Annotated in this window: 48 protein-coding genes (1 of these 48 cut by a window edge); 13 read left to right on the top strand and 35 right to left on the bottom strand. The window is 36.6% G+C overall.

Going from position 1 to position 57,671, the window contains the following annotated elements:
• Positions 1-195: 195 nt before the first annotated feature.
• The 10 genes from FORMB_RS01080 to FORMB_RS01035 form a co-directional block, all read right to left on the bottom strand.
• Positions 196-783: a hypothetical protein gene (locus tag FORMB_RS01080; RefSeq protein ID WP_069675698.1), complete on the bottom strand. Its 588-nt coding sequence runs from the start codon at positions 781-783 to the stop codon at positions 196-198.
• A gap of 3 nt (positions 784-786) precedes the next feature.
• A complete protein-coding gene (locus tag FORMB_RS01075; RefSeq protein WP_069675697.1) occupies positions 787-1,089 on the bottom strand; it encodes a hypothetical protein in 303 nt (100 codons plus the stop codon).
• 33 nt (positions 1,090-1,122) lie between these two features.
• The gene (locus tag FORMB_RS01070) at positions 1,123-1,575 is read right to left on the bottom strand and encodes a hypothetical protein (protein WP_069675696.1); all 453 of its coding nucleotides are present in this window, start codon (positions 1,573-1,575) and stop codon (positions 1,123-1,125) included.
• A 389-nt stretch (positions 1,576-1,964) separates the two neighbouring features.
• Positions 1,965-5,318 carry a preprotein translocase subunit SecA gene (secA, locus tag FORMB_RS01065; protein ID WP_069675695.1) on the bottom strand — a complete coding sequence of 1,118 codons (3,354 nt, stop codon included), beginning with the start codon at positions 5,316-5,318 and terminating at the stop codon, positions 1,965-1,967.
• Between the two features lie 129 nt (positions 5,319-5,447).
• Complete coding sequence (locus FORMB_RS01060) at positions 5,448-5,669, bottom strand: DUF2795 domain-containing protein (RefSeq protein ID WP_069675694.1); 222 nt, start codon at positions 5,667-5,669, stop codon at positions 5,448-5,450.
• A gap of 155 nt (positions 5,670-5,824) precedes the next feature.
• Positions 5,825-6,400, bottom strand: a complete 576-nt coding sequence (locus FORMB_RS01055) for a cob(I)yrinic acid a,c-diamide adenosyltransferase (RefSeq protein WP_069675693.1) — start codon at positions 6,398-6,400, stop codon at positions 5,825-5,827.
• Between the two features lie 50 nt (positions 6,401-6,450).
• Complete coding sequence (locus FORMB_RS13210; RefSeq protein ID WP_069675692.1) at positions 6,451-6,981, bottom strand: hypothetical protein; 531 nt, start codon at positions 6,979-6,981, stop codon at positions 6,451-6,453.
• A gap of 26 nt (positions 6,982-7,007) precedes the next feature.
• Positions 7,008-8,867 (bottom strand): ABC-F family ATP-binding cassette domain-containing protein, encoded by a 1,860-nt coding sequence (locus FORMB_RS01045; protein WP_069675691.1) that lies wholly within the window; start codon positions 8,865-8,867, stop codon positions 7,008-7,010.
• Between the two features lie 27 nt (positions 8,868-8,894).
• Positions 8,895-10,073 (bottom strand): lipoprotein N-acyltransferase Lnb domain-containing protein, encoded by a 1,179-nt coding sequence (locus FORMB_RS01040; RefSeq protein WP_069675690.1) that lies wholly within the window; start codon positions 10,071-10,073, stop codon positions 8,895-8,897.
• Positions 10,073-11,095, bottom strand: a complete 1,023-nt coding sequence (locus FORMB_RS01035) for a PorV/PorQ family protein (RefSeq protein WP_069675689.1) — start codon at positions 11,093-11,095, stop codon at positions 10,073-10,075. Before FORMB_RS01035 ends, FORMB_RS01040 begins: the two co-directional genes overlap by 1 nt.
• A gap of 165 nt (positions 11,096-11,260) precedes the next feature.
• Between FORMB_RS01035 and pssA the strand changes: the two genes are divergently transcribed.
• Both pssA and FORMB_RS01025 read left to right on the top strand, forming a co-directional pair.
• Positions 11,261-11,953 carry a CDP-diacylglycerol--serine O-phosphatidyltransferase gene (gene pssA / locus FORMB_RS01030; RefSeq protein WP_069675688.1) on the top strand — a complete coding sequence of 231 codons (693 nt, stop codon included), beginning with the start codon at positions 11,261-11,263 and terminating at the stop codon, positions 11,951-11,953.
• 22 nt (positions 11,954-11,975) lie between these two features.
• The gene (locus FORMB_RS01025) at positions 11,976-12,857 is read left to right on the top strand and encodes a DUF808 domain-containing protein (RefSeq protein ID WP_069675687.1); all 882 of its coding nucleotides are present in this window, start codon (positions 11,976-11,978) and stop codon (positions 12,855-12,857) included.
• Between the two features lie 6 nt (positions 12,858-12,863).
• Here the strand turns inward: FORMB_RS01025 and lptB are convergent, their stop codons facing one another.
• From lptB to FORMB_RS01005, 5 genes are all read right to left on the bottom strand, one after another.
• Positions 12,864-13,604 carry an LPS export ABC transporter ATP-binding protein gene (lptB, locus tag FORMB_RS01020; protein ID WP_069675686.1) on the bottom strand — a complete coding sequence of 247 codons (741 nt, stop codon included), beginning with the start codon at positions 13,602-13,604 and terminating at the stop codon, positions 12,864-12,866.
• A 179-nt stretch (positions 13,605-13,783) separates the two neighbouring features.
• Entirely contained in the window at positions 13,784-13,960 is a 177-nt protein-coding gene (locus tag FORMB_RS12910) for a GldL-related protein (protein ID WP_157498050.1), read from the bottom strand.
• Between the two features lie 8 nt (positions 13,961-13,968).
• Complete coding sequence (locus tag FORMB_RS01015) at positions 13,969-14,310, bottom strand: carboxymuconolactone decarboxylase family protein (protein WP_069675685.1); 342 nt, start codon at positions 14,308-14,310, stop codon at positions 13,969-13,971.
• Positions 14,300-15,115, bottom strand: coding sequence for a twin-arginine translocase subunit TatC (tatC, locus tag FORMB_RS01010; RefSeq protein ID WP_231925557.1), 816 nt, complete (start codon positions 15,113-15,115; stop codon positions 14,300-14,302). The genes FORMB_RS01015 and tatC overlap by 11 nt, the downstream gene beginning before the upstream one ends.
• A gap of 2 nt (positions 15,116-15,117) precedes the next feature.
• The gene (locus FORMB_RS01005; RefSeq protein ID WP_069675684.1) at positions 15,118-16,083 is read right to left on the bottom strand and encodes a KpsF/GutQ family sugar-phosphate isomerase; all 966 of its coding nucleotides are present in this window, start codon (positions 16,081-16,083) and stop codon (positions 15,118-15,120) included.
• Between the two features lie 153 nt (positions 16,084-16,236).
• Here FORMB_RS01005 and FORMB_RS01000 point away from each other — a divergent pair, with 153 nt between their 5' ends.
• From FORMB_RS01000 to mazG, 8 genes are all read left to right on the top strand, one after another.
• Positions 16,237-18,426, top strand: coding sequence for a RecQ family ATP-dependent DNA helicase (locus FORMB_RS01000; RefSeq protein ID WP_197493481.1), 2,190 nt, complete (start codon positions 16,237-16,239; stop codon positions 18,424-18,426).
• An 88-nt stretch (positions 18,427-18,514) separates the two neighbouring features.
• Positions 18,515-19,447 (top strand): peptidylprolyl isomerase, encoded by a 933-nt coding sequence (locus tag FORMB_RS00995; protein ID WP_069675683.1) that lies wholly within the window; start codon positions 18,515-18,517, stop codon positions 19,445-19,447.
• Positions 19,448-19,594: 147 nt separating this feature from the next.
• Entirely contained in the window at positions 19,595-21,214 is a 1,620-nt protein-coding gene (locus FORMB_RS00990) for a CTP synthase (RefSeq protein ID WP_069675682.1), read from the top strand.
• Between the two features lie 54 nt (positions 21,215-21,268).
• Positions 21,269-23,170, top strand: a complete 1,902-nt coding sequence (yidC, locus tag FORMB_RS00985; RefSeq protein WP_069675681.1) for a membrane protein insertase YidC — start codon at positions 21,269-21,271, stop codon at positions 23,168-23,170.
• 829 nt (positions 23,171-23,999) lie between these two features.
• Complete coding sequence (mnmA, locus tag FORMB_RS00980; protein WP_069675680.1) at positions 24,000-25,190, top strand: tRNA 2-thiouridine(34) synthase MnmA; 1,191 nt, start codon at positions 24,000-24,002, stop codon at positions 25,188-25,190.
• Between the two features lie 20 nt (positions 25,191-25,210).
• Positions 25,211-26,818, top strand: coding sequence for a S8 family peptidase (locus FORMB_RS00975; protein ID WP_069675679.1), 1,608 nt, complete (start codon positions 25,211-25,213; stop codon positions 26,816-26,818).
• On the top strand, positions 26,819-27,784 hold the full coding sequence (locus FORMB_RS00970) for an NAD(P)H-dependent flavin oxidoreductase (protein ID WP_069675678.1): 966 nt from the start codon (positions 26,819-26,821) through the stop codon (positions 27,782-27,784). It begins immediately after the preceding gene.
• A complete protein-coding gene (gene mazG, locus FORMB_RS00965; RefSeq protein ID WP_069675677.1) occupies positions 27,774-28,547 on the top strand; it encodes a nucleoside triphosphate pyrophosphohydrolase in 774 nt (257 codons plus the stop codon). Before FORMB_RS00970 ends, mazG begins: the two co-directional genes overlap by 11 nt.
• 4 nt (positions 28,548-28,551) lie before the next feature.
• Here the strand turns inward: mazG and FORMB_RS00960 are convergent, their stop codons facing one another.
• The 19 genes from FORMB_RS00960 to FORMB_RS00870 all read right to left on the bottom strand — a co-directional run bounded on the left by FORMB_RS00960 (position 28,552) and on the right by FORMB_RS00870 (position 53,664).
• The gene (locus FORMB_RS00960; RefSeq protein WP_069677848.1) at positions 28,552-30,684 is read right to left on the bottom strand and encodes a DUF349 domain-containing protein; all 2,133 of its coding nucleotides are present in this window, start codon (positions 30,682-30,684) and stop codon (positions 28,552-28,554) included.
• Between the two features lie 99 nt (positions 30,685-30,783).
• Positions 30,784-31,515, bottom strand: coding sequence for a shikimate dehydrogenase family protein (locus tag FORMB_RS00955; protein ID WP_069675676.1), 732 nt, complete (start codon positions 31,513-31,515; stop codon positions 30,784-30,786).
• Positions 31,516-31,615: 100 nt separating this feature from the next.
• Positions 31,616-32,632, bottom strand: coding sequence for a DUF368 domain-containing protein (locus FORMB_RS00950; RefSeq protein ID WP_442856523.1), 1,017 nt, complete (start codon positions 32,630-32,632; stop codon positions 31,616-31,618).
• Positions 32,619-33,560: a DUF368 domain-containing protein gene (locus tag FORMB_RS00945; RefSeq protein ID WP_069675674.1), complete on the bottom strand. Its 942-nt coding sequence runs from the start codon at positions 33,558-33,560 to the stop codon at positions 32,619-32,621. Before FORMB_RS00945 ends, FORMB_RS00950 begins: the two co-directional genes overlap by 14 nt.
• A gap of 79 nt (positions 33,561-33,639) precedes the next feature.
• On the bottom strand, positions 33,640-35,043 hold the full coding sequence (locus tag FORMB_RS00940; protein ID WP_069675673.1) for a tetratricopeptide repeat protein: 1,404 nt from the start codon (positions 35,041-35,043) through the stop codon (positions 33,640-33,642).
• A gap of 95 nt (positions 35,044-35,138) precedes the next feature.
• Positions 35,139-36,314, bottom strand: coding sequence for an aspartate aminotransferase family protein (locus tag FORMB_RS00935; RefSeq protein WP_157498208.1), 1,176 nt, complete (start codon positions 36,312-36,314; stop codon positions 35,139-35,141).
• The gene (locus FORMB_RS00930) at positions 36,314-38,098 is read right to left on the bottom strand and encodes an OstA-like protein (protein WP_069675672.1); all 1,785 of its coding nucleotides are present in this window, start codon (positions 38,096-38,098) and stop codon (positions 36,314-36,316) included. Before FORMB_RS00930 ends, FORMB_RS00935 begins: the two co-directional genes overlap by 1 nt.
• Before the next feature lie 70 nt (positions 38,099-38,168).
• Complete coding sequence (locus FORMB_RS00925) at positions 38,169-39,440, bottom strand: adenylosuccinate synthase (protein ID WP_069675671.1); 1,272 nt, start codon at positions 39,438-39,440, stop codon at positions 38,169-38,171.
• A 5-nt stretch (positions 39,441-39,445) separates the two neighbouring features.
• Positions 39,446-39,907, bottom strand: coding sequence for a Fur family transcriptional regulator (locus tag FORMB_RS00920; RefSeq protein WP_069675670.1), 462 nt, complete (start codon positions 39,905-39,907; stop codon positions 39,446-39,448).
• A 25-nt stretch (positions 39,908-39,932) separates the two neighbouring features.
• Positions 39,933-42,149, bottom strand: a complete 2,217-nt coding sequence (locus FORMB_RS00915; RefSeq protein ID WP_069675669.1) for a RelA/SpoT family protein — start codon at positions 42,147-42,149, stop codon at positions 39,933-39,935.
• Positions 42,150-42,239: 90 nt separating this feature from the next.
• Positions 42,240-43,037, bottom strand: a complete 798-nt coding sequence (locus tag FORMB_RS00910; RefSeq protein WP_069675668.1) for a TrmH family RNA methyltransferase — start codon at positions 43,035-43,037, stop codon at positions 42,240-42,242.
• An 88-nt stretch (positions 43,038-43,125) separates the two neighbouring features.
• A complete protein-coding gene (locus FORMB_RS00905; protein WP_069675667.1) occupies positions 43,126-44,424 on the bottom strand; it encodes an amidohydrolase family protein in 1,299 nt (432 codons plus the stop codon).
• A gap of 11 nt (positions 44,425-44,435) precedes the next feature.
• Positions 44,436-47,411 (bottom strand): amidohydrolase family protein, encoded by a 2,976-nt coding sequence (locus FORMB_RS00900; protein ID WP_069675666.1) that lies wholly within the window; start codon positions 47,409-47,411, stop codon positions 44,436-44,438.
• Between the two features lie 89 nt (positions 47,412-47,500).
• The gene (locus FORMB_RS00895) at positions 47,501-48,064 is read right to left on the bottom strand and encodes a hypothetical protein (protein ID WP_069675665.1); all 564 of its coding nucleotides are present in this window, start codon (positions 48,062-48,064) and stop codon (positions 47,501-47,503) included.
• A gap of 116 nt (positions 48,065-48,180) precedes the next feature.
• The gene (locus tag FORMB_RS00890; RefSeq protein WP_069675664.1) at positions 48,181-48,810 is read right to left on the bottom strand and encodes a hypothetical protein; all 630 of its coding nucleotides are present in this window, start codon (positions 48,808-48,810) and stop codon (positions 48,181-48,183) included.
• Positions 48,811-48,870: 60 nt separating this feature from the next.
• The gene (locus FORMB_RS00885; RefSeq protein ID WP_069675663.1) at positions 48,871-49,380 is read right to left on the bottom strand and encodes a DUF3575 domain-containing protein; all 510 of its coding nucleotides are present in this window, start codon (positions 49,378-49,380) and stop codon (positions 48,871-48,873) included.
• A 238-nt stretch (positions 49,381-49,618) separates the two neighbouring features.
• On the bottom strand, positions 49,619-52,195 hold the full coding sequence (locus FORMB_RS00880; protein ID WP_069675662.1) for a TonB-dependent receptor: 2,577 nt from the start codon (positions 52,193-52,195) through the stop codon (positions 49,619-49,621).
• Entirely contained in the window at positions 52,196-53,101 is a 906-nt protein-coding gene (locus FORMB_RS00875) for a FecR family protein (protein ID WP_069675661.1), read from the bottom strand.
• A 50-nt stretch (positions 53,102-53,151) separates the two neighbouring features.
• Entirely contained in the window at positions 53,152-53,664 is a 513-nt protein-coding gene (locus tag FORMB_RS00870) for an RNA polymerase sigma factor (protein WP_069675660.1), read from the bottom strand.
• Positions 53,665-53,850: 186 nt separating this feature from the next.
• Here FORMB_RS00870 and FORMB_RS00865 point away from each other — a divergent pair, with 186 nt between their 5' ends.
• Both FORMB_RS00865 and FORMB_RS00860 read left to right on the top strand, forming a co-directional pair.
• Positions 53,851-54,717, top strand: coding sequence for a hypothetical protein (locus FORMB_RS00865; RefSeq protein WP_069675659.1), 867 nt, complete (start codon positions 53,851-53,853; stop codon positions 54,715-54,717).
• A 168-nt stretch (positions 54,718-54,885) separates the two neighbouring features.
• The gene (locus FORMB_RS00860; protein ID WP_069675658.1) at positions 54,886-55,767 is read left to right on the top strand and encodes a hypothetical protein; all 882 of its coding nucleotides are present in this window, start codon (positions 54,886-54,888) and stop codon (positions 55,765-55,767) included.
• Positions 55,768-55,869: 102 nt separating this feature from the next.
• Here FORMB_RS00860 and FORMB_RS00855 read toward each other — a convergent pair whose 3' ends face one another.
• Positions 55,870-56,928 (bottom strand): DUF3810 domain-containing protein, encoded by a 1,059-nt coding sequence (locus tag FORMB_RS00855; RefSeq protein ID WP_069675657.1) that lies wholly within the window; start codon positions 56,926-56,928, stop codon positions 55,870-55,872.
• A 75-nt stretch (positions 56,929-57,003) separates the two neighbouring features.
• Between FORMB_RS00855 and FORMB_RS00850 the strand changes: the two genes are divergently transcribed.
• A protein-coding gene (locus FORMB_RS00850; RefSeq protein ID WP_069675656.1) for an aminoacyl-histidine dipeptidase crosses the window boundary here: on the top strand, positions 57,004-57,671 show its 5' end (the start). 793 nt of this gene lie beyond the right edge of the window; 668 of the gene's 1,461 nt are visible here — the first part of the coding sequence; the start codon lies at positions 57,004-57,006; its stop codon lies off the right edge, out of view.

Raw genomic sequence — 57,671 nt, 5'->3', positions numbered from 1 at the left:
TATATGATTTGGCGTGTTTGGTAGATTGGCTTGCGAGTGATTTGGCAGCAGCTGTGCTGCGTGAGAATCAGATAGGCAAGCGAAGCTACGTTTACGTTTTATTCATATAATTTACTTTGTCTAAGTTAAGCAAAATTGTTGATGCTTTTAGTTCAGCCACGCTGAATTATATACGTTGTTATGTGCTGGCTTTTATTAATTTCCAGTAAATCTCTTCAATCGAAATCCTCTTTTTGCAGATTGACTCGCTTGAAAGTAATTTATTGGTATAGAATATAATTTTGAAATTGATTCCAATATTGGGCTTATTTTATCATATCTCATCTTGTCATTTTTTAGAATCAAATGATAAAAAGACGCCCAAGTTATTGCAGCATCATTAAAAGAAACATCGTTTTCAAATCCAATTAATGAATAACATTTACAAAATGGAAATAATTCCTTTGCTAAATTTTTGTTTACAGAAGAGCAAGCAGATATGAATAATCGTTTATAGTCTAAAACTGGTGTTACAAATTCAGAAAATAAATCAAAATCGATAGAATTTAAGGTTGTCTCAATAGATTCTTCACTCCCATGACATGAGAAATGAAGATACCTATATTCTGTTTCTTTAAAAATTTTCAGGACTTCTTCCAATTCCTGTGAAGTCCGAATATAATAATATTGCGTTTTCACACCTCCTAACTTTAAAATTCTTGAAAGAAATTTACCTTCATAACGGTCAAGTTTTTCATCCCTAAATTCTAGGCTCTCAATTATAAAAACTCCTTTTTTAGGCATTATTTAATCTTTTAGAAAAGGTGAATCCTTTGTGATAGTAAAGCTTTGATTTCTATAATTTAGATTTACTGTGTCTGCAAATTCAAGTCCAGCTTTCAATGTGCCACGTAAAGTTTCTATACAAGTAAAAAATGCTATTTGCACCGCATATTTTAATGTGTCTTGTGACTCAACTTTTTGAGGATTATTCAAAGCGTTTTCACAACATTCTTCAAGCATAGCTTTATGAAGTGGATGAATATTTTCAAGAGGTATTTTATCGTCAAAATCTTTAGTTACTAAATCGTATAATTCTTTTACTTCCATAGTCTTTTACGCTCGTTATAAATTATTGGTTAATTAATAGCCACCTTTTAAAGAAAAGCTTATATCATTTATTTTAACTGTTCTGTTTCCAGAACTAACTTTTCCTGACAAATTATAACCGATTATATTATTTCCAATTGAACTAACCTTTCCTGATAAATTATATCCAATAGTTACATTGCCAATCGAACTAACTTTTCCTGATAAGTTGTAATTAACCGGAATATTTCCAATAGAACTTATTTTTCCTGACAAATTATAATTAATTACAAGGTTTCCGATAGAGCTAACTTTTCCTGATAAATTATAATTAATCACGATATTTCCAACAGAACTAACTTTTCCAGAAATATTATATGATGTGTTGCCATCAAGTTCTATACTTGAGATTTCTCCAACTGAATTAAGAGTTATTTCTCCATTTTCATTACTTAAGGTCACATTAAAAGTGCCCGTTACGTTTACATTTACTTTTTTTAATTTCATATTTAGATTCTAATTTTATCAAGAAAATATCGAATTATTATACTTTCAAATTTGCCCAATTTAAATATATGCATAAAATTTAATGTTAAGCACGTATTTTTTTCAGCTTGCACATAACTCGTTATATGTCAACAAAAGGGTGTATTAACGGATATATATCCCGGGATAACACAATGTTTTAGTTGTTATTATACGTAACTGATTTTAGCGCAAACATCTTGCTTGCCCCCGCATCTAAAATTCAAATAAAAAAATCGCTTACATTCGGTTAAGCTGCTTATGAAGATTCAGATCTGGGGATTAAAATCTGTTGTAATGTTATAAAAAAAATCACGTACATCCAAAGATACACGTGATTTTAACAATTCAGTTCTGTAAGTTAAGGCTGCTTACTCATCGATCAGCACCCATTCTCCTTTGGCAATCAGTGGTTCTGCTTGCTTGTATTTCGTAGTTTTTTTCTCGCCACTCATCACGTGCTTAATGGTCACACGATCGTTACGTCCAATTTTGGGTTGGTCCCTCGTAATCGTTTCCACCACTTGTGGTTGACGTTGCGTATTCCCAGCCGCTCTTGATTCCGCAGAACGCTCGTCTAAGTTTTGGATGTTCTCTTTAGAGGTTTGTGTTTTCTCACGTCGGCGTGTTTTTGCTTCTTGAATCACATTAGCCGTTTCTTGTGGAATTTCTCCTTTAAATAAGAAGGAAATCACCTCTTTATTCACTTGGTCAATCATGGACTTAAACAGTTCAAACGACTCAAATTTATAAATCAATAAAGGATCTTTTTGTTCGTGTACCGCCAATTGTACCGATTGTTTCAACTCGTCCATTTTTCGTAAATGAGTTTTCCAAGCATCGTCAATAATCGCTAACGAAATGTTTTTCTCAAAATCCGTTACCAACTGTTTTCCGTTGGTTTGATAGGCTTTTTCAAGATCGGTGATCACCTGTAAGGATTTTACACCATCGGTAAAAGGCACCACAATACGCTTGAATTTATCGCGCTGTGTCTCATATACATTTTGAATCACTGGGAATGCCAACTCTGCATTGCGCTCCATTTTGGAAATGTAATGTTGAAAGGCATTTTTATATACCGTTCCTGCAATGTCTAGAGCTGTCATGCTTGAGAACTCATCCGCCGTCACAGGCGAACTCATTGAGAAATAACGAATCAGTTCAAACTCAAAGTTTTTATAATCGTTGTTGGCTTTATTCTCCTCTGTAATAATTTCAGACGTGTCATAAATCATATTCGCCAAATCGACCCGAAGACGTTCTCCAAACAAGGCGTTGTAGCGACGTTTGTACACCACTTCACGCTGAGAGTTCATCACATCATCATATTCCAATAGACGCTTACGCACTCCAAATTGATTTTCCTCTACTTTTTTCTGAGCACGCTCAATAGACTTAGAAATCATGGAATGCTGAATCACTTCGCCTTCTTCAAGACCCATACGGTCCATCATTTTGGCAATGCGTTCGCTTCCAAAAAGACGCATTAGATTGTCTTCTAAAGACACATAAAATTGTGAGCTTCCAGGATCTCCTTGACGTCCTGCACGTCCACGTAACTGTCTGTCCACACGTCGCGAATCGTGACGCTCCGTACCTACAATCGCCAATCCGCCTGCGGCCTTCACTTCTTCAGACAATTTGATATCCGTTCCACGACCTGCCATGTTGGTGGCAATGGTCACTTGTCCGGGCTGTCCCGCTTCTGCCACAATATCCGCTTCTTTTTTATGCAATTTTGCATTTAAGACGTTGTGAGGAATTTTGCGTATGCTCAACATTTTTCCTAACAACTCACTAATTTCTACATTCGTTGTTCCAATCAATACCGGACGTCCTGCTTTTGATAAGGTCGTCACTTCATCAATAACGGCATTGTATTTTTCACGTTTGGTTTTATACACTAAATCTTCGCGATCGTCTCTTGCAATCGGACGGTTGGTCGGAATTTCGATCACATCCAATTTATAAATCTCCCAAAATTCACCTGCTTCTGTCACCGCTGTACCTGTCATTCCAGACAGCTTGCGGTACATTCTAAAGTAATTCTGTAAGGTTACTGTCGCAAAGGTTTGTGTTGCCGCTTCAATTTTTACATTTTCCTTAGCTTCAATCGCTTGGTGCAATCCATCACTGTAACGACGCCCGTCCATAATACGACCGGTTTGCTCATCCACAATCATGACTTTATTTTCCATCACCACATATTGAATGTCTTTTTCAAAGAGGGCATAGGCTTTTAAAAGTTGATTGAGCGTATGAATGCGTTCCGATTTGATTCCAAACTCTCTAAACAATTCTTCTTTGAGTTCGGCTTCTTTTTCAGTCGGAAGATTTTGAGTTTCAATTTTTGAAATTTCCATGCCAATTTCAGGCATCACAAAAAAGTCAGGGTTGTCTTTTCCAGAAAGGTATTCGACGCCTTTATCAGACAATTCAATCTGATTGTTTTTCTCATCAATCACATAATAGAGTTCTTCATCCACTTTGGGCATTTCTCTATTGTTGTCTTGCATATAGAAATTCTCCGTTTTTTGAAGGAGTTGTCTGATTCCTTCTTCACTTAAAAATTTAATTAATGCTTTGTTTTTTGGAATTCCTCTAAAAACACGTAACAACTGGAATCCACCTTCTTTGGTCTCTCCAGCAGCAATCATTTTTTTAGCATCCACTAACACCCCTGTAAGGTATTTTCGTTGAACGCTAACAATGTCTTCTACTTTTGGTTTTAACTCTACAAATTCATGACGATCGCCTTGAGGAATGGGCCCTGAAATAATCAAGGGTGTTCGGGCATCATCAATTAAAACAGAATCAATTTCATCGACAATCGCATAATGGGGTGGACGTTGCACAAGATCATCGGGCGTATGCGCCATATTATCTCTTAGGTAATCAAATCCAAATTCGTTATTCGTACCGTAAGTAATATCGGCATTGTAAGCGTTTTTACGTTCTTGAGAATTCGGTTGGTGGTAATCGATACAATCAATACTCAACCCATGGAATTGAAAAATGGGTGCCATCCACGCACTGTCTCTTTTTGCTAAGTAATCATTCACCGTTACCAAGTGAACTCCTTTGCCTGTGATCGCGTTTAAATATACTGGCAGCGTTGCTACGAGTGTTTTACCTTCTCCTGTGTGCATCTCAGCAATTTTCCCTTGATGCATCGCGACACCGCCTATAAGCTGCACGTCGTAGTGCACCATATCCCAAGTGATCGGTTTTCCAGCGGCATCCCAAGAATTGGCCCAAAAGGCTTTTTCGCCATTTAAAGTGACATAGTCTTTAGTCCCTGAAAGTTCTCGGTCAAAAGGACTGGCAGTCACCTCAATTTGTGGATTGTTCACAAAACGTTTGGCAGTTTCTTTGATGACAGAATAGGCTTCAGGAAGAATGGCATCTAAAACTTCTTGCGTTTGTGCATATACTTCATCTTTCAGACCATCAATTTCCAGATAGATTTCTTCTTTTCGGTCGATATCCTCCGTGGTGTCTGCTTCAACGTACAATGTAGCGATGCTATCTTCAAGTGCTTTGCAAGCCTCGGAGATCGTCGATTTGAATTCTTGAGTCTTCGCTCTTAGAGCATCGTTACTCAAGGCAGCAGTGGCTGCTTCAAATGTTTTTATTTTGTGGACGATTGGCATGATTGCCTTCACGTCTTGTTTGGATTTATCTCCAACGAATACTTTTAGTACCGAATTCAGTAAACTCATTTTTGGGTTTTATTTTAATAATCTTTAATTGTAAAGACAGTCAAAGATACAGTTTGTTGTTATTTTCTTTGTGAAATAAAGCAAAAAAAAAGCCTCATTTGAGACTTTTTTAAATAATTTTTGAGTTTTTTAATATTCATCTTCATTCCAAAGATAATCTTCATCTGATGGATAATCAGGCCAGATTTCTTGAATGGAGTCGTATGAATCCCCTTCATCTTCAATAGATTGTAGGTTTTCCACAACTTCTAGTGGAGCTCCTGTTCTTATAGAATAATCTATCAATTCATCTTTAGTGGCGGGCCAAGGCGCGTCACTTAGGTAAGAGGCAAGTTCAAGTGTCCAATACATGTGTTGAAATATTTAATTTTTGCAAAAATAATTTTTTACATGAAAAAATCAAGTAAAAAAGCATTTATTTCTTCAATAAAGTTATGAACGTTTAATTACCATCTGATAAACTAAAAAATTGTTAGACAGTGATTTGTAATAATTGGCTTCCTAATTTAGGAGGGTTTATTAGGAATCCACTTGATTTCCTCCGCTTCTAACTCTTTAGACAATTTTCGTGCCAACACAAAAATGAAGTCCGACAAGCGATTCAAATAAATAAGTACTTCGGGTTGGGTGGGCTGATCTGCGTTGAGTTTAGAGACATTTCTCTCGGCACGGCGACAAATACAGCGTGCAATATGACAGAATGACACGGTTTGATGACCTCCGGGCAAAATAAAATGGGTCATTGGAGGCAATGCCAAATTCATCGCATCAATTTCGGTTTCTAAAAATGCAATGGCATCCGCTTCTAGAAAAGTGATTCCGAGACGTTTTCTTTTAGATTCATCCTTCAGTTTCTCTGGATCGGTTGCCAAAAGAGAACCAATGATAAACAATTGGTTTTGTATTTTAATGAGTGTTGTTTTGCTGTCCTTTGAAATCGCCTGATCGCGGATCAAACCAAGGTAGGAGTTCAACTCATCGACGGTGCCGTAGCAATCTATTCTCAAATCATGCTTTGGTATTCGGGTGCCTCCAACAAGTCCCGTGGTTCCTTTATCTCCTGTTTTTGTGTAGATTTTCATACGTTATTTTGAGCTATAAAGTTAAAAGTAATATTTCAATCACCAAGTAATTAGAGCCTTATTGTGAAATGTTCTTTGGGTTGTTCGGTTCTAAAAAACAACAGTCCCCAATAAAAGGCGTCAATAGACACAGACACTTCCGACTGAGATTTTAACTGATTCCAGTGTTCAAATCTGGTTTTAGTTCCCCGTATGGAAGGGATAAGGATCAAGGAATCTCTGTCGTAAATTTGAAACAAGACAGATATCGAGTGCAATTCAATGGTTTTTAAATCGAGATAAATCAAACAAGGAGTTTTTAAAACTTCTTGCTTTTTATTGATTAAATCGTCAATCGTTTTGAATGTAGATATGTTTTGTACCAGATTTAAGGCATGTTTAAATTTTGGATCAATGGTGTCAGGGACAAAACAGTTCTCAAACTTAAAATAAGCGCCTAAGCGTATTAAGAACTTTGACTTTGAATCCTTTGAAGAAAGCTGTTGATAAATATTGTAGTTTGTGTGGTCATAAAAACAGTTGGTAAGCAAACCAAACACAAAAGGGGAGTGGACGCCATGTTGATTTTTGGAGTACCACAAAAATTTAATATATGATAACAGTCGGTTCAATTTAGTTTTTCATTTAACTCTAACCACCTTAGTTCTTTTTCTTCTATTACATCATTTAAGATTTTCAATTCGTCAGAAAGCGCTCCGATAGTGTCCATATCAATCTCTGGAACGAGGAATTTAGCTTCCAATTCTTTTTTGTCAAACTCAAGTGATTTCAATTTGCTCTCTAGATTTTTGAGTTCTTTTTGTTCGTTAAAACTTAATTTAGCTTCGGATTGACCCTCTGTAGAAACCTTTGAAGCTGTTATTTTTTTGGGCTCTGCCGCCACAGGCGTACTGTCTTCATAAGTTCTGAAATCGGAATAATTTCCAGGGAAATCTTCCACCATACCTTCGCCACGAAACACAAATAAATGATCGACAATTTTATCCATAAAATAACGGTCATGCGAAACCACTAACAGACAGCCCGGAAAATCGAGTAAGAAGTTTTCCAAAACATTCAGCGTAACAATGTCTAAATCATTGGTCGGCTCATCGAGAATTAGAAAGTTAGGATTTTGAATCAATACCGTACATAAATACAGACGTTTTCGTTCGCCGCCACTCAGTTTTTCTACAAAATCATATTGTTTTTTTCGACTGAATAAAAAGCGTTCAAGCAATTGTTGGGCACTAATTTGCTTGCCTTTCATCAGAGGGATGTATTCCCCAAATTCACGAACCACATCAATGACCTTTTGCATTGGTTTCGCTTTGATTCCATCTTGTGTATAATAGCCAAACTTGATGGTTTCTCCTTGAATGATTTTACCACTATCGGGCTTTAACCCCCCAGTAATCATGTTCAAAAACGTCGATTTTCCTGTCCCATTTTTACCAATAATTCCAATCCGTTCTCCACGTTGAAATACGTATTCAAATTTGTCTAAAATGACTTTTTCCTCAAACGCTTTAGAGACTTTGTAAATCTCTAAAATCTTACTTCCCAAGCGTTCCATGTTGATTTCCAACTGAACTTCATGATCGTTTCGACGTTTGTTGGCACGTTCTTTTATTTCATAAAAATCATCGATTCTGGATTTAGATTTGGTCGTACGTGCTTTTGGCTGACGACGCATCCACCCGAGTTCTTTTTTAAAGAGTTGTTTGGATTTATTAGTTTCAATCGCTTCACGCTCAATACGCTCTTCTTTTTTCTCGAGGTAGTAAGAGTAATTTCCTTTATAATTGTAAATACAGCCTTCGTCTAATTCGATAATTTCGGAACAAACGCGCTCTAAAAAGTACCGGTCATGCGTAACCATAAATAGGGTGATGTTTTCCTTCGCAAAAAACGATTCCAACCACTCAATCATTTCTAAATCCAAATGGTTTGTCGGCTCATCTAAAATAAGTAAATCGGGTTTGCTTAAAAGGGTATTGGCCAATGCCAAACGTTTTTGCTGTCCTCCAGAAAGTTCACTCACTTTTTGGTTTAAATTTTCAAGTTTTAACTTGAAAAGGATTTGTGTGTATTGGGTTTCAAAATCCCAAGCTTGGTAGCGCTCCATATCATCAAAAGCTGTTTGATAGAGATTGCTGTCCTCTGGATTTTCAAGTGCTGCATGGTAGGTGTTGATGACTTTTAAAATCGGATTGTCCGAATTAAAAATTGTTTCCTCAATCGTCAGGGTTTGATCTAAAACAGGTTCTTGCGATAAAAAGGTGGTTCGCAGTCCTTTTCGATAAATGATTTGCCCCGTATCGGGGGAATCTTTTCCTGAAAGAATATTTAAAATAGACGTTTTTCCGGTACCATTTTTGGCAACAAATGCTATTTTTTGATCTTTATGAATACTAAAAGAAAGGTCTTCGAACAGATTAAGTTCGCCGTACGATTTCGATATATTTTCTACGTTGAGATAATTCAAAATTTTGTTTTTGCAAAGAAAGGATAATTATATACGAATTGCAGCCTTGAAATGATGAATTAAAAATAAATATCGCACAGAAATAGCAATCAGAAGTGGAATCAATCCAATCGCAAAGGATTGTACGCCTGTGATCCAATGCAGCCCCATCAGAGATAGAAGTACTACAAGGAATTTCAGATAGCTCAGCCCACGATTGTTTAACCTCGATTTACGGATGGACGGAAGGAATAAAAGATTCAGAGCGCAGGCCCATAAAAGGTTGTAGTTATAAGCGGTTGTTTGATGGTCGGTTGCAAACCAAAGCAGCAATAAAAACACACCAATGCAGCCCGTAATGGCAAATAAACTCACGTCAAGCCATTTGCTGCGCGTGTTGTTTTTGTAATCGTTATAAGTGATGAAGAGCATGATAAGGGCTAGAATTCCCAAGATGAAAAGCGGACTGCTAAAAAAGTCACTTTTTGTAATAGCATCAGAAGGGCTCAGTGTTTTTGAGGCAGTCACTAGTTTTGAATCGTCTGTTTTTAAACGTGAATTTTCAAGCAGTTGGTGTAAATATTTAGGCAAAAACATGTGTTCTTCAACGCTGGCAATCTGGTCTATTTTTGAACCCAAGGCAATATCAATTCCAAGGCTTCCCCATGAATTTTGATTCAAATCGGAACGAATTAAATTTCTAAATGAAAACTGTTTAAAGGAAGGAGCAGGGTTATACACGACTTGGTAGTCGAGTGTAGTTTCAATGCCATCTTTTATTTTTGTAGCACAATTGTTATAGAAAAAATCATAGGGGTAAGTTTTATTTTCTGGTTTGATATTTTCTTTTAACAACTTATAAAACGCAGTTTTTTGGTCTGAACTTAGGTTTAAAACTTGCTCTTTAACACTTCGGTTTTGATATTGATAGTACCCAAAAAAGGTTTCAAATTTGTATTGACTCATTTGATAGTCAAGTTTTCCTTGCGCAAATTTCAGATAAAAATTTTCTGTTTCAAAGTCATACCGACCGTAGTCAAACACAATGTCAAATTTGTAAACAGGATCTTTGATCCGAATCGCATTGTGTCCAAAAGCATCGTTTAAAGAAGTGCCTGGTCCAATGGTCAGAATACTGATTTTGGACTCTGTCGTCAACTCAAGCTGTGCATTTACAGAGAAGCTTATAAATATAAGTAAAAGCGTAATTAATTTTTTAAAGTTCATTATCTAAAGATGCTTAAATCGATTTTGAGAGAAAATACATTGGAGTATAAGGCGGCACTTTGATCGCCAATATCCGTAAAGGCGTAGTCTAAGTATATGCCATTATATTTAAATCCGACGCCAAAATTAGGTTGAAAGGTTAAAGGCGTAGAGTTGTCAAGTTGTAATTCATTTTGAAAATTTCCGACACCAGCTCTAAAAAACACCAGATCCGTATATCCAAATTCAAGACCTAGAGCGGGATTGATACTGACAAAAGAGGAGGAGATCACATCGTTGTTTTCTTCAAACCGACAGATTAGATCCACTTCAGTTCTCAGTGTGTAATCGTAATTAAAGGTAAAGAGTTTCGACATTCCAAGTTGCAATTTAGGAAGTGTGAGCTCCGTGGCTTCAGGTTCTTCTTGGTTTTGTCCTGGGATGGCATCTTTAATATCTTGTAACCGTTCCTCGTTAATAGCCCATGCATTAAAGGTGGTCGTGACGTCTCTTGCCATCAAACCAAATTTCCAATCATTGGATTCAAACTGAATTCCTAAATCCAAACCAAATCCCCATGAGCTTGCAAAATCCCCTATAATACGTCGAATCACTTTCGCATTGACACCATAATTCCATCCGGGAACAGGGAGTTTTCTCGCAAAAGAAAATGTGAGTGCATAATCTGCTGCCGAAAATAAATTAATCCGATCGTAATTGATCACGCCTTGTTGGTCTATAAGTTTTGTAGTATCTAAAATATCATCGACTCCAAACCGAATTAACGAAAGCCCGACTGCTGTGCGGTCGTCTAAAGGCATGGCAAAAGCAATGTAATTATAGTTGGCAATATTGGCAAAATAACTGGAGTGCATGATGGCAGCCTCACTGTCTTCTAAATGCACCAAGCCCGCAGGATTCCAGTAGCCAGAGTTCACATCATCTGAAGATGCGACCACGGCATTGCTCATTCCCAAAGCAGACGCATCGACCCCAATATTCAAAAATTCATTTGAATATTTTCGAGCGCTTTGAGACACCATTAGGAGGGGTGTCAAAATTATTAAGACAAATTTTAATATTTGCAAGGGCTTTTTTTAAATGAACTGATAAACACTAATGTAAACTCTATTTTTTTTTAGATATTGTTGTTTATTTACTGAAAACAAAAATAGTTTATTATTTTTACTAATTAAATACAATTTATCGTGAAATCATATATCCCTCATTTTATTACATTATTAAATCTATTCTCTGGTTGTGTGGCCGTAATTTTTGCTTTGGAAGGCAATATGAAACTCACCGCCTTGTTTGTCTGTCTGGGTATTTTCTTTGATTTTTTTGACGGACTTCTGGCTCGTAAATTAAATGTGGCAAGTGAACTTGGAGTTCAGTTGGATTCTCTGGCTGACATGGTTACCAGTGGTTTGGTACCCGGTTTGGTACTCTTTCATTTATTAGGTTTAGCGCCACAGCTCTCTTGGGAAACCTACAATTTACTCCCTTATTTTGGGTTGTTAGTGACCTTGGCATCGGCATTCCGTTTGGCAAAATTTAATATCTCTACCAATCAATCAGATGCGTTTATTGGATTGCCAACTCCCGCAAATGCGCTCTTGATTATTTCTTTGCCCTTAATTTTAGAGTATCAACACAGCGATGCAATCAATGTCATTATTTTAAATCCTTGGTTTCTTATCGCGCTGACCTTGGTGAGTTGTTATTTGTTAAATGCACCGATTAAGCTGATTGCCTTAAAATTTAAAACATGGAATTTTAAAGACAATGCCTCACGTTATATATTGATTATTTTATCCTTAGTGCTTCTTGCTATTTTTCAATTTGCAGGGATTCCGCTTGTAATTATTGCATACATCCTTTTGTCAATCGCCTCGAAGTAATTATTAAATAAACACCTCTTTTATGGCTTCAGGCTTTTTTGCATTATTGGATGATATTTCGGTTCTTATGGACGATGTACTCGTGATGAGTAAGGTATCGGCTAAAAAAACAGCCGGCATCCTTGGCGATGATTTAGCCGTCAATGCAGAAAAAGCATCTGGCTTTGTGTCTTCTAGAGAATTGCCTGTGTTGTGGGCCATTACAAAAGGCTCTTTTTTCAATAAACTGATTATTTTGCCTTTTGCATTTTTACTCAGTGCATTTTTACCTTCGGTAATTACATTTATATTGATTTTAGGAGGGCTTTATTTAGCCTATGAAGGCGTTGAAAAGATTCTTGAATACACCGTTCCACACAAACATACGGTTGTTAAGGGAGCTTCTGAAGCAATGTCTGAAATAGAAATTTTAGCCTTAGAAAAAAAGAAAGTAAAATCAGCGATTCTGACGGATTTTATCTTATCCATTGAGATCATTATCATTGTTTTAGGAACTGTACTGGATCAGTCGATAACGATTCAAATTACTGTGGTGAGTATGATTTCCATGATAGCAACGGTTGGGGTGTATGGGATTGTGGCACTCATTGTGCGTATGGACGATTTTGGATTGAAGTTAATACAAATGAGTAAGGGCAAAAAAAACAGCGTTCATTTTATAGGAGTGACCTTAGTGAATGCGTTGCCAGTAGTTATTAAATCGTTATCGGTCGTTGGTACGGTTGCGCTTTTGCTCGTATCGGGGGGGATATTCATTCACAACATCGAAATTTTTCATCACCTTTTAGAAAGTTTCCCAGGGGTTTTAAGGGATTTGATCTTTGGACTCAGCGCAGGAATCATCACCCTTTTAGTGGTGAAACTATCGAAGCGGGTTGTAAAACCGTTTTTGAAAAAAGCTTAAGGGGTTTTAAAACTCTAATTTCTTCTTACGTAACTCAAAATTTTGACCGAGATAGACTTTCCGAACCATTTCATCATTGGCAAGTACTTCGGGTTTTCCAGCTTTAAGAATACTTCCTTCAAACATTAAATAGGTACGGTCGGTAATGGCCAAGGTTTCTTGCACATTGTGATCCGTAATTAAGATGCCAATATTTTTCTTGGTCAATCTGGCAATAATCCGTTGAATGTCTTCCACCGCCACGGGATCCACACCTGCAAAGGGTTCATCGAGTAATATAAAACTAGGATCGGTTGCCAAAGCACGCGCGATTTCGGTACGTCTTCGTTCTCCTCCAGACAACAAATCGCCTCTGTTGGTTCTGATGTGTCCCAGACTGAACTCGTCGATCAACGATTCCATTTTATCAACTTGTTCTTTTTTAGAAAGCTTTGTCATTTGAAGTACACTCAAAATATTGTCTTCAATGCTTAATTTCCGAAAGACGGAAGCCTCTTGGGCAAGGTATCCAATACCACTTTGGGCTCTTTTGTACATTGGGTAGTTCGTGATGTCCTTGTCATCTAAATAGATGGCGCCACCGTTGGGTTTAATCAAACCAACAGCCATGTAAAAAGAAGTTGTTTTCCCAGCACCATTAGGCCCTAGCAATCCAACAATCTCCCCTTGATTTACTTCAAGTGAAACATCCTTCACTACCTTTCGTCCGTTATAGGACTTCATCAAATTTTCGACTCTTAATTTCATGTGTCTTTATCTATTGTTTTTTGAAGGACATCCCGATAACTATCGGGACTGTTCGCTATTAGTAATTCCCTTGAGTGATAATAATTTTAGCATGCTCGTTTCATTCGTTTGCTTAAAGAATTTTAAAAATAGTAAAATGAAACAGACTATCCATCAACTCTGGGTACTTTATATTAAATTTAACTTGACTTATTTTTGTAATTCATTTCATAAAAAACAGTGCAAACCGCAAAAACTTCAATAATTAAACCTACAGAAAGCACAATACTTGAATATTCAAACTTCAGAACTTTTAGTAAAGCCCCTGTAAATACAAAAACGATTCCTGTTACTAATAACATTATTGATTTCTTCATAATATAAATTAGGCTTCTAAAAGATCTAAGTATTCATAAGCCTTTCTTAAATGCGGTATGACAATGGTACCTCCTACAAGGGTGGCGATGCTCAATGCTTCTGAAATTTGCGCTCTGCTCAAGCCTTCTTCGTGGCATTTTTCTAGATGGTAGCGTACACAATCATCACAACGTAAAACAGCAGAAGCAACAAGTCCTAGCAATTCTTTGGTTTCAGTGTTTAAAGCCCCTTCCTGAAAAGCGTTGGTATCTAAATTAAAAATGCGTTTGATCACGGTATTGTTTTCTGCAAGAATTTTGGTATTCATTTTCTTGCGATACGCATTAAATTCCTCTACTTCATTCGCCATTTTTTTCTTTTCTTTTTTGGTTTCTTAACACTAGTTTTGAGATTAGTATGCTCACTTGATACAAGATCAATACGGGAATTGCAACAATGACTTGACTGGCAATATCGGGTGGGGTAATGACAGCGGCAAAAATAAGCACAATAACCAAGGCATACTTTCTATTTTTTCGAAGGAATTCAGGAGTAACCAATCCTATTTTAGTAAGGAAATAAATAATAATAGGGAGTTCAAAAATAAAACCAGATGCGAGTGTGGACGCACGTATGAGTCCTATATAAGAGTTTAAATCAAAATCGTTGTGCACTTGCTCAGCCACAGAATAGGTTCCTAAAAAGTTAATAGAAAGCGGGCAAACAATATAATAACCAAATAAGACGCCGATAAAAAATAATACAGAGGAAATGAAAATAAAACCTCTTGAGCTGTTTTTTTCTTTGTTGTAAAGCCCAGGGCTGATGAACTTCCAGAATTCATAAAGTACGTAGGGGAATGCAACGATCAATCCAAACGTAATGGAAGTCCAAATGTGTGCGGAAAACTGACCGGCCATGGTTCGACTTTGAACTTCAAAATCAAAATTAGTGTCACAAAAACTTTCAAATCCTAATAATTTTGAGGTATTGCAAAGAAATTCATAGGTAAAAAAATCAGCTTTTGTAGGGCCAAAAATAAGGATGTCAAATATAAAGCCTTTCGCTAAAAAAGCCGCAGTGGCCGCAACCATGATAGCACCCAAAGCTCTGATGATATGCCATCTTAATTCTTCAAGATGGTCTAAAAACGACATTTCTTTTTGTATTCCCATATCTAAATAATTCCTTCTTTTATAAGGTCATGAATATGAATGACCCCTGCATAGTTTCCTTGGTCTTCAACTAGGAGCTGCGAGATTTTGTGGGTGTCCATTAACTCCATAGCGTCAATTGCCATGGCATCGATGGTAATGAATCGTGGGTTTTTACTCATAATATCTTCCGCCTTTAGTTTTGATAAGTCTTCTGTTACTGACAGCATACGTCTTAAATCCCCATCAGTAATAATTCCAACAATTTTATCGGCGAGGGTCACGGCAGTCACCCCTTTGCGTTTTTCTGAAATTTCTACAATAACGTTCTTAATGCTCGCATCGGGACGCACTGCGGGTACTTCGTTCAACGCTAAGATATCTCGTACTTTTAAAAATAATTTTTTTCCTAAGGCACCTCCGGGATGGTATTTTGCAAAATCATCTTTTGTAAACCCGCGAAGTTCTAATAAACAAACCGCTAAGGCATCTCCAATCACCAACTGCGCTGTTGTGCTCGTCGTTGGCGCTAGGTTAATAGGACAGGCTTCTTTTTCGACATAAGAATTGAAAACAAAATCGGCTTGTTCAGCCAATACAGATTTCTGGTTTCCTGTGATAGCTATCAAGGTATTCCCTGCATTTTTCAAAAAAGGGATGAGTACTTTTATTTCAGGCGTGTTTCCACTTTTAGAAATACAAATTACAATATCATCGGATAGGATAAGTCCTAAATCGCCATGAATGGCGTCTGCAGCATGCATAAATACCGAAGGAGTGCCCGTAGAATTTAGAGTTGCCACGATTTTATTTGCAATAATGGCACTTTTTCCAATCCCTGTTATAATGACACGACCTGTAGAATTGTATATTAGATCCACAGCTTCTGCAAATGTATCATCGATAAAATCTGCAAGTTGAGAGATTGCTAAGCTTTCAATTACAATGGTTTCTTTGGCTAATGCGACTATGGATTTTTTTGAACTCAATTTTTTTATATTTTGGTTGTGTACTTATTTAAATATATCTACCTTTAATTCACGGTACAAAAAAACAAAAAAATTAGGAGTGTTCCCGAATTTATTCCAATTTTGATTCAATTAACCACGTTTTTTTTAATTAAGATAAGAAATTAACCATAAATGAGTATTTCGACTAAAGAATTACATATAGCACTTAAAACCTTTTTCGGGTTTGATAAATTTAAAGGACTGCAAGAACAAGTCATTGTTAGTCTTTTAGAGAAAAAACACACCTTTGCCATTATGCCAACAGGAGGAGGGAAGTCACTTTGTTATCAATTACCCGCGTTGATGCAGGATGGGACAGCCATTGTCGTTTCTCCATTAATAGCACTCATGAAAAATCAAGTGGATGCGATTCGAGGTATTTCGGATTATGAAGGGATTGCACATGTATTGAATTCTTCCTTAAATAAAACCGAAATAAAACAAGTGAAATCAGATATAGAATCTGGAATCACGAAACTTTTATACGTCGCTCCAGAGTCACTTTCAAAAGCTGAGAATATTGAATTTTTAAAAGCGCAAACAGTTTCATTTATGGCGGTAGATGAAGCACACTGCATCAGTGAATGGGGACATGATTTCAGACCTGAATACAGAAACTTAAAACACATCATTACACAAATAGGGGATAACATTCCAATCATTGGTTTGACAGCAACAGCGACGCCTAAGGTGCAAGAAGATATTCTTAAAAATTTAGGGACAACAGACTCTCAAACGTTTAAAGCGTCTTTTAATAGACCTAACTTATTTTACGAGATACTTCCCAAAACAGATCAGGTTGATAATGACATTATCCGATTTGTAAAACAAAACGAAGGAAAATCTGGAATTATCTATTGCCTAAGCAGAAAACGCGTTGAAGGATTGTCGCAAATCCTTCAAGTGAACGGGATCAAAGCAGTGCCATATCACGCAGGCTTGGACGCCAAGACACGCTCCAAACATCAAGACATGTTTTTGATGGAAGACACGGATATCGTGGTGGCAACCATTGCGTTTGGAATGGGCATCGATAAACCCGATGTGCGTTTTGTGATTCATCATGACATTCCAAAAAGTATTGAAAGCTATTACCAAGAAACAGGCCGTGCTGGCCGTGATGGAGGTGAAGGACACTGTTTGGCATATTACGCCTATAAAGACATAGAAAAACTTGAAAAATTCATGTCAGGGAAACCTGTTGCCGAACAAGAAATTGGCTTTGCGTTGTTGCAAGAAGTGGTCGCAATGGCTGAAACGTCCATGTCGCGTCGTAAATTTATTTTACATTATTTTGGAGAAGCATTTGATACAGAAACAGGAGATGGTGGCAATATGGATGATAATGTTCGGAACCCAAAGCCACAGACGGAAGCGATTGAGGAAGTTCAATTAATGCTTGAAATTGTATCGCATACCCACGAAAAATATAAAAGTAAAGACCTTGTCAATGTCATCATAGGGCATGATAATGCGCTTATAAAATCGCACCGTACCAACGAATTGCCATTTTTTGGTAAAGGAAGTAATCACGATGTGCTTTACTGGATGGCACTGATCAGACAGGCACTCGTTGCCGGTTACTTACGCAAAGACATTGAAACCTATGGCGTCTTAAAACTCACTCCTAACGGTCGTGAATTTATAGAACAGCCAAAGTCGTTTATGATGACGGAAGACCATACTTACAACATAGAATCGAATCGTAATTATAACAATTCTTTAGATTTAGTTGATGTTGCACTCATGCGGATGCTTAAAGACCTTCGTAAATCCAATGCTAAAAAACTAGGCGTCCCTCCATTTGTAATTTTTCAAGATCCATCGCTCGAAGATATGGCGCTTAAATATCCAATCACAATAGAAGAACTTTACCATATTCATGGGGTTGGCGAAGGAAAAGCTAAGCGTTATGGCAAAGATTTTGTAAAGCTCATAAAGCGTTACGTCGATGAAAATGATATTGAACGCTTGGAGGATATGATTATCAAGTCCACCGGATTAAACTCTTCCTTGAAACTTTACATCATTCAAAATATTGATAGAAAATTACCTCTTGACGATATCTCTTCCGCAAAAGGAATGAATATGGCTGATTTTATTAGAGAACTAGAAGCCATTGTATTTTCGGGTACCAAATTAAACATCAATTATTGGATTGATGAAATATTTGATGAAGACCAACAAGATGAAATTCATGACTATTTTATGGAATCCGAATCCGATGATATAGAAGCTGCCATTGAAGAATTTGATGGGGAATACGACGATCAAGAATTGCGTTTGTATCGCCTTAAATTTATAAGTGAAGTGGCAAATTAATTGTTTTTTCACAAAACCATTCCGGAACCTTTTTTGTTTATAATTCCTTCTTATCTTTGCAGCTATTAAAAAATAATAATACATACTCATGAACGACGGCTTATACGCAAAATTCAACACCTCTAAAGGTGACATTTTAGTAAATTTAGAATTTCAAAAAACACCTGGAACAGTTGGTAATTTCGTTGCCCTAGCGCAAGGAAACTTAGAAAATTCTGTAAAAAATCAGGGAGACCCGTATTACAACGGTCTAAAATTTCATAGAGTCATTCCAGATTTCATGATTCAAGGAGGGTGCCCCCAAGGAACAGGAACGGGAAATCCAGGATATAAATTTGACGATGAATTCCATCCCGATTTAAAACATGACAAACCAGGTATATTATCTATGGCCAATGCAGGTCCTGGAACCAATGGAAGTCAATTTTTTATAACACACATTCCAACCGATTGGTTAGACGGGAAACATACTGTATTCGGAAACGTGATTGAAGGTCAAGATAAAGTTGACACAATTGCTCAAGGCGATGTTTTAGAAACTTTAGAAATTATAGCAGTTGGAGCCGATGCAGAAGCATTTCAAGCTGTGGAAGCCTTTAGAACTTTTGAAGGTTCAAGAGAAAAAAATCTAGAAAAAGCAAAAGCAGCTGTTGAGGCAGAGTTAGATAAATTAGCGGCTGGATTCGAAAAAACAGAGAGCGGTCTTCGTTACCAAATACTTCAAAAAGGAAGTGGTTCAAAAGCTGCAAAAGGTGCTACGGTTTCAGTACATTACAAAGGGCAATTGACTGATGGAACGGTATTTGATTCCTCTTACAAAAGAAAAGAACCGATTGAATTTGCGCTCGGAACAGGTCAAGTCATTGCTGGATGGGATGAAGGCGTTGCACTTTTAAATGTAGGAGACAAGGCACGTTTTGTCATTCCAAGTCATTTAGGCTATGGGGCTCAAGGCGCTGGTGGCGTGATTCCACCAAATGCAAACTTAATCTTTGATGTTGAATTGGTTGAGGTTAAATAATTCGATTTAAATTCTATTATATTATTTATACAAAAAGCACCTTTTGGGTGCTTTTTGTATTTTATATAAAGTGTTCATAAACAACTCCCATTAATCCTTAAAGTTTCAATACTTATTTGTAAATTTGTTCGCGTTTAACAACGCATAATGACAGACACAACTACGAAATATATTTTTGTTACAGGAGGCGTCAGCTCTTCGTTAGGTAAAGGAATTATTGCTGCATCTTTAGCAAAGTTACTTCAAGCCCAAGGCTACCGCGCAACAATACAAAAATTAGACCCTTACATTAATATTGACCCAGGAACCTTAAATCCTTATGAACATGGCGAATGCTATGTAACAGATGATGGCGCCGAAACAGATTTAGATTTAGGCCATTATGAACGCTTTTTAAATGTGCCTACCTCACAAGCAAACAATGTGACCACAGGTCGTATTTATCAAAGTGTTATTGATAAAGAACGTCGTGGTGAATTTTTAGGAAAAACAGTACAAGTCATTCCTCATATCACGGATGAAATCAAACACCGAGTTCAGATTTTAGGGAAATCAGGCGACTATGACATCGTTATTACAGAGATTGGTGGTACGGTTGGTGATATCGAATCCTTGCCATACATTGAAGCAGTGCGTCAGCTTAAATGGGAAATGGGCAATGAAAATGCACTGGTCATCCATTTGACCTTGATTCCTTATTTGTCCGCTGCAGGCGAGTTGAAAACAAAACCCACACAACACAGTGTCAAAACCCTGATGGAAAGTGGAGTACAAGCCGATATTTTGGTTTGTAGAACCGAGCATAAACTCAGTGACAGTATCCGTACCAAATTGGCGCGTTTTTGTAACGTTAAAAGAGAAGCCGTTATCGAATCTATTGATGCATCCACCATATACGATGTGCCAAATCTAATGCTAGAAGAAGGCTTAGACAAAGTGGTTTTAGAGCAATTAAAACTAGAAAGTCATGTACCAGATTTAACATCATGGAATAATTTTTTAGCAAAACATAAAAACCCTAAAAGTGAGGTTGTTATAGGGTTGATTGGAAAATATGTAGAACTTCAAGATTCATACAAATCAATTTTAGAATCCTTTATTCATGCCGGTGCTGCCAATGAAGTAAAGGTTAAAGTGGAATCGATTCACTCTGAATACCTTCAACCAGAAAATATTGCTACTAAACTATCTCATTTGGATGGTGTATTGGTCGCCCCTGGATTTGGAGAACGGGGAATTGAAGGAAAAATTGAAGCCATTCGTTATGTCAGAGAACATCAAATTCCATTTTTTGGAATCTGTTTAGGAATGCAAATGGCAACCATTGAGTTCTCTCGAAACGTTTTAGGATTATCAGAAGCAAATTCTTCTGAAATGGATTCTGAGACACCGCATCCTGTGATCGATATCATGGAAGCTCAGAAAAAAATCACCGAAAAAGGAGGTACCATGCGATTGGGCTCTTGGAAATGTGATCTTTTACAAAACACTAAGATTGCATCTGTTTATAATACAACTTCCATCATGGAGCGTCACAGACACCGCTACGAGTTTAACAATGCATATAAAACACAACTTGAAAACGCTGGCTTGAAAGCCACTGGTTTTAACCCTGAAACAGGACTTGTTGAGGTCATTGAAATTCCCACACACCCTTGGTTTGTAGGCGTTCAATACCACCCAGAATATAAAAGTACCGTTGCCAATCCGCATCCGTTGTTTTTGGCGTTTATAAAAGCGGCTTTAAAACATAAAACAAAAAAATAATAGTATTTGATAAACCACACTTCGCTGTGGATGTCAATTAAAATTTAAAAGATTATGGAAGAAAAGAAATTAGACATAAATTCAATCATTGGATTTTTACTTATAGGAGCTATTTTATTGTATATGTTATGGCAAAATCAACCCACTCCAGAAGAACTCGCTGCACAAGAAGAAGCCAAACAAGAACAATTAGCATCTGAAGCTGCCAATCAAGCTGATGCGGAGATGACCATTACTGACAATTCTAGCAGCAACCAACTGCCTACGGATTCGCTAGGATTAGCCAGTCTAAAAAATAAGATTGGAGATTTTGCTTATGCGTTAACTTTACCCTCAGCGACCTCCAATATTACAACTTTTGAAAACGAAGTCTTAGCCCTTAAAATTGACAACAAAGGTGGATTTATTTCAGAAGTAAGGCTGAAAAGTTATGTCAATCACGATTCAGTTCCTGTATATCTAATTAAGGATGGCAGTTCTGTATTTAATTTGAATTTTGCAACATCGGATAACCGTACACTCAATTCGACAAATCTATATTTTCAACCCACGTTGAGCACATCGGGAGAGAACCAAGTCTTATCCATGCGTCTTAAAGTTTCGGAAACCCAATTTTTGGAATACCGCTACGAGTTGAAACCAAACGATTATATGTTAGGGTTTTCTGTAAAATCACAAGGATTGTCAAACGTTTTAAACACCTCTCAAGACGTAAAACTCGACTGGAAATTTAAAGCCCACAGACAAGATCAAAGTGTTTCGTTTGAAAATAGATATACGCGTTTGACCTACCAGCACGAAGGTGATAAAATTAATAAACTATCTCAATCTGGTGATGATGATGAAACAGAATCTGATTTGGCATGGCTTTCTTTTAGACAACATTTTTTTAGCACCATTTTAGTGCCGGAGACCCCCTTTAAAACAGCCGACTTAAAGTCTTTCGATTTAGTCAAGGACGAAACCATAGATACTTTATATACGAAACGCTACGAAGTACAACTTCCGTTGACCTATTCAGGGGGTGAGTTAGCGCACAATATGAACATCTATTATGGTCCGACCTATGATGATATTTTAAGTAAATACGACCGAAATTTAGAAGCGAGTATCCCTTTTGGATGGGGAATTTTTGGATGGATTAATAAAGCGGTTTTCAGTCCTTTATATGCTTGGTTGACCAACTATTTATCTTATGGAATTGCCATTATTGTCATGACCATTATGGTAAAAATTGTACTGTCGTTTGTACAGTACAAGCAATTCTTATCTCAAGCTAAAATGAGAATTTTAAAGCCAGAACTGGATGCCATTCGTGAGAAACATAAGAATAACAAAATGAAGGCGCAACAAGAAACAATGGCAGTTCAAAACAAAGCCGGTGCCAGCCCACTGAGCGGTTGTTTGCCAGGAATGTTGCAAATGCCCGTATTCTATGCCTTGTTTATGTTTTTCCCAATCGCTTTTGAATTGCGCCAAAAATCATTTTTATGGGTCGATGATTTAAGTTCGTATGATTCTATTTTAGAGCTACCATATAACATTCCTTTCTATGGCGATCATATTAGCTTGTTTCCAATTTTAGCATCTATTGCCATCTTCTTTTACATGAAGATGACCACAGGTCAGCAAATGGCAACCCAACCCACACAAGAAGGCATGCCTGATATGGGCAAGATGATGAAGTACATGATTTATCTGTCTCCAGTCATTATGTTGGTTTTCTTTAATAACTATGCATCTGGACTGAGTTTGTATTACTTTATTTCCAACTTAATTAGTATCGGAATCATGATTGTTATTAAAAATTACATCATTGATGAAGAAAAAGTATTGGCTAAAATTCAAGTGAGCAAAGCGAAACCAAAAAAGCAAAACCGTTTTCAAAAGAAAATGGCGGATATCATGGCACAAGCCGAAGCACAAAAAGAAGCGCAACAGAAACGGAAGAAGTAATATTTGAGTATTAAGAATTTAGTATCAAGTATTAAGATCTGAAAAAATAGAGTCAAGAGTCAAGAACTAAGAGTCAAGAATAAAGAGAATAGAAAAAAGACTTAAAACAAAAGTCAATTTGAATCTCACGCTGGTGCTCGTTTCTAACGGTTGTCCATAACAGTAAGTATTAAAACAAAAACCATCGTATTCAGTTACTGTGGTTTTTTTGTTTGTATGGGTTATGCCATTCTATAGAGTCATGACAAATTTCTAAATCCATAATATTGGGTAACAAGGGGCTTAAACCCCTTGAAGAGTAAAGAATTTGTTTTGTCACACTGAGCCTAACTTCGGTAGGCAGGCGCAGCCACGCTAAAGCGTGATAAATCGAAGTGCTGAAAAAAGTATTATGATGTGAGAATTAAGAATCAAGAACCAATAGAAAAGACTCAAGATTAAAGTCAATTTGAATTTCTTTTGTCACACTGAGTTTACCAACCGAAGGTAGGCGCAGTCACTCCGGGGCGTGATAGATCGAAGTGTTTTGTATGTGAAGTGCTGAAAGAAGAATCAAGAACAAAGAGAATAGACTAAATTCAATTTGAATCTCCCGTGTTAAATCAACATCTCAATTTGTCACCCTGTACCTGTTTCAGGGTCTCTACGTTGTGATCTGGAGATGCTGAAACAAGCCTGTCTGCCGATAGGCAGGTTCAGCATGAAAAAGTTGGGGTCTCTTGGTTCTTGCATCTATTTTCTCTTCTCTATTTTCTCTTTAAATCTTAAGTTCTACATTATAATTAGTTGTAAATTTGCATCATAATCAGAACATGTTAAAAAAAGATTCATGAAAACAGTCGTTGTGGGACTCTCAGGAGGTGTAGATTCTAGTGTTGCTGCCTATCTATTAAAAGAACAGGGCTACAATGTTATTGGCTTGTTTATGAAAAATTGGCATGACGACTCGGTCACCATTTCTAACGATTGCCCTTGGTTAGATGACAGCAATGATGCGATGTTGGTGGCGGAAAAATTAAACATCCCCTTTCAAACGGTTGATTTAAGTGAAGAATACAAAGACAAGATTGTCGATTATATGTTTAAGGAGTATAAAAATGGGCGCACACCTAATCCAGATATTCTTTGCAACCGCGAAATTAAATTTGATGTCTTTCTGAAAATAGCCTTATCACTCGGTGCCGATTATGTGGCGACGGGTCACTATTGCCGAAAAGGAACCGTTGAAGGTTCCTCAAGTCCTGCAATTTACAAACTCCTTTCTGGAGCAGATTCTAATAAAGACCAATCCTATTTTTTATGTCAATTGTCGCAAGCACAATTGTCAAAAACCTTATTTCCTATTGGAGAATTAACCAAACCTGAAGTGCGAGCGATCGCTACAAAATTAGATTTAGTAACCGCTGATAAAAAAGATTCTCAAGGCTTGTGTTTTATAGGTAAAGTTCGTTTGCCGGATTTTTTACAACAACAATTACAACCAAAAGAAGGTCAGATCATCGAAATCCCCGATAGTTTTGAAGATTATAAAACCACACAACCCACGTTTGAATCCAAACAAGAGGAGTTGGTTTTTAGAGCTCGAAAAATTAAATATTCCACTTCCGACGGTGTGGCTGTTGGAACCCATCAAGGGGCTCATTATTTCACAAAAGGACAGCGAAAAGGCTTGGCTGTTGGCGGGACCGTAGAACCTCTTTTTGTCATAGATACTGATGTTGTGGATAATATCATATACACAGGACAAGGAAAAAACCACCCTGGACTGTACCGATCGGTATTGTTGGTTCAACCCTCCGAAGTGCATTGGGTACGCACCGATTTAGCAATCGAAATTGGTCAATCACTTCAAGTCATGGCACGAATTCGATACCGTCAAAATTTAGAGTCTGCATCCTTATATGCGACAACAGAAGGGCTTTATGTTGCTTTTGAATCCCCTCAATCCGCTATTACTGAAGGGCAGTTTGTCGCTTGGTATTTAGAAGATGAATTAGTTGGTTCGGGTGTAATTTCTTAAATTGCTAAAAACACAATTTCATGGTTTTAAAAACGCAGCTTTTTTTAGTTACCTTTTTAGTCTGTCAATTGACAGTATTTGCACAGCAAGACGCCTGGGTTTATTTTACAGATAAACCAAACGCAACCACCTCGCTTTCAAATCCAATTAGCATTTTAACGCAGGCAGCAATTGATCGAAAAGCAAATCATTCGGTGGCTATTGACGAAAGAGATGTGCCTGTTCATGAACCATATATTACCCTCATCAAGTCCTCCACAGGAATTAGCTATAAAGCCAAGTCAAAATGGTTCAACGCCGTTCATGTAAGAGGGTTGGAAGCAGATATCAATAGTTTAAAGACCACTCACAGTTTTGTAGATCACATCGTTTTTGCGGATTCTAATTTAAATGCGCGCATCGAATCGGTTCAAGATAAATTTCAAGTAGAATCCAGCCTTACTAATTTCACCTACGGCACCACTCAAAACCAAGTGGAAATGCTGAATGTAGATGACTTACACATAGCGAACTATACAGGAGATGGTGTGGTCGTTGCGGTCATTGATGCGGGCTTTCCGAATGTAAATACAATGTCGGGTTTTGAACGTTTACGTGCTGCAGGAAATTTGATGGGTGGTTATGATTTTGTTGACAGAACAGCTGCTGTTTATACGTCAACCTCCAGTCAACACGGCACACAGGTATTGAGTACGATGGCGGGATTTGTACAGGATCAATATGTAGGCACGGCACCTGATGCGACCTATTATCTTTTTAGAACTGAAGATGCACCTACTGAAAATCCAGTGGAGGAAAGTTATTGGGTGGAAGCGGTTGAGCGAGCCGATAGTTTAGGCGTACAGGTTATAAATACATCTTTGGGGTATAAAGGTTATGACAACCCAAATTATAGTTATACAACAGCACAGCTAAATGGTACGACGACTTATAGCTCCAAAGGGGCGAATATCGCTTTTGAAAAAGGCTTGATTTTAATAAATTCGGCTGGCAATTCTGGAGCTTCTGGAATTGCAACCCCTGCGGATGCTGCAGGCGTTTTAACGATTGCCGCCGTAGATGGAAATGGAAACTATGCATCGTTTAGTTCTCAAGGAAGTGCCATTCAGCTTACGCACAAACCAGATGTAGCAGCACGTGGATCGGGTAGTTTTGTCATCAATAGTAGCAATCAAATTTCGCAATCTAATGGCACCTCTTTTAGTTCGCCTATTTTAGCGGGGGCTATTGCTTCCTTAGTTCAGGCGTTACCAGATGCTACAAATGCAGAAATCATGGCGTATGTTCGAGAGTCAGCCTCTCAATATTCGAATCCCGATTATTTTCTTGGCTATGGAATTCCGGACTTTCAATCTGCTTTGACCTTAGGATTGAGACATCAGTCCGCTAAACAATTGGAATTTGAAGTCTTTCCCAACCCCGTCCAATCAGATTTATTTATAAAATTTTCTGACTCAATAGAGACGATCTCTGTGTCGATTCATAATGTTTTAGGGCAATTGGTGTATGAAAATCAAGTCAAAAGTATGAACCCGATCAATACTGAAGCATTTTCAAAGGGCCTTTATCTATTAACAATTCACACAGAAAATCAACAATCGATCACGTTTAAGCTCATAAAAGAATAGATGCAAAATAAGATCACCCAACTTTTCGGAATTCAATACCCTATTGTTCAAGCGGGTATGGTTTGGAACAGTGGGTGGAAATTAGCTTCTGCGGCAAGCAACGCTGGAATTTTGGGTCTCATTGGTGCAGGATCCATGTATCCCGACGTGCTGAGAACTCATATTCAAAAATGTAAAAAAGCCACCACAAAACCCTTTGGAGTGAACGTTCCGATGCTCTATCCCAACATTGAGGAATTGATGCAAATTATAGTGGAAGAAGGCGTAAAAATTGTTTTTACATCTGCAGGAAATCCAAAGACTTGGACTTCTTGGCTGAAGCAACGTGGTATTATTGTGGTGCATGTAGTGAGCAGTGTAAAGTTTGCCTTAAAAGCACAAGAAGCGGGTGTGGATGCCATTGTCGCTGAAGGTTTTGAAGCAGGTGGTCATAATGGACGTGATGAAACGACCACATTAACGCTGATCCCGATGGTGCGCGCGCAAGTCACAATTCCGTTACTAGCGGCGGGGGGGATTGCGACCGGCAATGGGATGATGGCAGCGATGGCGCTCGGTGCCGATGGTGTCCAAATTGGAAGTCGCTTTGTAGCCAGTAAAGAATCCTCTGCTCACGAGGCTTTTAAAAACGCTGTGCTTTTAGCCAAAGAAGGGGATACCCAATTAACCCTGAAAGAATTAGCGCCAGTGCGTCTTTTGAAAAATAAATTTTATCAAGATTTACAAGCGGTATATAAAACGTCCCCATCCCCCGAAGATTTAAAAAATATTTTAGGACGCGCCCGTGCCAAACGGGGAATGTTTGAAGGGGATTTAGAAGAAGGGGAATTAGAAATTGGACAAATATCGGGTCTGATTGATGAAATTTCGTCCGTTTCCGATATTGTAGATTCCATTTTAACTGAGTTTAAGGCGTGTCAAACACGTATATCAACGATCAATTTAAACATAAATAATGACCAATAGAGCTGACCAATTACAAGCATTTGACCGTTTGTTAACCATCATGGACGAACTTCGTGAACGATGTCCTTGGGATCAAAAACAAACCATGGAAACTCTTCGACATCTCACTATCGAAGAAACCTATGAATTAGGCGATGCGATATTGGACAAGGATTTAACAGAAGTTAAAAACGAACTTGGCGATCTTTTACTCCACATAGTATTCTATGCTAAAATTGGAAGTGAAACAAAAGATTTTGATATTTCGGATGTCATTAATAGCATCTGCGAAAAACTAATTCACCGGCATCCCCATATTTACAGTGATGTGGTAGTCAAGGATGAAGCTGAAGTCAAGCAAAACTGGGAAAACTTAAAGCTAAAAGAAGGCAAAACGAGTGTGCTTCAAGGGGTTCCAAAAAGCTTGCCCGCTTTGGTCAAAGCCAGTCGTATCCAAGAAAAAGTGGCCGGAGTTGGATTTGATTGGGAACATCCTGATCAGGTGTGGGAAAAAGTAGAGGAGGAGCTTGGGGAGTTGAAAACTGAAATTGATAATAAAAACCAAGATGCTATTGAAGATGAATTTGGAGATGTTTTATTTTCATTGATCAATTATGCACGCTTTCTCGATATCAACCCAGAAAATGCGCTAGAGCGCACCAATAAGAAATTCATCAAACGCTTTCAGTATTTAGAAACTAAAGCCAAATCTCTGCAAAAATCACTTTCGGATATGACGCTTGCAGAGATGGATGTGTATTGGGAAGAAGCCAAAAAATTGTAGTTGGCTACTGCTGTATCATTTTTTTGATTTTAGAATATTTTACGTTCCAAGTTTGTAAAGCAGCTTTATGCTTGTCAATGTTTTTGTGAACCTCTTTAACAAGTGGATTGTCATCTTTTACATTAGAGAAAAATTGAAGGTTGTTTTCCAACTGATTGATTTCACTTTTGATCTCATCCATCTTTTTTCTAATGAAAATGACCTCGTTATTAAACAATTTCTGATCTTGCGATAAAGTCTCTAATTTAAGCGTGTATTTTAGGTCGTCCATCGCTTCTTTGTCCAAACCTAATTTAGAATATAAACCGTCCAATGTTTTAAAGAATTTCCCATCAATAAAACGTTTGCTTTGAACCACATGCCCAAGTTTTTTCCATTGACTAGAAAAGTCATTTAAGGCTTCTAAGTTTTTGTCTTTATCTTCACTTAATTCAAATGCTTTAAGCGATTCTAACAGGCTATTTTTTTGCTCAAAGGCAGTAACTTCTTCTTCAGAGCCATTATTTTTTTGTTCGTGGTAACGGTCAAAAAAGGCGTTACATGCGCCTCTAAATCGTTTCCATAACTTATCACTGTCTTTGCGTGGAATGTGTCCGATCGTTTTCCATGTGTTTTGAATATTTTTCATCAAAACCAAGGTCGTTTCTAGGTCTTCACTATCTTTGTTTTGCTCAGCAATATCGACCAATTCTAATTTTTTCTTGTAGTTTTCGGACTGGACTTTCTTTAAGGTTTTATAGTAATTATTTTTATTCTTATTAAAGGTTCTCACGGCATCCTTAAATCCAGACCACGTTTTCTCATTGACCTTAGAAGGGACTTTTCCTGTCTTGAAAAAGGCTTCTCTAAGTACTTCAATTTTTTTGATATTTGCCTGCCAATCCTTGTGAGAATTGATGGTTTTTTCAGAGATCGCATTAATTTGAACAATGATCTCATTTTTAATTTTAAGATTTTCTTCAAATTTTTCTTCCAGTTGATTGTAATAATCCTGACGCTTGTCATTAATTACTTTTGTCGCAGCACTAAATCGGTCCCAAAGCTCATCTTTATATTCTTTGGCAACAGGACCTAACTCTTCTTTCCAAATTTTGTGAAGTGCCTGAAGCTCTCTAAACGCTCTGTTTAAATCGGTTTCATTTGCCAATTCCTCAGTACTTATGATGATTTTCTGCTTTTGTTCTAAATTATGCTTAAAATCTAAATCTCTAAGATCTCTATTGAGGTGTAAAAATCCATAAAAAATCTCTACATGGTGACGGTAATTGTTCCATGTATTATTGTTTTCACTTGAAGGAATCTGTCCGGTATTTCTCCAACGCTCTTGTAAATTTTTAAAGGTTTTGTAGGCCGAGTTTATATCGCCTTCAACATTGATTAAACCTTTAATTTCTTCAATAATTTGTAAGCGAATTTCAAGGTTTTGGTTGAGCTGTTGCGTTCTGTTTTTTTGAAAGGACTGGTGTTTTTCTCTAAATGTTTTCGACAATTCGTTGAATTGCTTTTTTAAAGGGCTGATGAATTCGAAATCAATCGCATTCCCACCTTCTGCCAAAAAGGCTTCTTTCTTTTCTGAAATTAAAACGGCGAACTTAGCATTAAAATTATTTTTGACTTCGTTTATGTTATTGCGAACACTGTGAATACTCTCTGATTTCAACAGCGTTTCAAATTCTGCTATTAAATCTTCTAACGAAAGTGTTTCATAATCAACTGCAGATTTTTTTTCTTCAACTACATCTTCATGTGTTTCTTCTGTCTCCTCAGTAGAAACTTCGGCAGTTTTACCATCACCATCTTCTTGCTTAGGCGCTTCTTCAGAAGTATTTTTTTCTACTGAACTTGTGGGTTCTACCACTTCTTCATGTGTTTCTTCTTCTGCATCCTTAGTAGAAGCTTCAGAAGTTGTATCTTCTTCCTTAGGCGTTACATCAGAAGTATCTTTCTCTAATGAACTTGTGGGTTCCACTGCCTTTTCAGGTGTTTCTGTGGATTCCTCCGTAGGTGCTTCGGAACTTGTGACTTCTTCTGTAGGAGTGTCCTCAGAAGTTGTAGGGTTCTCTGTTGAACTGTGTTCTTGGGGAGTGGCGTTTAGGTTATCTCCATCTGCATCTTGCAGGTTATCGTGCTCTGACATATCTTTCAATGTTTTAGTGTTTAAATGACTTGAAGTCATAAATATAACATTATCCCTCTAAACCACAAATTATATAATTCTTTTAAATTACTTTTTTAATTATGAATTCCATATCTCCCACGATTTCTCTGCTTGCAAACGCAGCATTTCGAGTCCGTTGAGAGTCGTAGCATTCTTTGTATTTCCGTGTTTTAGAAATAAAGTTTCCTCAGGATTATAAATCAAATCAAACAGTAAATGGTTTGAAGTGATGTGTTCATAAGGGATAGTTGGGCATTTATGTACATCAGGAAATGTTCCTAAAGGGGTGCAGTTGATGATAATTTGGTAGTTCTCAATTCCTTCGATTGCTAAGGATTCATAGGAGTATTTAACACTTGACGATGGTGTTCTTGATACATACTCAAAATGAATACCCAGTTTTTTCAAAGCAAAAGCGACCGCTTTTGAGGCACCTCCAGTTCCTAAAATCAAAGCCCTTTTGTGATGAGATTTGAGATGGGGTTTTAAACTGTTTTCAAATCCAAAATGATCGGTATTATAACCTGTTAATCTTCCGTTTTCTATTTTGATGGTATTCACCGCACCAATTTCTTGTGCTTCTGAATCAATGGCGTCTAAATAGGGAAGTACCACTTGTTTGTAAGGAATCGTAACATTAAGCCCTGAAAGCTGTGTTTCAGTAGTTTTTAAGGATTCAAAATCTTCGATTGCCTCTAAGTCAAAGTTGTTATAAGTGCAGTCTAATTTGTTGGTTTCAAATTTATCTTTAAAATATCCTCTTGAAAAAGAGTAGTCAATATTTTTACCAAGCAATCCAAAATTTTTCATGTGTTTATATTTATTGTTTTTTTAAGGACATCCCGATAACTATCGGGACTGTTCGCTATTAATCATTCCCTTGGGTGATAATATTTTTAGCATGCTCGTTTCATATATGCTGTTTGCGTTTGTTTCCATACCATTCCAATCCCAGAACAATGGCTGCTCCAAAAATTATAAATAAGAGGGCATAAATGGTTTGTGTGTTCATTTCAGGCAAATACCGTTGATAATTTTCAATGATTTGTTCGCCATTTGTATCTGTTGTGAAATTCCCTAAGGCATCTTGTTTATAGAGTGCTTCTTTCCAGGGCCACACAACGCCAAGCGATCCCGTGATAAATCCCATAATAAGGGCTAATGTTTTAAATTTATAATGTTTCAAAATGTAGCTCAATAGATGCGAAAGACTGACCAAACCTACTACCGAACCAAGCGTAAAAACCAATAGAACCTTCAAGAGTCTCAGGTGTTGAGGGTCTGACATAAAGCTAAAATCTCCAGAAACTATAAACACAAACGTATCAAAAAGAACGTTAACAGAGTCCACTAATAACAAGACGTAATTCCCTAATAAAATCAAGATAAAGGACCCTGAAAACCCTGGTAATGCCATACCTGTCACGCTAATCATTCCACATAAAAACACAAACCAAAGGTTGTCATTTTGCGTTGCAGGATTTAAAAAACTAATGCTTAATCCTGCAATGATTCCCAGGAAAGCCATCACAATTGTTTTGGTATTCCAAGATTTAAAATCTTTATAAATATAATAAATCGACCCGACGATCATTCCAAAAAACACACTCCACACATAGAGTTCGTGGCGTTCAATGAAGTAGTCCAACAGTTTAGAAACACTAAAATAACTAATGATCATCCCTGAAAATAGTAAGGCTAAAAATCGCCCGTTTACATAATTGTAAAAACTTTTAAACCGACCACTAAAAAGTAATTTCCCTGCTTTGATATTGAATTTCTGCAAGGAATAAATAAACTCTTCATAGAAGCCCATTACAAATGCTACAATCCCACCAGATACACCGGGCACTTTGTTGGCAGCTCCCATAATGACCCCTTTCAGGGTCAGTAAAAACGGATTTGTATGATCGTTAGGTTGTCTCAAGCGTGTTTTTTTTGGTACTTATTTTTTCTAAAATGAGAATGATTAAAATTCCAAAAACCATCAGTCCGATAGCTTGTAACAGTTGTGGTTCTCCATTAAAATTAAAAGGGGAAATGCTTTCTTCGTTCAAGGGAACTTTCACCCCTTTAGAATTGGTTCTGAATGTCAATGCCACTTTCCAAGGCCATATTTTGTTTAAAGATCCAATCATAAATCCAGTGATGACGGCCAATGTCAAGCGGTGGTATTTTTCAAACAACCATTTTAGAAGTTTTGAAAATGACAACAATCCAACCACAGCACCAGCGCCAAAGAGAACAATTTTTTTGATATTAAGTGTATTGAGCGCTTCCAGAACGGGACTGTAAGCACCAATGATTACCAGAATAAATGACCCTGAAATCCCGGGCAATATCATCGCGCAAATGGCTAAAGCTCCAGCAAAAAACAAAAACAGATTTGTATCCGAAGTTTCAGAGGGGTTGATGGTGGTAATCAGGTAAGCAACCACGGCTCCAATGGCCATCGCTAAAAATAATTTAAAGTCCTTGGCAGTAGTTTTAATCTGTTTTCCGACATAGACAATACTCGCAAGTACCAATCCAAAAAAGAACGACCAAAGTAAAATAGGGTGGTGTTCCAAAAACCATTCAACGCCTTTGGCTAGTGAAACAATACTCACAAACACGCCTGAAAGAAGTGCTAATAAAAAAGGGCCGTTTGCTTTTTTCCAAGTGCTTTTTAGGCCTTCTGTTTTTAAATGTTTTAAAAGAGAAAAATTGATATTATTTAAAGTGCCAATCAGTTCTTCGTAAATCCCTGAGATGAAAGCGATGGTACCTCCAGAAACGCCAGGAACTACATCTGCAGCACCCATTGCCATTCCTTTGAGTGAAATTATTAAGTAATCTAGTGGGGATCGTTTCATTTGGTTTTTAAAATAATTGAATTAAAGAATCAGGTTTTAGATTGATGAATATCCTATATATCCCCTAAAAATACAAATTTTACTGATGCGTATTTTTAAAATTCTCAATTAATTGAAGGACGGCTTTGCGCTGATAGACTTCTGGAAATAATTCTTCCAAAATAAACACGTGTTCTAAGTTTATATGCAGTCCTGTGAGAAGGTGTGCATAGCCAGCATCCATATTGTTGAGTTTCAAACACACGCCTGAAAGTCGAAATTCTAATTCTTCACTTTTGGGATGGTATTCTAAAGCTTGTACAAAATTGAATTTTGCAGCTTCATATTCGCCAAGTTTGATTAAAATGTCTCCGCGAGAGAGCCAAGTGCTTAGTTCACAGTCGCCCAATTCGAGCGTCCTTTTATACCCACGTTCGGCTTCCTCCAAAAGAGAGAGGCGTTCATTAATGGTAGAGTACAACAACCAATAGGCGGCATTGTCTCCATCAATATCAATGGCCTTATTGATGTGAAACAAGGCTTTTTGATAGTCTTTTTTAGCCATGAAAAACTTTGTGATCCGCATCCAACCTTTATCCAAGGCAGGGTCTTCTTCCACCGCTTGATAGTAATGCTGAAGGGCTAAATCGCCGTGATTCAAACGCTCATAGCAATACCCAATTTTGATGAGAGCATAGGCGGTAGAATCTTCTATAGCGATGGTGATTTTATAATTCTCAATCGCTTCCTCAAAACGGTTTAATTTCTCTAATACTTTCGCTTTTTCAAGATACGCACCAATAAAGGTGTCATCTGAAATAATCGCAAAATCAAAGGCGGTGACGGCCTTTACCAATTGTTTGGTTTCTACGTATTGTTTGCCAAGTTGGTGCCATGCCACTTCGCTGTATGGGTTTTTATCGAGGTAGCTATTTAAGTATTCAATCGCTTCCGTGGTTTCATCTAAAAAGTCAAAACAATAGATGATATTATAAAGCGCCGAATAATCTTCTAAATCCAGTTCAATACATTTCTTGAAATTTTGTTTTGCTTCTTGATATTGATCTAAAAACAAATATTCCATTCCAATTAAAGAATAGAGATCGGCACTGTCCTCTGCGATTTCAATGGCTTCTTTAAAGACTTGTATCGCTTTTTCGTGCTGATCTTTTTTAGAAAATATATTCGCTTTTTGAATGTAGAGTTCTTCGTTATTAGGCTCTATTTCAAACAGGGGGGAGAGCAGTCGGTCCGCTTCATTTAATTTATTTTCAAAAATTAAAATTTCAACTTGAAATAATTTTAAGTTTAGAGACGCAGGGTGCTGACTTAACCCGAGTTTGATTGCCTTCTTTGCAAGTGCAATTTTACCACTTTCTAAATAGTGGTGTATGATGTTTTCAAATTCATTAGAATCAAAGAAAAAAACGCTATTGGTTTTTAACATCGACTCAAATTTTGAGAGGGTTACTTCTTCATTTTCTTCAGATTGACTGAACTCCATAAAATGGTTTTTTTACACTAATAAATTTAAGGTTATATCTGCTTGAAACACCCAAAAACCTCGAATGTTTTCAACAAAATAATTAACAGTGTTGTTTAAATGGAATTTATAATGTTCAGAATGATGTGACAACCCTTTACAATTTCTTCTTTGGAAATGGTAAGTGGGGGTGAAATTCGAACTGCTTTTGGTTCATAGAGCAACCAAAATAAAATCAAACCATCCTCTTTTGCTTGTAAGACTATTTTATTTGCAATTTCTGATGAATCTAACATCAAAGCCAACATTAATCCTTTTCCTCTGATCTCTTTTATCAATGGATGTTGGAGGTGTTTACGGATCAAGGCTTCTTTTTCTAGGGTTTCTGGAATTAAGCTGCTGGTTGTAATTTCTTCCAGAGTTGCTAAGGCTGCTGCTGCAATAACAGGATGGCCACCAAAGGTGGTGATGTGTCCTAACTTTGGATGGTCAGATAAGCTGTTCATCATTTCTTCCGAAGCTGTGAAAGCACCGATCGGCATGCCGCCACCAAGTCCTTTTCCGGTCACAACAACATCGGGAACGCAGTTGTAGTTTTCAAAACCAAAGAGTTTTCCTGTGCGTCCTATACCCGGTTGAATTTCATCTAAAATTAACAACGCACCCACGGCATTGCATTTTTCTTGAACCTTGGTTAAATAGCTGTTTTTAGGCTCAATAAATCCAGCACCTCCTTGGATTGTTTCCAAGATGACTGCCGCAGTTTTTGTGGTGATTTTAGAAAGGTCTGTAAGGCTGTTAAATTCTATAAATCTAATGTCTGGAATTAGCGGTCGGAACGGTTGTTTTCGTTCTTCATAGCCCATGACACTCAAAGCTCCCATGGTATTTCCGTGATAGGCGTTTTTAGCAGAAATGATTTCAGACCGTCCCGTATAGCGTCGTGCGAGTTTCATGGCACCGTCAATTGCTTCCGTACCTGAGTTGGTCAAATATGTTTTTTCTAGTTTTGGTGGTAAATGCGAAGCGAGTAATTTGGTCAGTTTTACAGCAGGGGATTGGATGTATTCTCCATACACCATCACATGCATATAAGTGTCCAGTTGTTTTTTAATCGCCGCTACAACCTTCGGGTGTCGATGGCCCAAACTACAAGCAGAAACGCCTGCTACAAAATCTAAATATGGTGTTTTATTTTGGTCATAAATATATGACCCCACCGCATAAGAAATTTCCATCGCTAAAGGATGTGGCGTTGTCTGTGCTTGGTGTTTAAAAAAATCGTTTGTAATCAATTTTTCTTGATTGGTTTTTTTAATTTCTTTGGCTTGTTTAGAAATTTTTTAGGTAATTTTCTGGCCGCTTTATTTTTTGGTTTTACGGTAGTATCTAAACTTTTTGTCGGGTTTGGACGTGCTTTTTTTACACGTTCTAACAACTTTGGATCAAAAAACTCCTTTTGAGGAACATAGGCATCCAACCCTTTTATTGTGGGAAGTACGAGCGGTGGATCGTCTTTAAACAAATCCTCTACACTAGTGGGACGCTCCGAATCACGCCAATGAAATCCTTTAAGAATTTTTTCATTTTCTGGAAATTCAATTTCAGGATGCGTTTTTCCTCCAATTTGATTGTATTTACGCATCTCGTCAATCGTATTTTCAGTGATCCATACTTTAATAGAACCTGATTTTGATTTATCAATTCCAACCAATTCATTGTCTTCATTTCTGAGGTAGTAAATGCTTTCAGCATTTTTAATAATATCAATCGTTGATAAACTGTTATTTTTAAATAAGCCAAATAACTTTTGCCCTGAAATTTGATTATATCCATCTCCCAGACTGTCCTTACTGATTATAAATGCATTATTAAAGACTTTTAATGAGTCTATGGATTCGGTTTTAGAATTCGAAATTAAGTGAATGGAATCGCCTGTGATCTGGTTTTTTAAATTCCATAAAATCGGATGCTGCACTTTGTAAAACGGATCATTTGCTGTGTTTTTATCCAAATTAATTAACTGTGTCAATCCAGTTTCTTGATTCATGTGAATTGAATCGGCTTTGCCGCTTAAATCGGATTTATAAATTTTAGCATTATAATAGCCTCGTGTAATTCTTTTTTCAGGTTTTCCCGTGACCATCAAAGTATCACTATGTACAAAAATGGAATCGTTTTCTTGAAGGGTAATCGCCAATGCACGTTTGGTTACAAATACAGAATCTTTTTCTCTAAAGACCTCTGCATAATGACTTTTAACGATGGTGTTATTCAGCGTATCTGTGATGGTAATATTATTGGTTGCTGACGCGAATTTTTTATTGCGATCAAAATAGATACTATCGCCTTCAACAATGCGCTCGTCATAATTTATTTTAGAGTTCTTCACAAAATAACCGGTGTCTTTTTGAGTGTCATAAAATCCGCGTTCGCAATAAATAACACTGGTTTCACTGGTAATCGTCGTGGGACCAAATAAAAACGCAAAACCCGATAGTGTATAAAAATCAAGTTGTTTGGATTCAATGACGTATTCTGGATTTACAAGTTTGACATTATTTACAAACTGGTATTTTTTGGACTTCATGTAATAACGTCCAATCGTACTCGTAATCGTTCCTGTGGTATCTCGGACGACCTTCCCTGAACTTCTGTAAAATGCTTGTTGTTTGACTCTGTCAAAGTATAAAGTATCGGTAGTGATCTCGGAATTCGGATCTGTTAAAACAACGGTGCCACTCGCAAATGCCAGTTGTGTATTCCCGCTGTATTCAACATATTTTGAAGTCATGTTAATCGTATCGCCTTGCTTGACATGAACTTTTCCGTAGGCTTCTATAAAATCTTGCTTCCCATAATAGATGGCCTCATCGCACCACAATTCAATACCTTCATGTTTGATGTGTACTTGTTTTGAATTGTTTCTAGTAAGAATGGTCGCATCTGGATTCGATTCGTCAAATGTCATAAATGGCGCATATTCAATTTCGATTCTGCGTCGCTCTTGTGCATGCAATATGGATCCTAAAAATAATAGAATGCATACTAAGTAATAAATGCTTTTATGTTTCAACGTGGAATAGTTTATGACAAAAATAGGTAATATTGAGTTCTTTAAATAAAACTTAAGATTATTTTAATGTTTATCTAAAAATTGTTTGTTTTCGATCGGGTCCTACAGAAACAACTTTGATTGGAATTTCTAATTCTTTCTCCAAGAAATCAATGTAAGCATTTAATGATTTTGGGAGAGTTGATTCATTATCCATCTCGGTTAAATCTTCTGCCCAGCCCTCAAAATCCGTGTAAATTGGTGTGATGTTTTCCACTTCCACATTATATGGGAAATGCTGAATGATCTCCCCCTTATATTTGTAGGCAGTACAGACTTTCAAAGATTTAAATCCAGAGAGTACATCGGCTTTCATCATCATAAGTTGTGTCACACCATTCACTTGGCATGCATAACGTAGTGCTACAAGATCTAACCATCCACAACGACGTGAGCGTCCTGTAGTGGCACCAAATTCTTGTCCTACACGTCCCATTGTTTCACCATCTTCATCAAACAGTTCAGTAGGGAAGGGACCAGAACCCACTCGAGTGGTGTAGGCTTTGAAAATTCCAAAAACTTCACCGATGGAAGTCGGTGCAATTCCCAGTCCTGTACATGCACCCGCAGCAGTTGTATTGGAAGAGGTTACAAACGGATAGGTTCCAAAATCAATGTCTAATAAAGACCCTTGTGCGCCTTCTGCTAAAATTGATTTTTGATCTCGCAATGCTTGGTGTAAATATTCTTCAGAATCTATAAATTTTAAAGATTTTAAGACGTCAACGGCTTCAAAGAATTCAGTTTCTAATTCCTCTAGATTATACTCTAAATCCACGTTATAAAAATTAACCATGGACTCGTGTTTATTTGCTAGAGCACGGTATTTGTCTTTCCAGTTGTCTAATTCTAAATCGCCAACACGGATGCCATTCCGACCCGTTTTGTCCATGTACGTTGGGCCAATCCCTTTAAGAGTCGATCCAATTTTGGCTTTTCCTTTGGATGCTTCTGAAGCGGCATCTAACAAGCGGTGCGTGGGGAGTATTAAATGCGCTTTACGAGAAATCACTAACGATTTTCTGTAATCTACATTTTGGGTCGCTAATTTGTCCAATTCATTTTTAAATATTACAGGATCGATCACGACTCCATTTCCAACTAAATTTACGGCGTCCTCATGAAAAATCCCTGAAGGAATCGTATGAAGCACATGCTTCATGCCGTTAAAAACTAGGGTATGACCTGCATTTGGTCCCCCTTGAAATCGTGCTATAATGTTGTAATTGGAGGTTAGTACGTCTACAATTTTTCCTTTGCCTTCGTCACCCCATTGTAATCCAAGTAGTAAATCTACTGCCATGCTATTTAATCGTTAATTTTAGTATTTTTTTTTGTGCCGTAGAAGTACAGCGAATGTTTTTGAATATCGATATCAAAGACTTCTTCTATTGTTTTTTGAATGGATTGAATCCTTGGGTCGCAAAACTCAAAGACTTCCCCTGTATCTGTGAGGATGACATGGTCGTGTTGTTTGTCGAAGTACGATTTTTCATATTGCGCTTGATTCTGCCCAAATTGATGTTTTCGTACCAAAGCGCAGTCCAATAATAATTCAATTGTATTGTAGAGAGTTGCTCTGGAGACACGGTAATTTTTATTTTTCATTTTGATATAGAGTGATTCTATGTCAAAGTGATTCTCGTTGTCATAAATTTCTTGAAGTATTGCAAAGCGTTCAGGAGTCTTTCGATGGCCATTCTCTTCGAGAAATTTCGTAAAAACATTTTTTACGATATCTTGATTTTTATTTTTGGTTTTTACACTCATACAAGGGTCAAATTTAAACTAATTTTTAGACTCTAAAGACTTTTTCGATACCATTTATTTTTTGCAGCCGCTCCATCAATTTTTCAACAAAATTATTATTATTGACTTCCAAGGCAATTTGTCCTTTAAATGTGCCACTGTCCGCATCAAAATTTATATTCTTAATGTTGACATTCATACTTTCAGAAACCACTTTTGTAATCGAATTGACCAATCCGAGTTTGTCTATTCCCGTCAGTTTGATAACTGCTCTGAATACCTGTTGAGAGGAGTCAATCCACTTAGCTGACATAATTCTGTACGCATAATTAGATTGAAGACTTACCGCATTTGGGCAGGCTTTTTTATGAATTTTAATTCCCTCTTTGATACTTAGAAACCCAAAAACAATATCGCCCGGAATGGGATTGCAACAAGATGAAAGTTTATAGTTCAATTTCTCTTCTTCCTTGCCAAACACCAACATATCGTATTTGGAAGTGATTTCATCTTTTTCAACGGTTTCTTTTGTAGGTCCCTTGGTACGCGTAATTTTATTTTTTATATAGCTAACAAGGACATTACTTCTTGAAGTCGCAAAGCTTTTTAACATCGTGTTATCAATACTACTGATGCCAACACGGTAAAATAAATCTAAACTGGTATTGAGTTTAAAATAATTCACCAATTCATTAATAGAGCGTTCGTTTAAAGTAATTTTGAGTTGTTTGAGTTTTCGTCTTAAGATCTCTTTTCCTTCGATCGCAACGGCTTTTTTATCTTCTTTTAAAGAAGATTTTATTTTACTTTTTGCGCGCGTTGTCGTGACATAATCCAACCAGTTTACCGTTGGTTTGGCACTTTCAGAAGTAATAATATCAACTTGATCGCCACTCTGTAACACATGGTTCAAGGGGACTAATTTGCCATTGACTTTAGCACCTCTCGTTTTCATGCCAATTTCGGTATGGATGCTAAATGAAAAATCCAATGGTGTTGCATCTTTCGGCAGGGATTTTAATTCTCCATTAGGAGTGAACACAAATATTTCTTTCGCATAGAGGTTCAACTTAAATTGCTCTACAAACTCTACAGCATTGGATTCTGGATTTTCAATTACTTCTTGGAGTTTTCCAATCCAGCTTTCTAAATTCTCATCATGCTCTTTTTCGCCTTCCTTATATTTATAGTGAGCGGCATAGCCTTTTTCTGCAATTTCATTCATGCGTTCACTTCTGATCTGAACTTCGACCCAACGTCCTTTTGGTCCCATAACCGTAATGTGTAAGGCCTCATAACCTGTTGATTTTGGAGCAGAAATCCAATCTCTTAAACGTGTTGGGTTCGGTCTAAAATGATCTGTGACAATCGAATACACTTTCCAAGCGATAAACTTCTCGTCTTTTTCTTCTGATTCATAGATGATTCGTACCGCAAATTTATCATAGACTTCCTCAAAGGATACGCCCTGATTTTGCATTTTTCTTCGAATCGAAAAAATAGATTTTGGACGTCCTTTTATGACATACTTTATTTTTTCTTTATTCAAGGCCTTTGTTAAAACCTTGCTAATATCTTTAATGTATAGGTCTTGCTCTTCTTTGCTTTCTTCTAACTTCAGTAAAATACCACTGTAAACTTCCGGTTCCGTATATTTTAAAGCCAAGTCTTCTAACTTCGATTTAATATTGTATAACCCAATTTTGTGCGCAAGTGGTGCATAGATATACAGTGTTTCAGAAGCAATTTTTAATTGTTTGTCTTCCGGCATCGAATGAATCGTCTGCATATTATGAAGGCGGTCGGCAATTTTGATGATAATTACCCTAATGTCATCGTGAAGGGTGAGGAGCATTTTCCTGAAATTCTCCGCTTGCATTGACACGTTCATGTCTTTATTTAAGGACGATATCTTTGTCAATCCATCTACAATTCGGGCTACAGTTTCCCCAAATAATTGTTGAATATCGTCAATTGTATAACGCGGGCAATCTTCGACAACATCGTGCAAAAGTGCGGCCGCAATAGAAGTTGCATCCAGTCCAATTTTGGAAGCAACGATTTTTGCCACGGCAATGGGATGAAAAATATAGGCTTCGCCTGACTTTCTTCTTTGATCGGAATGGGCATCAACCGCAACGTCAAATGCTTTTCTAATTAACTTTTTGTCTGCTGTTGACAGGGTTCTATAGCTAATCTTAAGGAGTTCTTTATACTCCTTAGCGATGGCTGCGTTTTCTTGTGCTATATCGGCTGCTGTCATGATTTAAAATTACTACAATCAAACGGAACACGCAATAACTAAAGTTAGTTTTTACAAAAATTGTTTTAACAAATGATTAAAAAGTAATTTTTAGCTAAATTTCCGCTGTCTTTTGGCTTCAAAAATTAAAATACCTGCAGCAACCGAGACATTCATAGAATCAATTTTTCCTTGCATCGGGATGCGAATTTTCACGGTAGCAGCTTCGCGCCAGAGTTCACTTAAACCTGTTGATTCAGTACCAACAACGAGAGCGGTTGCTTTCTTAAAATCAATGGAATCATAGACCACTGAATCCTGAAGTGTTGCCGCATAGATTGAGATGTTTTGTATTTTTAAATACTCAATCACTTCCTCTGAAGTTCCCATTGCGATTGGGACGGTAAAGACTCCGCCAACACTTGATCGAATGATGTTTGGATTATATACATCTGTCAGTGGATTTGAAATGATAATGGCATCTACATTTGCAGCATCTGCCGTTCGAAGTAAGGCACCGATATTCCCCGGTTTTTCTGGCGCTTCCGCCACTAATATTAAGGGGGTTTTACTTTTGAATTTTAAGTTTTTTAAATCAAAATCTTTGGCTTTCGCCACAGCAATGATGCCTTCAGTGGTTTCACGGTGGGCTACTTTTCCATAGACTGCTTTGGTGATTTCTATCACATCTATTCCATAGGTCTCTAAAGAAGCAGCTTCGGATGCTGAAAATAAATCGGCATAATAATAAAGGGTTTCAATGCTGTAGTTGCTTTTAATAGCTAAAGACAATTCGCGTTTCCCTTCAATGACAAACAACCCCGTTTGCTTTCTTAGTTTCGACTTTTCTTTGAGTTGAACCAGTTGTTTTATAAAAGGGTTTTGAAGACTGCTTATTGTTTTAACCATAGCACAAAAATAGTGTTTAATTTTTAAGCCCAAACAAAAAAAGTCCAAGCCGAAACTCGAACTTTTGAATTATAACAGAGAAGAATTTTTAGTTGTTTTCGTATTTTTTGGAATAGCGTTTCCACAGTTCTGTTTGATGGCTTTCTAAACTAATCTTACGTCCATCTATAAACGCATTCGTCAGATTGTTGGTTCGCATGTCCAAAGCATCTCCGCTGCTTATAAATAAGGTGGCACTTTTGCCGACTTCTAAAGAACCATAACTAGAATCGATGCCTAGAATTTTAGCAGTGTTAAGGGTGATTAATTGCAACGCTTGTTCTTTGGTCAATCCGTAAGCGACCGTTGTTCCTGCATAAAATGGTAGGTTCCGAGAATTCATGCGTTCCATGTCGCCACTCGTTTCTAAGCCTACAGTGACTCCTGCTTCGACTAAAAGACGTGCCATTTTAAATGGTAAATCATAATCGTGATCATCACTGTTGGGGCGAGAGTGTACGCGTTGAAGTAAGACGGAAACTCCATTTTCTTTTAAATAGGTTGCGAGCTTATAGGCTTCGTAACCACCAACAATAACCGTATTTGAAAGTCCTTGTGATTTTGAAAATTCAATAGCATCTACAATTCCTTTTTCATCATTGACATGAATGTAAAGTGTTTTTGATTCATCAAAAAGTCCACCCATGGCATCTAAAGGTAAATTTAATTTGGCTTTTGCACTATTTCTATTTGCTTTGGCGTTGTTAAAATAGACCTCAATTTCAGAAGTTTGACTGCTGTATTTCGGATTACTTTTTAAACCCGGATCTTCACCCAACCACCAACGTCCACGCGTGAACGTGTTTGGCCAATTCAAATGAATCCCATCATCGGTTTTAATCGCGGCATCTTCCCAATTCCAAGCATCCAGATGGACGATGGATGAGGTCCCTGATATACGACCACCTCTCGGTGTGATTTGTGCAAGAAGCACTCCGTTTGGACGCATACTTTCCACGACTTTAGACTCGGCATTGTAGGCAATTAAACTTCGGATGTGAGGGTTCCAAGTGCCCAGTTCTGAATCGTCATCAGTAGCTCTAACGGCATCAATTTCAATCAGTCCTAAGGTTGAGTTTGGCACGATAAACCCTGGATATATATGTTGACCTTTCACATCGATGACTTCCATTTCAGAAATAGCCTCAGTTTTTTTGTATTCAGCGACCGTTTGTAAGATGCCATTTTTGAAAGTGATCAGGCTGTTTTGAATGACAGTCCCATTTCCTAGGTGTGCAATACCGCCCACTATTGCGATTGACTTTGACTGTGTATCTGCGGGTGTTTGTTGTGCGTTTCCTATAGATACACAAACAATGGATAGTAGAATTAATTTTATAATGTTCATCTGTTATATATTTATAGTTGATTATTATCTATGGAGTCACAGTGTAAAAGCTGTTTATCCTTTTTCTTTATCGGCTGTGTTTTCATGCCTTTATTTTTCTCTTTTAACATCATAAGAATCAGTTCATTTCTTTCTTCTTGAATTGTTTCTCTTAGTTTAGAATCACGTTCGATGTCAAAATAAGTAACGCCTTCAATTAATGTTTTTTCAGCTTTGGAGTAAATCGATAAAGGATGGTCGCTCCAAAGTACTAAATCGGCATCTTTTCCGACTTTGATACTTCCAACTCTATCGTCGATATGAAGTAATTTGGCAGGGTTGAGTGTGACCATTTTCCAAGCATCTTCTTCAGATGTGCCTCCGTATTTCACTGCTTTGGCAGCTTCTTGGTTGAGGCGTCTGGACATTTCGGCATCGTCACTGTTAATAGCAGTCACAACTCCCATTGCGTTCAGAATAGAGGCATTGTAAGGAATGGCGTCATTGACTTCATATTTATACGCCCACCAATCACTAAAGGTCGAAGCACCAGCGCCATGTGCTTTCATTTTATCAGCTACTTTATAACCTTCTAAGATGTGGGTAAAGGTGTTGATGTTGAAATCAAATTGCTCTGCGACTTTCATTAGCATATTGATTTCACTTTGAATGTAGGAGTGACAGCTTATAAAACGTTCTTTGTTTAAAATTTCAGAAAGCACTTCCATTTCTGTATCTTTTCTATAGGGTTTTCCGCTTTTCTTTAGAGCATCGTACGTTTTTGCTCTGGTGAAATAATCAATGTAAAGCTGTTCTACACCCATACGTGTTTGTGGAAAACGATTATAGCTCTCCCAATTTGAATGTTTGACATTTTCGCCGAGTGCGAATTTTATAAACTTAGGCGTATTTTTATAGATTAAATTTTCTGCAGATTCGCCCCATTTCAATTTGATAAGCGCTGAACGTCCTCCAATCGGATTGGCAGAGCCATGTAAAATCTGAATTGAAGTGACACCCCCAGCAAGGTTTCGATAAATATCTACATCATCGGCATCAATGACATCTTCGATACTCACTTCCGCAGAGGAGTTTTGCCCGCCTTCATTGATACTTGCTGCAGCAATATGTGAATGTTCATCCACGATTCCAGCAGTTAAATGCTTTCCGGTAGCATCTACAATGGTTGCTTTTGAGTTTTTAAGATTAGTTCCGATTTTTGAAATACGACCCTCTTTTATGAGAACATCTGTGTTTTCGAGAATTCCATCGGATTCATTGGTCCATACGGTGGCGTTTTTAAATAATAGCGTTTCGGCTTGAGGGAGTTCTGTAAATCCATAGGCTCCGTTAGGATAACTTACGGGCAGTAGTTTCGGCGCTGTTGAGACCTTTTCTTTTTTAGATTTTTCGTCTTTTTCAGTAGCTGTCTCGGTCTGTTTGATTTCTACGGGAGGGGATGAGCCATCAAGTAAAGTAGCAGTTCCTGTGATGTTTTCCATACCCAAATGAATTTTTGCATTCACCCGAATAAAGTCTTGTTGTGTGGTGTCTTTGGTCGAAAACATTAAGTGCATCCAATCATTCTCATACTTTAAACTGCTGCTTAACTTCAAAGAATCCGATGTGATCTCCGTTTTAAGTTTACTCAGCGTCCCTGATATTTTGAGGGCATAGTTATCTTTATGAATCATAAAACTGTAGCTACCTCTAATATCTTTCTTCGATAAATCTTCAAATACGGTTCTTGAACCATTCACCCAATTTTCATAAAGTGTGGTTTTATCCTCAAAAACATCCCCAGAAGTAATTAAGAAATTTGCATAGCTCCCCACATTCAAATTACCAAGTTTTGAGTTTCCTAAAATTTGAGCGGGTTGTGTGGTCAAAGCTTCTAAGGCAGTGACTTTGTCTAAGCCATAATCAATTGCTTTTTTAAGATTCGCTTTAAAGTCTTTCATGGACTTAAGACCTTTTGTTGTAAACGCAAAAGACACGCCATTGACATCTAAAGCCATTGGGTTTCCAGGGCGTTGGTTCCATTCTTTCATCGCTTCTAATTCCAGTGAATTGGTTAAAAATGTGTTTTCAACATCATAGGCTTTCGGAAAGTTCAAAGGAAGAATAAAAGTTGCTTCTGTGTTTTTGATATCATTGATACGTTCGTATTCATCGCCACCACCTAGAATGACATATTGTACGCCAAATTGATCGCCAACAGTATCGGCACGTAAGGCATTGGCTCTGCTGCCAGCCTGTATAATTTGAATTTGATTTTTGTTCTGGTTAAATGCTTCAATTGACCGGTCTTTTGTGGGAACGTTTCCTTTTGCATACCAATCGGCATCGTAATACAATTGTCTCAGCAACGCCATAGAGCCCATAATAGAGGAGGGGTAGGATTGTCGTGAGCGCACACTTTTTGTAAAGGAGAGGTACTGTGCCGATTGATCTGATAAGATGCGGTGGGAGTCACTGCCTTTGGAATCTAAAGCGACTAAGGCTCCAGTTCCGCGGACGACCCCGTCTTGTAAGTGGGTGTTGACAACTCCAAAACCGGCTTCCAATAATGTCTTCGCCGCTTTTTCGTCGTATTTAAAATGATCGATGGCGTTTTGCTCTGATCGTATGTGGTCGTTCCAATAAAAGCCTTCACGGCTGGCACTGTATTGTGGTGATCGGCCTCCGCCACTTTCTCGTTTTGGTTTTGTAACCCCAAAACCAGAATAAAGATCAATAAATGAGGGGTATATTGATTTTCCCTTTACATCGATCACAACCGTGTTTTTAGGAAGTTCAACATTGATCCCTACGTTTACCACCTTTCCTTCTTGAATTAACAAGGTGCCGTTTTCGATACTTTCGGAAGGAGTTATGTGAATTTTCGCATTGGTAATGGCTGTGAAATTGGTATTTTTAGATTTCACTCCGTCGTTCTTTGGAAAATAATCTTGAGCAGACAAAGCGAACGCTCCGAAGAAACTCCAAAGGAAGATTAATTTTTTCATTAAAATAGAATTTAGTTTGAGGTTAAATGTATTTAAAATTTTTCAATAGCATACGCATTTGGTAAACTTTTAAATTGTTCGAGATTGTATTAGGGAGTTAAATTTTTGATGCACTTTTCTCTGATGAACCAAATTTGCTCAAAATTAAATTTTGAGTTGGTGGTTTTTAACCAGTTTTTTATAAATGCTTTGTGATATGCCACATTAAAATCGACGACTTGCTCGGGTTGAATATCTATTTCTTGAATGAGGTCTTTTTCGATGTTTTTAAATTCAGATTCCTTTGTCGTTAGATCATTCCGGATATCATTGATTTTTAGATAACAATGCGCTTCAGGAATGTAGTCAATCCCGTTTTTAGTCAATTCAGTACCAATTTTCGGAGTGTTCGAAACGTTCATTCTGTACATTCCTAGTACCAAGCTAATATTTGGAATCTTATTTAAATCTGCCATGCTTTTTAAAAAGGCATGTTTTGAACTACAACCTCCTCTTTTTTCAGATAAGACCAATCCAAAATCCGTTCGATTTTTATTTCGTCCATAAGGTAAGTTTCTAACGAATTTGGTTAATTCATTCCATGAAGTGATGCCATAACTTTTGGCCAGTGTTGTGAGTGCGTCTTTTGATGATAGAGGGAGGTTTGAGGGCATTTATAAAGCTATATGACATCTTTTTTTAGGTTCTTATATTGATGGCCATAAGGGTGGACGCTCTCAATAGCTTGGGGATCCAACATACAAATGCTTACTCTACTAATCAATAGTTGTTATTCACATTCACTATTATAAAATTCAATAATTTCTGTTATATCAGATTTTTTGAACTCTTTAGACTTTATTTTTTTCACTAGTTTACTACAATTGTTGAAAAATTTCGTAGCATTTTTCCTAAAAACCTTTTCGCCAAAAATCGAAAAATAGACATCAGACATGAAAACTGCCTGCTTATCATTTTCTTTTTTTAAATAAAAGAAATTTATATTGCGTCCAACACTATGTTGATTAGCTTGATTAATAACAGTCCCGTTACCAATATTTATTTTATTGTATGTGGTATAGTTAAAACTATTATTTCTCGAATAGATATAGTGATTAATAACGCCTTTGTAAATTAATCTTGCGAAAAATTCTTTTTGCTTTTTCTTCTTTTTAACATATATATGATGATATTCTTCTTTTCCTTCTTTATGGTATAGAATTACTTTATCAATATTAGTGATGCCGATTTTTTTGTATTTCCCTTTTTTTTCTTTACAAAAACTGATGTCGTCGTATTTAACGCCCCTTGAAAATCCTTCAATAGAATCTCCACTTTTATAAAATAAAATTGTTTTAATTTTTTGTGCATTACTAATTGGACTTATTAAAAATACAATTATTAATAGTACTCTTTTCATATAGAATAATTTATCACAAATGCACACTAAATGCAATGACGTTTTGGGTTTAAATTCACCTTAAAAATTATACCCCAACGACAATCCCAAATGTGGTAGAAATCCAAAAATTTCTAAAAATTCAATTTCGGGTATATCACTATCAATATTTAAACTTCCTCCACCGAATACAATTCCCAGAGTAACTTTAGAATCAAAAACCCATTGATACCCTGTACCCAATCCAAAAGAGGATATGTTAGTTTTTAAATCCTTATCATCTTTTGTCATGAAGCTATTGTAATACGGTCCTATATGCCATCCTTCCATTAAATCTTTATTAGAAGAAAAGTAATACCTGCCTTCAACATAAAATCCAAATCCATTAGATTTTGAGTTGTTAGAATTTACTGTTGTTGTAATTGATGAAATCCCCACTTGTCCAATTATTGAAAAATGGTTAGAAAGGGAGCGTTCAAATTGAACACCAGCATTTCCAACAATTCCTGAGGCTTTTACAATATTTTCTTGAGCTGAGAGCCCGTTAAACGTTAATGTGATTACACATACTAAAATCATTTTTTTAATCATTGTTCTTGTTTTAAATTATTTATAACTACACATTGACACCCAACTCTGATAGTCTCCAATAATGGACGCGCACAGGGATGCATTCAATGTTACTAATAGTAAAAATAATATCTTACGACTGGTTAGATCGCTTCTGAAGATTTAGACTTGGGTCTGAATCAGTGATAAAATTATAAAAAAAAATAGGGATAGCCAAATAAATGAGTGTTTTTAACAACATCAAGCTGCAAGGGGTGTCTTAAAATTTTAGCTGAAAACTCATGTTTAGAGTTCTTGCGATTGAAAATTTATTAAGTTCTCTTAATTTAAAAGAAGCACTGTCTATATCCAGTATAATTCTGTGATACCTAGAAATATTATTGCTTTTATTAAACACATTTAGCAAAGAAACTCCGATAGTACTCTCGAGTGTTTTAGAAATTTTAAACTTATAGGATGAGGATACATCAAATCGGTTGTAGTTGTCCAGTCGCGCACTGTTAATATCGCCATAATTAATCTGAATATTATCAGCATTGTCACCAATCAAGCCCAGTGCGGGCGTATAGGGTCTTGGAGTTTTAAATCGCCAACCAGCTGAAAATTCTAAATCATTTAATTTGAAGGTTTGTACAATTGTTAAATACTGTCTGATGTCAAAATTCCCTTGAAAATCAGCACCGCTATTTAAATCTTTAAATTGAAACGTATTATCTGTGAGTGCGTAGCTTACGAGTGTAGAAAAATTATTCAACTCTTTTTTAACCATTAACTCGAATCCTTTTGTTTCGCTTTTCCCTGTAGAAAAATCAGCAACTTCTCTGTTAAATCCTTTTGTTAAAGAGGTGATTCCGTTACTTTGTTTGATATATGCAGCAACATCTATGTACCAATCATGTTTTTTAAAGATGGCAGAAACCGAGGCTTGTTTGTTTTCTAAAACAGGAATTTCGGAGCTATTGGACAATGCCCAAACTTGATTTTCTAAACCAAAATTTTGTGTTTCAAATTCAACGATCTGACTTACAAATTGATTTGTTTTCTCTAAAGACAACTGTACACTAAGATTGTTATTGATGCTTAGGTTTGCATTTAAATTTGGTTGAAAATAAATGGTTTTCAAAGTGGAGAAATACGTAGTCCGTAACCCTGTATGTATTGAAAATTGCTTGTTTTTAAAACGATATTCATTAAACAAGGAATGTGTGTAGTTTTTGCTATTCAGAGATTCTAAGGTATAATCATCATCAAAAATAACATCTGAGAGACGGCCAATTGTGTAGCTAATATCATTGATGATAAGATCGTAACCGGTCATGATCGAATGGTTCTTATTAAATTTATAATCTACATCTAATGATAGGTTTGTGTCATTTGTTTTATTTTTCTTAACCGTTTCATAACTAAAAAATGCATCCAAGAGTTCTTCGCCACTATAACTAAAATCATAACTTGAAAAACTTGCAGATAGTTTTGATTTGAATTTTTCAGTCCAATTTGTCGTGTAATTTATATTGAGGCCTAAATTTTCAATAGTTAATTGGTCTATGGTAAATTGATTGATTTCTTTAAATTGAGATTTAAAATTCAAATTATTATTGGAGTAGATGGAGCTAAATTTTAGTTCACTTTTTGGAGAAAGTTTAAATAGGCCTGATAAGGTATAATCTTCAAAATAATAGGTGTTGTTTTTTTTAGATTGTTCCGTGTCAAATACTGCATTTTGATCTGTTATTTTTGTATTTTGAAAGACATAATCTGAATAGCTGTCAAAAGTAATAGTTTTTAAAGCATCTGAAAAAGAGCGTCTTGCCGACATTTGAATTCCAAGTTTTTTACTCACAGGTATTTTTAAAAAAGCATTGGTGTAAATCATATTTATTCCGACACCTCCTTTTATTTTTTTTGGAATCGTGGTGTCTGTTCTTATGTCAATCACACCTGAAAGATGACTTCTATATTTTGAAGGACTTGCGTTTTTAAAGATTACCACATCGTCTATGATGTTGGTGTTAAAAGCTGAAAGCATTCCAAAAAAATGATCGTAATGGTATATTTTAATGCCATCAAAAACAATGAGGTTTTGATCTGGAGTACTACCTCTAATATTCAATCCTGTTGCGGTTTCGTCGGGACTTTGGATCCCGGGAATAAGTTGCGCACTTTGTAAAACATCGGCCTCAATCAACCCTGGTAGAATTTGGGTTTTCCTTGGCTTCACATTTATAGACCCATCCTTGTTTTTTGTAAATCCTGTGGTTAGATAATTTTGAATAGTCACTTCATTCAGTGTGATGGCTTTTTCTGTTAGGAAGATTTCTTTACAGTTCTTTTTAAATTCTGAAACACTTAGGACAAGTGTTTTGTAGCCCAATCGTTGGAATTTAATTCGAGTTGTATTTTTTAAATTAAATAACTCAAAATAGCCATTCGTTTGAGAAGTATAATTTTTAGTTCTTTTGAGGGGAGCTATTGTAACATCTGTTATTGGCAATCTGTTTTTAGCATCAAAAATATATCCGCAAATACTGAATTGTTGTTGGGTTTGTGTTGTTTTTAAGATAAAATTATTAACACCAATCTCCTGAAATATAAGAGCCGTTTGTGATTCAATACTATTTAAATTACGAACGAGTGATGTGGAGTCAATCGTGATTGTAACTTTTTCGTTTTCAATTAATTTTGATGGATATGAAAACCGCGCTTCAAACTGTTTTTGAAGCCTGTTTAGAACCATTTCTAATGGTTGATTTGTGTACTTTTGATTTAAATTTTCCTGTGCGGGTAAGTTGTTGAAAACAAAAATAAATACTAAAAAAAATAGATATTGTTTCATTTAATACACGGCAAGAATAACGTTGTTTTTATTAAAAACGTAACCAATATTCATTGCTTCAAGGACTGTTTTTAACGCTAAGTTTTTATCATCATTAATAAAACTTCCTGTAAACCGTTGGTTTAAATAGTTGTTTTTGTTTTTTATCGTAATCTCAAATTGATTTTCTAAGCTTGTAAATACGCTAGATAGAGGCGCATTGTAAAAAGTGCTTTCGTGGTTTAGCCAAGAACGGTCTGTAGTTTTAAAAGTCCACTTCTCTTCAGAAGCATCAATAATTCTATAGGCGTTTCCGGAGGTTAAAACAGCGGTGTTTGTAGCATCAGAAACCCTTACTTTTCCTGTATAACATTTAACTTCAAGGGAATTAGCATCACTATTTACGTTAAATTGAGTTCCTAAAACGGCTACGTTTCCTTTTGAAGTTTTTACAGTAAATAGGGAGCCTTTTTTAACTTTAAAATAAGCTTCACCATCCAATTCTAAAGTTCTGTTTTCATTCTTCCAATCTGTTGTATTGAATTCAATTTTTGAATTGGCATTTAAAATGGCTTCAGACCCATCTGGAAGCACCACTGATAATTGCGTACCATAATCAGACTGATGTGTGGTAGTACCTGTATTTAAACCATAAAACATACCAAAAAGCAATACGATAGACGCTGCGATTCCTGTCGCCCAATTGTAATACAAGGGTCTTACTTTAGCTTTATCGACTGTTTGATTTGAAACAGCCTTCCAAGCTTTCGCTTTATCATAGGGAGGCGTTTCTAGATGATTCGCATAGGTTGATATCTTTTCATAAGAATGATAGGCTTCAGAGGCTTTAAAGTCCTGAGCTTCTTTAGATGTTAAATCATCAGTTAACCATCTGGCTAACAATGTATCTTTATTTCTAGTTTCCATAAATGTCGTTACTGTATTATAAACAACTGTTTAGCTGAACACCCTACTTTTTAAATATTTCCTATTTTTTCTCTCAAGACAACTAATGCATTATGCATCCTTTTCTCAACCGCTTTTACAGATAAATTCAGCAATGCTGCGATTTCTTTATAGGTCATTTTATCAATCCTATTTAACAAAAACACTTCTCTTTGTTTTTCTGGTAAAATAGCAATCGCATCTTGAAGTTTTTTCATAAATTCTTTTTCTTCATATATAAATTCGGGACTTTCATTATTCACTTCAGATCCTTTAAACTTACTATAGTTTAACACTACTTTTTGATGTTTTACAGTATTCAAAAAATTATTATTAGCAATCCTTTTTAGATAAAATAAGGCTTCGTCATAATTAACTTTTTCACAGTGATTCCATAAACTTATAAAGGCTTCCTGTACCATATCTTCCGCTAAATTAAAATCGCCACATTTGTAATAAATATAGTTTCTTAAAAGCGTTGAATGCGTATTGAAGAGCATCTCAAAATGTTTCGATTCACAGACCGATTTGTTGTTTTTTGTCATTTCAATTTGGCGGTACTAAATTAAAAACCAAAATTAAACAAAAAATATTTAGCAAGTAAAATACTGTTTAATAGTATTTTATAAAATAATTTTAAAATAAAGTAGGGTTGTTCCTAATTTGGTTGTTTATAATTCATAACGGTGTATTAAGTTGCACACAAACTATTTAAACCTAAATTATTAAATATGAAAAATTTATTAAAATTATCACTTGTTTTTTTGTTGATATTAAGTTCATGTAGCAAAGACAACGACGAGATCACACCAGAAGTTAAAGAGGAAGGTGTTTCTACGGAATTAATTACAAACTTAACAAATAGTGCGTTCAGTGCTAGAACTTCGAATCAAGAATCTGATTATCTGGAAGACGGAGAGTGTTTTGTCATCAACTATCCTTACTCTATTTCGGATGGACAAACGAGTACAACGGTTAATAGTGATGAAGAATTAGAAGCTTATTTATCAAGTTTAACAGGAAATTCAGCAATCTCTATTGAGGTCCCTTTTGATGTTACTTTAGCTGATGGCACTCAACAAACCATTACGACTTTCGATGAGTTTTTTATGTTAATAGATTCATGTTATGGTGGTGACCAAGGTCCTTCTGATTCATGTTTTGAACTGGATTTTCCCCTAACAGCTCATGATTCTGATGGAAATGAAGTGACTGTTAATTCTGAACAAGAATTATTTTCTTTTGAGTTTACAGGATTTGTATATCCTATTTCTGTAACTTTAACAGATGGAACTCAAGTGACTGTAAACAACTCCCAAGACTTTGACGCTCTTTATAATGACTGTTATGGCATCGAAGATTGTGATGACTGTGATTATGTATGTTTTGAAATCGTATTCCCATTCTCTTTTGTTGTAAATGATGGTAATTTAGAAACCATAAATGATTACGATGATCTTTGGGACTTTTTAAGCGGTCTTACTGAGGATGATACGTTTGTGATTTCTTATCCTATTACAGTGGAGTTTGAAGATGGATCTCAGCAATCAGTTAATAGTGATGAAGAACTTGTTGCTTTATATGAGGATTGTGAGTAAAAATATTGGCAAGTATATTTAATTTCATAAAATAGCTTGGATCATTTGATCCAAGCTATTTTTGTTAAGTGAAACATAAAAATCATTTTTTTTATTATGTGTGTCTTACAATTAAATATTTATTAAATTGCTGATTATTAAAAATTAATTAACCATAAACTTTTAAGAATGAAATATTTATTAAAATTATCACTTGTTTTTTTGCTTCTATTTAGTGCTTGTAGCAAAGACAATAATGAAGAGGTTATAGCTGAAGAGATTGAAGAAGGTGTTTCTACTGAATTAATGACAAACTTATTTAATAGCGCCAGAACAGCTACAACTTCAAACCAAGAATCTGATTATGTTGAAGAAGGAGAGTGTTTTATCATCAACTATCCTTACACTGTTTCCGATGGAGAAACCAGTACGACCTTCAATAGTGATGAAGATGTAGAAGCTTTCTTAGAAAACTTAACAAATGAATCAGAAGTTTATATTGAAGTGCCTTTTGATGTTACCATGTCGGACGGAACTCAGCAAACCATTTCTTCGTACGAAGAGTTAGAAATGTTATTAGATGATTGTTATGATTTTGATCATGACGACGATGATGATTATAACGATGAATGTTTTGAACTGAATTACCCTCTAACCGCTCTTGATTATGACGGAAATGAAGTCGTTGTAAATTCTGAACAAGATTTGTATAATTTTGAATTTGTAGGATTTGTATATCCAATCTCAGTGACTTTAACGGATGGAACTCAGGCAACTGTAAACAGTCCTCAAGAATTTGATACACTTTATAACGATTGTTATGACATTGAAGATTGTGATGACTGTGAAGAGCAATGTTTTGAAATTGTATTTCCATTCTCTTTGGTTTCAGGCAACGGAACTGTAGAAACCTTTAATGGTTACGATGGACTTATGGAGTTTTTAAGTCAGCTTACAGAACAAGATTCTTTCATAATTTCTTACCCAATTACAGTAGAGTTTGAAGATGGTTCTCAACAAACTGCTAACAGTGACGAAGAGCTTGACGCTCTCTATGAAAGTTGTGAGTAAGTAATAATATTTTACAGTTTAAACAAAGTAGCTTGGGTCTTTTGATTCAAGCTATTTTTTTTGGAGGGGTGTGGTAGTGTAGTGGTTTTATTAGCTTAATTTTTAATCCTCCAAATAATCCACCAAAAGCGCCACCACATAGCTATAACTCTCAATGCCTTTGACTTGGTTGTTTGCCTTTAAGAAATGGCTGTAAAACTTTTTGAAAATAGGTTCCAGAGGGTTGTTATAAGCACTCCAGAAGTCAAACGCTTCCTGATAATCTTCTAAGATACCAGGGTTGATCGTGCATAAAACAGAGTCGTAGGCATCCGGATCCCTTTTAGATAATTCTATTAAACAATAGCGCAACGCAAATTTATAACCTGCATAGTTGAAATAGGGGTCTTCATTATGGATGCTCGCCAAAAATCCAATAAAATTAGCTTCGTTCTCTGCCGCATAGCCCAACTGATGCGCTTGTTCGTGCGCAATCGTAGTCGGCATAGAATTGGCAGGCATTACAGCATTGATGTGCGCTTCTAGCGTCAATGGGTTCACATAGCCACTAAACCCCATATACGTCAAGGGCGTACTAAATAGTGATTTCTTACTGTTTTTGCCGTCGTGTTTAAAATTTGGATACACCTTTTCTAATTGAGAATAACCCGTTTGACTGATTTCAGTCAGTTCAGAAAATGCATAGGGGAGGGTCGTTTTTAATAAAGAATCTTGTGTGATCGCAAAGTGCAGTGCATTCGTTTTTAAAACCAGTTGGTTGGTAACCGATTTTAATTGAGCCGTGGTATATTTTGGATTTAAATTGAGTGTCGTATGTAAAGGCACTCGGTAATAATTAAACCCCCAACACAAATGAAACATGAAATAGAGAAGGGACACAAAAGATAACACATCCAAACCCCACGCTTTGGGATCTGTTCTGAGACGTTTCCAATTGACAATCGCCCAACGAATCACATAAACAATCAAGGCGATGTACAACAGATCGCCCACAGAAAAGGGAATCCATTTAAAAGCTGTGTTTAGTAGTTTTGAGAGTGCAGGAAAAATACCCATACTATAATAGGCCTCGATAAATTCAGGATACTGCTTCGCTACTTTTAGAAGAAAGTATTGAGGCAGCAAACTCAACGCAAGAATGATTTTCCCTTTTTTAGACATCACTCAAAAGTAATAATTTTAATTTATGATCGGGAAGGAATCCGTACCTTTGTGCAACAAAAAAATATATCTATTATGAGCCAAGACATTCGTAAACTGGAACCCAAAGCAGTTTGGAACAAATTTGCAGATTTGAATGCCGTGCCCCGTCCTTCTAAAAAAGAAGAACGCGTCATTGCATTTATGAAAGATTTTGGGAAAAATCTAAACCTTGAAACCGTAGAAGATACGGTAGGGAATGTGATCATCAAAAAACCAGCCACAGCAGGCATGGAAGACCGAAAAGCCATTGTCATGCAATCACATTTAGATATGGTACATCAGAAAAACAGTGATACTGATTTTGATTTTTTAACCCAAGGTATTGAGATGATTGTTGATGGGGATTGGGTCAAAGCAAATGGAACGACTCTAGGAGCCGATAACGGCTTAGGCGTCGCAACCATTATGGCAATTTTAGAAAGTACCGACATTCCACACCCTGCTATTGAAGCCTTGTTTACGATTGATGAAGAAACTGGCATGACAGGTGCGATGGGTCTAAAAGGAGGCTTGTTAAAAGGAGAAATTCTTTTAAACCTAGATACCGAAGATGATGACGAAATTGGCGTGGGCTGTGCCGGAGGCATTGATGTCACCGCCGTAGGGACGTATAACGAAGAACCAACTCCTGAAACCAAAATAGGCTATTCCATAGAAGTTAAAGGATTGCAAGGGGGACATTCAGGGATGGATATTCATAA

This window comes from Formosa sp. Hel1_33_131, from assembly GCF_001735745.1.
In the GTDB taxonomy this organism is placed as follows: domain Bacteria; phylum Bacteroidota; class Bacteroidia; order Flavobacteriales; family Flavobacteriaceae; genus Hel1-33-131.
Note: the sequence above shows the minus strand (reverse complement) of the source record. Positions and strands in the feature narration are given on the sequence as shown.

What these genes read in the sequence shown, in the direction of transcription:
- FORMB_RS01080 (WP_069675698.1), bottom strand. Translation starts at nt 783, where the DNA reads ATGCCTAAAAAAGGAGTTTTTATAATTGAGAGCCTAGAATTTAGGGAT.
- FORMB_RS01025 (WP_069675687.1), top strand. Translation starts at nt 11,976, where the DNA reads ATGGCTTCAGGCTTTTTTGCATTATTGGATGATATTTCGGTTCTTATG.
- FORMB_RS01015 (WP_069675685.1), bottom strand. Translation starts at nt 14,310, where the DNA reads ATGGCGAATGAAGTAGAGGAATTTAATGCGTATCGCAAGAAAATGAAT.
- FORMB_RS00920 (WP_069675670.1), bottom strand. Translation starts at nt 39,907, where the DNA reads ATGAGTGTAAAAACCAAAAATAAAAATCAAGATATCGTAAAAAATGTT.
- FORMB_RS00860 (WP_069675658.1), top strand. Translation starts at nt 54,886, where the DNA reads ATGAAATATTTATTAAAATTATCACTTGTTTTTTTGCTTCTATTTAGT.
- FORMB_RS12910 (WP_157498050.1), bottom strand. Translation starts at nt 13,960, where the DNA reads ATGAAGAAATCAATAATGTTATTAGTAACAGGAATCGTTTTTGTATTT.
- yidC (WP_069675681.1), top strand. Translation starts at nt 21,269, where the DNA reads ATGGAAGAAAAGAAATTAGACATAAATTCAATCATTGGATTTTTACTT.
- FORMB_RS00855 (WP_069675657.1), bottom strand. Translation starts at nt 56,928, where the DNA reads ATGTCTAAAAAAGGGAAAATCATTCTTGCGTTGAGTTTGCTGCCTCAA.
- FORMB_RS00880 (WP_069675662.1), bottom strand. Translation starts at nt 52,195, where the DNA reads ATGAAACAATATCTATTTTTTTTAGTATTTATTTTTGTTTTCAACAAC.
- mnmA (WP_069675680.1), top strand. Translation starts at nt 24,000, where the DNA reads ATGAAAACAGTCGTTGTGGGACTCTCAGGAGGTGTAGATTCTAGTGTT.
- FORMB_RS01055 (WP_069675693.1), bottom strand. Translation starts at nt 6,400, where the DNA reads ATGAAAATCTACACAAAAACAGGAGATAAAGGAACCACGGGACTTGTT.
- FORMB_RS01000 (WP_197493481.1), top strand. Translation starts at nt 16,237, where the DNA reads ATGAGTATTTCGACTAAAGAATTACATATAGCACTTAAAACCTTTTTC.
- FORMB_RS00885 (WP_069675663.1), bottom strand. Translation starts at nt 49,380, where the DNA reads ATGATTAAAAAAATGATTTTAGTATGTGTAATCACATTAACGTTTAAC.
- FORMB_RS00925 (WP_069675671.1), bottom strand. Translation starts at nt 39,440, where the DNA reads ATGGCAGTAGATTTACTACTTGGATTACAATGGGGTGACGAAGGCAAA.
- FORMB_RS00915 (WP_069675669.1), bottom strand. Translation starts at nt 42,149, where the DNA reads ATGACAGCAGCCGATATAGCACAAGAAAACGCAGCCATCGCTAAGGAG.
- FORMB_RS00875 (WP_069675661.1), bottom strand. Translation starts at nt 53,101, where the DNA reads ATGGAAACTAGAAATAAAGATACATTGTTAGCCAGATGGTTAACTGAT.
- FORMB_RS00975 (WP_069675679.1), top strand. Translation starts at nt 25,211, where the DNA reads ATGGTTTTAAAAACGCAGCTTTTTTTAGTTACCTTTTTAGTCTGTCAA.
- FORMB_RS01040 (WP_069675690.1), bottom strand. Translation starts at nt 10,073, where the DNA reads ATGAACTTTAAAAAATTAATTACGCTTTTACTTATATTTATAAGCTTC.
- tatC (WP_231925557.1), bottom strand. Translation starts at nt 15,115, where the DNA reads ATGGGAATACAAAAAGAAATGTCGTTTTTAGACCATCTTGAAGAATTA.
- FORMB_RS00945 (WP_069675674.1), bottom strand. Translation starts at nt 33,560, where the DNA reads ATGAAACGATCCCCACTAGATTACTTAATAATTTCACTCAAAGGAATG.
- FORMB_RS00960 (WP_069677848.1), bottom strand. Translation starts at nt 30,684, where the DNA reads ATGTCAGAGCACGATAACCTGCAAGATGCAGATGGAGATAACCTAAAC.
- FORMB_RS01060 (WP_069675694.1), bottom strand. Translation starts at nt 5,669, where the DNA reads ATGTATTGGACACTTGAACTTGCCTCTTACCTAAGTGACGCGCCTTGG.
- FORMB_RS00910 (WP_069675668.1), bottom strand. Translation starts at nt 43,037, where the DNA reads ATGGTTAAAACAATAAGCAGTCTTCAAAACCCTTTTATAAAACAACTG.
- mazG (WP_069675677.1), top strand. Translation starts at nt 27,774, where the DNA reads ATGACCAATAGAGCTGACCAATTACAAGCATTTGACCGTTTGTTAACC.
- FORMB_RS00870 (WP_069675660.1), bottom strand. Translation starts at nt 53,664, where the DNA reads ATGACAAAAAACAACAAATCGGTCTGTGAATCGAAACATTTTGAGATG.
- FORMB_RS01035 (WP_069675689.1), bottom strand. Translation starts at nt 11,095, where the DNA reads ATGGTGTCTCAAAGCGCTCGAAAATATTCAAATGAATTTTTGAATATT.
- FORMB_RS00900 (WP_069675666.1), bottom strand. Translation starts at nt 47,411, where the DNA reads ATGAAAAAATTAATCTTCCTTTGGAGTTTCTTCGGAGCGTTCGCTTTG.
- FORMB_RS00990 (WP_069675682.1), top strand. Translation starts at nt 19,595, where the DNA reads ATGACAGACACAACTACGAAATATATTTTTGTTACAGGAGGCGTCAGC.
- FORMB_RS00970 (WP_069675678.1), top strand. Translation starts at nt 26,819, where the DNA reads ATGCAAAATAAGATCACCCAACTTTTCGGAATTCAATACCCTATTGTT.
- lptB (WP_069675686.1), bottom strand. Translation starts at nt 13,604, where the DNA reads ATGAAATTAAGAGTCGAAAATTTGATGAAGTCCTATAACGGACGAAAG.
- FORMB_RS00940 (WP_069675673.1), bottom strand. Translation starts at nt 35,043, where the DNA reads ATGGAGTTCAGTCAATCTGAAGAAAATGAAGAAGTAACCCTCTCAAAA.
- secA (WP_069675695.1), bottom strand. Translation starts at nt 5,318, where the DNA reads ATGAGTTTACTGAATTCGGTACTAAAAGTATTCGTTGGAGATAAATCC.
- FORMB_RS00905 (WP_069675667.1), bottom strand. Translation starts at nt 44,424, where the DNA reads ATGAACATTATAAAATTAATTCTACTATCCATTGTTTGTGTATCTATA.
- FORMB_RS00955 (WP_069675676.1), bottom strand. Translation starts at nt 31,515, where the DNA reads ATGAAAAATTTTGGATTGCTTGGTAAAAATATTGACTACTCTTTTTCA.
- FORMB_RS00865 (WP_069675659.1), top strand. Translation starts at nt 53,851, where the DNA reads ATGAAAAATTTATTAAAATTATCACTTGTTTTTTTGTTGATATTAAGT.
- FORMB_RS01070 (WP_069675696.1), bottom strand. Translation starts at nt 1,575, where the DNA reads ATGAAATTAAAAAAAGTAAATGTAAACGTAACGGGCACTTTTAATGTG.
- FORMB_RS00995 (WP_069675683.1), top strand. Translation starts at nt 18,515, where the DNA reads ATGAACGACGGCTTATACGCAAAATTCAACACCTCTAAAGGTGACATT.
- FORMB_RS00895 (WP_069675665.1), bottom strand. Translation starts at nt 48,064, where the DNA reads ATGCCCTCAAACCTCCCTCTATCATCAAAAGACGCACTCACAACACTG.
- FORMB_RS01075 (WP_069675697.1), bottom strand. Translation starts at nt 1,089, where the DNA reads ATGGAAGTAAAAGAATTATACGATTTAGTAACTAAAGATTTTGACGAT.
- FORMB_RS00890 (WP_069675664.1), bottom strand. Translation starts at nt 48,810, where the DNA reads ATGAAAAGAGTACTATTAATAATTGTATTTTTAATAAGTCCAATTAGT.